This is a genomic window from Pantoea sp. V106_11, assembly GCF_029967885.1.
Taxonomy (GTDB): domain Bacteria; phylum Pseudomonadota; class Gammaproteobacteria; order Enterobacterales; family Enterobacteriaceae; genus Pantoea; species Pantoea ananatis.
This window is the reverse complement of sequence record NZ_JASCAK010000036.1, coordinates 1-57671: the sequence shown is the minus strand read 5'-3', so window position 1 is coordinate 57671 and position 57671 is coordinate 1. Positions and strand designations below refer to the sequence as shown.

Here is a 57671-nt window from a genome sequence, read left to right as displayed (position 1 = left end):
CCGTGAGAATGAGATGGTGTTTAAACGCGCCGAACGGTAACAACAGCCCGACGCATGAGCCCTGCAAAAGCGATGAGGTGGTCAGCCCACCTCATCCTGACTGACAGAGCATTACTTGAGCAGAAACGCCCGTAGTTGGGCAAAATCTGCGCCCATCTGATGCGACAGCAGGGGCAGATCCGCGCGCTCAGCCAGCTCGGCAGGCAATGCCAGTTTCTGATCCAGAATGCTTTCCACGCTCTCCAGGAACTTAGCCGGATGGGCCGTTCCGAGGAATAAACCAAACTCCCCTTCCTGCAGCTGGTCACGCAACAGACGCCAGGCAATTGCTGCATGCGGCTCAGAGACGTAACCCAGCTTCGCCAGCTCGCGCATCGCTTCACGCGTAACATCGTCCGTTACCGCACCGTAAGCCAGATCGCTCAGACGCCAGGTTTTACGGCGGAACAGCTCTTCCACACGCGGCCAGTTGTTTGGCTGGCTAACGTCCATAGCATTCGACAGCGTCGCCACGGTGGCGTTAGGCTGCCATTCACCCTTGCCCAGGAAACGTGGCACCGTGTCGTTGGCGTTGGTCGCGGCGATAAAGCGTTTAATCGGCAGGCCGAGTGATTTCGCCAGCAGGCCGGCCGTTAAATCACCAAAGTTTCCGCTTGGCACGGAGACCACCAGCTGATTACGCTTCTCCTGCGGCAGTTGGGCAACCGCTTCAAAGTAGTAGCAAATCTGCGCCAGCAGGCGGCTGATGTTAATCGAGTTAGCGGAGTTCAGGCCGATCGCCTTTTTCAGCGCCTGATCGTCAAACGCCTGCTTAACCAGCGACTGGCAGGCGTCAAAATCGCCGTCAATCGCAATGGTTTCGATGTTGCCGCCCAGCGTGCAGAACAACTTCTCCTGTAACGGGCTGATTTTCCCCTGCGGATAGAGGATGACAACACGCACATTCTCCATACCGTAAAAGGCGTGAGCCACGGCAGCACCGGTATCGCCGGACGTCGCCGTCAGAATGGTAATTTGCTCATCGGACCCGCTGACGTATGACAGCATCTGCGCCATGAAGCGGCCGCCAAAATCTTTGAACGCCAGCGTCGGGCCGTGGAACAACTCCAGGCAGGCAATGTCGTCGCTGACGGCCTTAACCGGCGCCGGGAAGGTGAACGCGGTTTTCAGGCGTTCAGTCAGGTGCGCTGCCGGGATTTCATCCCCGATATAGGCTGAAAGGATTTTACTGCTGCGGGTAACAAAATCCATTTCCAGCATGGCATCGATGTCGGTCAGTTCAAATTCCGGCAGTTCGAGCGGAAAAAACAGCCCTTGCTGTGAACCCAGACCTTGTTTCACCGCCTGGGCGAAGCTGACCTGCTCGTTATGATCCTTAAGGTTGTAGAGTTTCATGCGTTATCCCAGTTTACGTGCGCCAGCCGTATCAAGACGGCAGATATGGACGAAGCCTTCATCGTTCTGCAGATAGTGCTGGCTCAGCCAGTCGGCCATCTGCTGCGCCGTTTCCATCTGGTTGCAAACGGCAAATAGCGTGGGGCCGGAGCCCGATATTCCACAGGCCAGCGCGCCAATATCCTGCGCGGCCTGGCGAGCCTCGGCAAAGCCCGGTAACAGCTGAGTACGATAAGGCTCAGCAATGACATCCTGCATAAGTTTAGCCGCCAGCGCAGGTTGGCGCGTATGACAGGCGTGAACAAAGCCTGCCAGCAGACGACCGTGTTTGATGCAGTCCTGCTTTGCATACTGCGCAGGTAAAATCGCCCGCGCTTCCGCCGTCGAGACTTTAATACCCGGATAGGCCATGACCCACAGCCAGTCGTCAAATCCGGGTACGGCCTGACTGATAATGCCGTTTTCTTCCAGCATCAGCTGAATACCGCCAAGGAAGCAGGGCGCGACATTATCGTAATGTACGCTACCGGAGATGCGCCCTTCCAGTTCTCCCATCAGGGTCAGGAGCTGAGTTTCATCAAGCGGGTTACCACAAAATTCATTCATCGCCATCAGGCCAGCCACCACGGAGCAGGCGCTGGAGCCGAGGCCGGAGCCGATCGGCATATTTTTTTCCAGCGTCATCGCTACAGGTACGGTTTTGCCAATCGCTTCACAAAAACGCTGCCAGCACTGATAGACGATGTTCTCTTTGGGATCGCTGGGCAGCTTACTGACAAAACGTCCCGCATTGCTCAGGCTAAAGCTGTCGGCCGCCTCGACCGACACGCAGTCACCCAGCAATGTACCATCCACTGGCGATACCGCCGCGCCCAGCACGTCAAAACCCACGCTGACGTTACCGATTGAGGCCGGCGCATAAATTTTTACCATCATTACACTCCCAACTTCCATGACAGTGTGCGCAGCAGATCGGCAAACACGCCCGCAGCTGTCACATCGTTTCCTGCACCGTATCCGCGCAATACTAACGGAATCGGCTGATAATAGCGGCTGTAAAAGGCCAGCGCGTTTTCGCCATTTTTGACTTTGAAAAGCGGATCGTTACCGTCAACCGCATCGATCTTCACTTTACATGCCCCGCCCTCTTCGATCACGCCAACCAGACGCAACACTTTGCCTTCAGCACGTGCCTGTTCCACTCTGGCTGCAATCGCCGCATCGGCTTCGGGTAACTGCGCCATAAACTGGTCAACATCGGCGATGGCATTCAGATGCGCGGGCAGCAGGGGTTCGATTTCAATGTCGCTCATTTCGAGCGAATGCCCCGCTTCACGCGCCAGAATCAGCAGCTTGCGCGCGACATCCGTACCTGAGAGATCGTCACGAGGATCGGGCTCGGTAAAGCCCATCTCGCGTGCCATCCTGGTCGCTTCTGACAGCGATACACCTTCATCCAGCTTGCCAAAAATATAGGATAACGATCCTGATAAAATTCCCGAGAACCTGATCAACTCATCGCCTGCATTGAGCAGATTTTGCAGGTTCTCAATGACGGGTAAACCCGCGCCGACGTTAGTGTCATACAGGAACTTACGACGCGATCCCGCCGCCGCCACACGCATCTTCTGATAGTATTCCCACGACGAGGTGTTGGCCTTTTTATTCGGCGTGACCACGTGAAAACCTTCCGCCAGAAAATCTGCGTACTGGTCGGCAACCGCCTGGCTCGAGGTACAGTCCACAATCACCGGATTCAGTAAATGATACTCTTTAACCAGGCGAATTAAGCGCCCCAGGTTAAACGGCTCTTTGGCCTGCGCCATTTCGCCTTTCCAGTCGCTGAGATCGATACCGTGCACGTTGGTTAACAGCGCCCGGGAATTCGCAATGCCGCAAACGCGGAGATCGATGTGCTTTTGTTTAAGCCACGTCTGCTGGCGATGCAGCTGATCCAGCAGGGCGCCGCCGACTCCGCCGACGCCCACCACAAAAACCTCAATCACCTGGTCGGTGGCAAACAGCATCTGATGCACGACGCGCACGCCCGTGGTGACGTCATCATTATTGACCACGACCGAAATAGAGCGTTCAGACGATCCCTGAGCGATAGCGATAATGTTGATATTGGCGCGCGCCAGGGCAGAGAAGAATTTCGCTGAAATCCCGCGCAGGGTGCGCATGCCATCCCCTACAACCGAGATCACCGCCAGATTTTCGATAACGTCCAGCGCATCCAGCAATCCATCTTTCAGTTCAAGATAGAATTCGTCTTCCAGCACACGGCGCGCTCGCGCCTGCTCGCTCTGAGGAACACAGAAGCTGATGCTGTATTCAGAAGAAGACTGGGTGATTAACACCACTGAAATCCCGGTGCGTGACATGGTCGCGAACACGCGGGCGGCCATGCCCACCATGCCTTTCATCCCCGGGCCAGACACGTTAAACATCGCCATATTATTCAGGTTGGTGATGCCCTTAACCGGGAATTCATCCTGTTCACCATTGGCGCTGATCAGCGTACCTGGGGCCTGCGGATTGGCCGTGTTTTTGATCAGGCAAGGGATCTGGAACTGGGCGATAGGCGCGATAGTCCGTGGATGCAGGACTTTCGCCCCGAAATAGGAGAGCTCCATCGCCTCCTGGTATGACATGGATTTGAGCAGGCGGGCATCCGGCACCTGACGGGGATCGCAGGTATAAACCCCGTCTACGTCGGTCCAGATTTCGCAGCAATCGGCACGCAGACAAGCCGCCAACACGGCAGCAGAGTAGTCGGAACCGTTTCGGCCCAGCACCACCAGCTCGCCCCGCTCATTACCGGCGGTAAAACCGGCCATCAGGATCATATTTTCAGCCGGAATTTTACTGGCTTCGATGCGGCGGGTTGATTCTGCGATATCCACGGTAGACTCGAGATAGTGGCCGATGGCTAACAGCTTCTCGACCGGATCGATAACGCTGACGCCATAACCTCGTGCCTCAAGCAGCTTTTCCATAATCGCAATCGAGAGCTTCTCACCACGACAGATCATCGCGGCGTTGACGCTGTCAGGGCACTGTCCCAACAGGCTGATCCCGTGCAGCACCTGTTTAAGCTGAGCAAACTCGCTGTCTACGCGGCTTTTAAGCCCGTCATAGTCGAAACCGGGTTGCGCCTCGGCCAGCCCCTGCAGCAGCTCCGCAAAGATGCGCGTCGCGTCACTGATATTCGGCAGCGCATCCTGACCGCTAATGGTTTTTTCGATCATCGCGACCAGATGGTTGGTAATCTTAGCGGGCGCAGAAAGCACGGTGGCAACCTGTCCCTGTTGCGCATTACTTTCCAGAATATCGGCCACGCGCAGAAAACGCTCTGCATTAGCAACCGAGGTCCCACCGAATTTCAGCACTCGCATGATGTCAACTCTCCTGATTTTGAGTCAAAAAAAAACCCGCACTCGTGAGGTGCGGGCTTCTTTTCTGTTTTTCCTGGATGCGTCAGCCCGCCCCTTTACCGATCGTAATGGTAATGGTGGTGGTAATAATTGTGGTGTTCAGGCTGTGATTACGCATTCAGATTTATTTTTTCTGTCTGTCATTGATTGTCCGTCTGCGTCAAGAAGTAAAGCAAAGCGCACATTAAGTCAACGGTTTTATCCGTTGCGCAAATACAGACCACAATGTTTAGCATGCTGTTAAACAAAAAAAGCCTGGTGAATCGTTTGTTATACCGCATTTCGTTAACATCTGTGACTGTATAGTCACGCTTAACCCGAGGATTTATCTGCCAGCTTTTTTTCCACGTCATGCAACAAACGGTGCAACATCGCACTGTCGCGCTGCTCTAACAGGCCAATACGCTGATTAATCCAGTCGGCCATTTTATTGTCGTCACTCACCTCTAACCGGCTCAGTAACTGTTCAAACCGCTGGCGCAGGGCTTGGAGCTGCTGACCATCGGCCGCTGGGGCGACAGGCGCAGCCACCTGATTGAGCGCCGACAGCTGGTAACAGTAAACCATAACGGCCTGCCCCAGGTTCAGTGAAGGATAATCGTTTGCCATTGGAATGCCGGTGAGCAGGTCAACCTGCTCCAGCTCTTCATTGGTCAGCCCGCTGTCTTCACGGCCAAATACCAATGCCATGCTGTTTACCCACTGACGTTTTTCCCGCAGTTGCGCTTCCACCTGCTGCGGCGTTGCATAATAGCGGAACCTGGCCCGACTTCGCGCGGTCGTGGCGACGGAAAAGTCGATGTCTGCCAGCGCTTCGGCCAGCGTATCAAAGGTTTTTATCCTGTCCAGAATATCACCTGCGCCATGAGCTACGCGGCGGGCGGCCGGATCCTGCCATGCATCACTGGCAACAATACGCATTTCATTAAAGCCCATGGTTTTCATGGCACGCGCCGCCGCGCCAATATTTTCTGCCCGGGCAGGTGAGACGAGGATAAGAGGAAAAAGCATGATCATTCCATCAGTAAATGTGCACGCTGCTAGTGTAACACGCACCTGCTTTATTGAGGGATATAGGTGGTCATGTTAAGACTCTGACATACATGTTAAAACACGTTAAAAAAGGCCGGAGCGCGCCTTTTTATCATAAAGTGCACATTATCAAAACCTTCAAAATAAAAGCCTTTCATTTCAGTCCACTGTAATAGTAAGTTTCTAACATCATATTTAGTGATAAGCCGGGCTGGCGGGGACAAAAATGAGACGTAATGTCAGCCAGCACGCTATTTTTTGAGATGTTTTTCACAGAAATGTTAACGTGCTACAATTGCATTTGATATAAGTCAACGAAGCGTTGTTTTTATGCTTACCAGTTGTTGTTATTGCTGTTAGGTTGCTGTTAATACAGTTAGTATGTGTTTCAAATTATTATTCCGCAGGGCATGGAATTTTTACCCCGGCAGGCTGGCGAATACGGTTGTTGACCTTGATAAAAGCTTATCAAAATTTACTTTTGTACAACGGTTCAGCAAAGCTTGCCGTTCTCCGCACTGGAGAGCACCTAACCGCTGTACGCCCTGTTTTCAATTTAGTTGGCAAAATTAGGTAGCTAAACATGCAGACCCCGCACATTCTCATCGTTGAAGACGAACTGGTCACGCGCAATACCCTCAAAAGCATTTTTGAGGCGGAAGGTTATGTCGTGTACGAAGCGACCGATGGTGCAGAGATGCACCAGGTGTTGACCGACAATGATGTCAATCTGGTTATTATGGACATCAATCTGCCGGGTAAAAACGGCCTGTTACTGGCACGTGAACTGCGTGAGCAAGCCAATGTCGCATTGATGTTCCTGACCGGACGCGATAACGAAGTCGATAAAATTCTTGGGCTGGAAATTGGTGCAGACGACTACATTACTAAGCCGTTTAACCCACGCGAATTAACTATTCGTGCACGTAACCTGCTGTTGCGCACCATGAATTTGCCTTTACCCAATGAAGAGCGTCGCCAGGTTGAAAGCTATAAGTTCAACGGCTGGGAGCTGGACATCAACAGCCGCTCACTCATCAATCCCAACGGTGAGCAGTACAAACTGCCGCGCAGTGAGTTCCGTGCCATGCTGCACTTCTGCGAAAACCCCGGCAAGATTCAGACGCGTGCTGATTTGCTGAAGAAAATGACCGGACGCGATCTCAAGCCACACGACCGTACTGTTGACGTGACAATCCGTCGTATCCGTAAACATTTTGAATCCACGCCAGATACCCCTGAAATCATCGCCACCATTCACGGCGAAGGTTATCGTTTCTGTGGTGACCTGCAGGATTAAGCTGGCAATCATTTAACGCCCTTACGGGCGTTTAATGATTGCCTTAGTGCCACGGCATAATCGGTACGGCGCTTAGCGCATTTTTAGGTGAACCATCCACCACTTTATCTGAGTAAGCCAGATAAATTAATGCGTTACGCTTGCTGTCAAAGAAACGCACGACCTGCAGTTTCTTGAAGATCAGCGATGTGCGCTGACGAAACACTACGTCACCCTGTGCTTTGCCTTTGGCAATTTTCTCGCTCAGTTCTACCGGCCCGATTTGCTGACACGAAATGGCCGCGTCTGATGTATCTTCCGCTAATCCCAGCCCGCCCTTGATACCGCCTGTTTTCGCCCGGCTGATGTAGCAGGTGACATTTTTTACGTCGGGATCGTCGAATGCCTCAACCACAATTTTGTGGTCGGGTCCAAACATCTTAAACACAGTGTCGACGGAGCCAATCTCTTCAGCCAGAAGCGGACTGGAAAACAGCAAACCCGCGAAGGTGACGAGCAGGAGACGAGGTATTGTCATTGAGTTACCATTGCAAATGTAATAGATGAGCATGTAATGTACTGTCAATCGATACAATAACCAACGTAAAAAGGGTATAAATTCCCGCGTAGATAGCACAACCATCCCAGTCAAAACCAAACATGTCTTTAAAGCAATAAGTGCTATTATTCGTCGACTTCATTTAGCTGCGCCACCAGAGTATGAGGATGTTTTATGGACCAAGCCGGTATCATTCGCGATTTGCTTGCCTGGCTGGAGAGCCATTTGGATCAACCACTTTCACTGGATAACGTTTCCACTAAAGCCGGTTATTCTAAATGGCATCTACAACGGATGTTTAAAGACGTTACCGGACACGCCATTGGCGCCTATATCCGGGCACGACGTCTTTCCAAAGCCGCGGTGGCACTTCGCCTGACCAGCCGCCCGATTCTCGATATTGCTTTGCAGTATCGGTTTGATTCACAGCAGACCTTTACACGAGCCTTTAAAAAGCAGTTTAATCAAACACCTGCATGGTATCGCCGCTCGTCTGACTGGAATTCATTTGGTATTCGCCCACCCATTCGGTTAGGAAACGATCAGCAGCCGGAATCGCAGTTCGTCACCCTGCCGGAGACCGTTCTGGTGGGACAGACACAGAGCTACACCTGTACCCTGGAACAAATTTCCAGCTACCGCGATGAAATGCGTGTCCATTTCTGGAAACAGTTTCTGTTGGAAACGGATACGGTTCCGCCCGTGCTCTACGGTCTGCACCAGGTCCGTGCCAGTCATGAAAAAGACGATGAGCAGGAGATTCTGTACACCACAGCCGTGCCAACCGACAGCGCGACCAATATGCATTCGGGCCAGAAGGTCATTCTTGAAGCCGGGGATTACGTTCAGTTCAACTACAGCGGTCCGCGCGTTGAACTTCAGGAGTTTATTCTGTTGTTATACGGTACCTGCATGCCGACGCTGGGCCTGACGCGCCGCATGGGGCAGGACATCGAGCGCTTTATTACCCACGGCGGTAAAAAGCGCAGCGAACCGCCTACAGAGATTCGTTGTGAATATCTGATCCCGATTCGCCGTTAATACCTGGTGTGATGCCGCCGTAATGACGGCATCATCGATTAACGCTGAAGCTCGTCCATCGCGGGTTCGTCGAGGTGGGCAATATCACCCGCCGTTTCCACGACCCAACCCTGTGCCAGCCATGCGCTCTGCTGATGATCAACGCGGGAAATCGAACAGTTGCGCAGGCGCAGGCGACGTTCGGCATAGGCCGGTAGTCCCAGAATGGTGCTGACCAGCACGCCCAGCGCCATGCCGTGGCTGACCAGTAGCGGGCGGCTCCCTGCCGGCAGCGCCAGGCAGGCATTAAGTGCCTCCTGCATACGCTGCGCCAGTTCCGTCATGGATTCGCCCTTAGGAATGCGGCCGCCCTCGCTGCCGTTCACCAGCGAAGCACGCCAGCCCTCTTCTTCCGGGCTCAGTTCATCAAGCAATCGTTTTTCCAGTATGCCCATGTTCAGCTCCCGCAGTCGCGGGTCGAAAGTGATATCACAACCACAGGCATCGGCAATGATTTCAGCGGTGCGCCGGGTGCGCCCTAAATCGCTGGAAATAATATGCGTGATACCGGCGCTTTTGATGCGTTCACCGACCTGACGGGCTTGTTGCTCACCTTTTTCCGTCAGCGGACTGTCGGAGTGCCCTTGAATGCGACGTTCTGCATTCCATACCGTTTCACCGTGACGAACAAGATAGACCTGTAGCATGCTTAGTTTCCGTTATACTGCGACCAAAATCGCCTTAATTACCTGAGGGTTCAATTAATTATGTACCATGTTGTCGCAGCTACCATCAATCCAGCGAAGATTCGTGCGATTGCTCAGGCATTCAACGACGTTTTCGGCGAGGGATCCTGCCATATCGAAGGGGTCGAGGTCGAGAGCGGCGTTGCGGCACAGCCTTTAACCAACCTCGAAACGCGAACTGGCGCACGCCAGCGCGTGATGAATGCCCGTCAGGTTCGTCCGGAAGCCGACTTCTGGGTGGCGATTGAAGCCGGAATTGAAGAAGAGTGCGCTTTTGCGTGGATGGTGGTGGAAAACCAGAAACAGCGGGGAGAGTCACGTTCGGCCAGTTTTACCCTGCCGCCGGTGGTGATGGCCGGTTTACGTGAAGGACGCGAACTGGGTGAGGAGATGGCGCGCCTCACCGGCATCGACAATATTAAGCACAAAGGCGGCGCAATCGGTACCCTGACCCAGGGCCTGCTCAGCCGCTCCAGCGTTTACCACCAGGCTCTGATACTGGCGCTCTGCCCGCTAACCCATCCGTTCTATCAGCAGTAATCAGCGACGCGTCAGGTGTGCTTCCAGCCACTGCTTCAGTGCCGGAGGCGCCTCTTTCAGGCTGTTTGATCCGCGGGTAATCGTGGCAATCCCCACGCCCAGTTCGTTTTTCAGTTCACGCTGGCTGATGTCGCCATTCAGCAGCGATTCAATGATACGCAAGCGTGTACCAAAGGACTCTCGTTCATCTGGCGTCGTCATCAGCTGTAACAGCGGCAGCGCCTGGTTATCCGCAAAAGCCTGTTGCATCAGCTCAACAAAACGCAGCCAGTGCGCGTCCGTAGCCGGGTCAGTCGTGGATGGCACAGAGGGTTGATTCATGAGAGGCTTCCGTACTCGCTAAAGAGTACGGAAGCTTAACACAGCTAGTAGCGGCGATTCCACTCAGCATCGGACAGGATCTTGTCCGGCTGACCCAGGAAGTAGCGGTAGTACGCATCATAGGCCAGCACATTCTTCACGTAACCCCGGGTTTCCGAAAACGGAATGGTTTCGATAAAGGCGACGGCGTTGAGATTGCCTGCTGTACTGCCTTGCCAGGTCCGTACGCGTCCCGGGCCGGCATTGTAAGCCGCTGAGGCGAATATCCGGTTCTTATCAAACTGCTGATAAACATACTCCAGATATTGCGTCCCGATCTGAATGTTGGTCTGCGGATCGAACAGCTGAGACGCGTTCACATAGCCCGGGATGCTAAACATCTTCACGGTGTGTGTCGCGGTCGTCGGCATAATCTGCATCAGTCCGCTGGCACCCACCGGGGAACGGGCTTTCGGGTTCCATGCACTTTCCTGACGGGAAATCGCCATCGCATAACTCTGCGGAATGGATTTACCCTGGGTGTTCTGCTTATACAGATCCTGCCATGCCAGCGGGAAACGCTCCTTCAGGCTGTCCCACATTTTCGCGGTGATCGTGGCCTGTACGCTCAGATCCCACCAGTCCTGTTCGCTTGCGTAGCGCGCCAGCATCTGCTGCTGGACATGGGTTTTGCTGCCGATCAGGTTGGCCCACTCGCTGCGTGCCAGATTGTCCATGCCCCAGTACATCAGCTCACGCACGCGTGCGAGTTCTGGCCCCTGGGTGGTTGCCGCGTCAGGTTTGGGTGCCGCATCGACCTGAAGAGGATAGTCCACCCCTAAACGTTGTGCGGCAACCATAGGATAAAAACCGCGCTCTTTCATCAGCTTACGCAGAATGTCATCGGCTTCTTCTTTGCGATCTTTTGAATAAAGCAAATCGGCCTGCCAGTACTGCCACTCGTCTTTCTCTTTCGCTTCAACCGGCAGACGCGCAATCCAGGTGTTCAGGCCACGACGATCGTTTTCACTCAGCGCCAGGCGCACCCGCCGTTCTACTAACGCGGTCGATTCGCTGTTCATCACCACCGCATCGCGCCAGCGCGCCTGCTCGGAGGTCAGATCGCTGCCCATCATCCGCCAGACGACAATCTCTTTCAGCGCCTGCTCATCTTCTGGCCCCATTTTTTGCGCGCGCACCAGCTCAGGGATCAGGCTACGGGCTGTTTCCATATCGGCACGGGCAACGCGGGTAAAGGCAAAAATCGTGGCCTGGCGCGTGAAGTCGGTTGCGCCCACGCTGTTGGCAAAGGTCGTGACGGACTGAGGATCTTTCTGCAACGCCAGTAATGCATCCGACATCGTCTTGTAATCGGCAGGCAGCGTTTTGGCCAGATAGCTGACCAGGCTGTCATTGCCCGCTTTCATTGCCAGGCGGATACGTTCAAGAATAGTGATGGGAGAAAGCTGACCGCTGGCCTGCCACACGGAGAAGAGCTTATCGCAGTCATTCGGCAGGGCCGTGCCGCGCAGCCAAATGGCTTTGGCACCGTCAAATGCCGCCTGCTGCTTTCCGGTTGACCATTTGGCATAGTACCAGTTACAACGTGCCTGCACCGGCGTGGGCTCGTCGGGGCTGAAGTTAAGCACGCCTTGCCAGTCCTGACGATGCGCCAGTACGTTAACAAAACGCGTTTTCAGCGAGCGCGCTGGCGGTAAAGTCGGATACTTTTGAATAAAATTTTGTACTGCCAGGCTGGTTTCCTGGTCCAGGTCCTGCGCCAGCAGACGGTATTCTAAATAAGGATAAAGCGGATAATCCTGTAGCGTCGGTAACAGCTGTTCAACTGTTGCCATCTGATTACTGTCCCAGGCCTGCTTAATTTGTTGATATCGTTGCCGTTGTTGATCAAGCGAATCAGCCCATGCGCTGCCGGCCGTGCTGACCAGGCAGATCCCTATCATCCAGTTACGCCACTTCTCCACGTAAATCTCCTCTGTTGCTGGGCGCTGGCTCTGTGCCAGACGTTATTCATGCTAACCAGGGGAAGCCACTCTTGCCATGTTCTTCACAAAATTTACCTTCGCACCGCTTTAACGCACCCTGATGTCACACTGCCTGCGCGACAACTGTGCGTTTTATCATCACATCTTCTTATGGCTGTTCAAATTATCTCATTGATTCATGGCATTAAAATTCTGGCACGTCCTTTGCTCTGTTGAATCCCATCTTGTATACCTGTTGGAATTCACTGCATGGCTTCGACATTCGGTTTGACCCTTAATGACTGGCAGCAACGCGTTCGGCAACACCCGGAGCAGGTTCACACGCTGCTGGCTGAACACCTTTCTGAGCTGGATCCAGACGATAATGCGTGGATCTGTCTTGCCACTCCCGCCCAGTTAATGGCGCAAACTGAGCCGCTCCTGGCACGTTACCAGCAGGATCCGGATGCCCTTCCACTGTTCGGTGTTCCCTTTGCCGTGAAAGATAACATTGACGTGGCTGGCTGGCCGACAACGGCAGCCTGCCCTGCATTCCGTTATATCGCCGCCGAGGATGCCTTTGTGGTGGCACAGCTTAAAGCGGCGGGCGCGGTGGTGATGGGGAAAACTAACCTCGACCAGTTTGCTACCGGACTGGTCGGTACACGTTCACCTTACGGCGCGGTATGTAACACCTTTGACACGGACTTTGTAAGCGGCGGCTCCAGTTCGGGATCGGCCTCGGTACTGGCTCGAGGGCTGGTGGCGTTCTCTTTGGGTACCGATACCGCCGGTTCAGGCCGGGTGCCCGCCGGTTTCAACAATATTGTCGGTCTGAAACCGACCAAGGGCTGGCTGTCTGCGCGCGGTGTCGTTCCTGCCTGCCGCCTGAACGACACGATTTCCGTCTTTGCGCTGACGGTGGACGATGCGTTTCGCGTCGCCAGCCTGGCGGGAGGATACGATGCTCAGGATGCCTACTCGCGCGTTCATCCTCGTACGGCGCCCGCGGGCATGAAATCCCATCCTGATTTCGCGATTCCTGCCGCCCCCGTGTTTTTTGATGATGCGGCTGCCGAAGCGGCCTGGGACGCCGCGCTGACCGCACTGCAGGACAGCGGCGCCACGCTGCATCCGATTGATTTCACCCCCTTCACGCAGCTCGCCGAACAGCTCTACTACGGCCCGTGGGTGGCGGAGCGTACCGCTGCCGTAGGCGAGATGCTCAACCACCCGGAGAAGATGGATCCGGTGGTGCACAGCATTATCTCGACGGGTCTGAAATACAGTGCCGTCGAGGCCTTTGAGGCCGAATACCTGCGCGCCCGGCTGGCGCGCCAGATTCAGCAGGCTCTGGCGCCGTTTGATGCGCTGGTCGTGCCCACGTCCCCCACGATCTATACCCTGGATGAGATGCAGCAGGAGCCGGTGATTTACAACTCACATTTTGGTACTTACACCAACTTTACCAATCTGGCCGATCTTGCCGCACTGGCGCTGCCCGCCCCTTTCAGAAACGACGATCTGCCCGCGGGCATTACGCTCATCGCCCCCGCCTGGCATGACCGCGCGCTGGCGCAGTTTGGCCTGCGCTGGCAGCAGGCTATGGCCCTGCCGCGCGGCGCCACTGGCAAGGCCCAACCCGCTGAGCCTGCGCCGCTTCCCCTTTCCAGCGACCACGTTCGCATTGCAGTGGTGGGCGCGCACCTGACCGGCATGCCACTTAACTTTCAGCTCACGCAACGCCAGGCCGTCCGGGTAGAAGAGACCCAGACGGCCAGCCAGTATCGCCTGTTTGCCCTGCTGGATGGCCCGGTCAAAAAGCCGGGACTGATGCGGGCGGAACAGGGCGCCGCCATCGCCGTCGAGCTCTGGGATATCCCCCTGGCGCGCTTTGGCGAATTTGTGGCCGAGATCCCACAACCCCTGGGCATTGGCAGCCTCACGCTTGCCGATGGTCGCGTGGTGAAAGGCTTTATTTGTGAAGGTTCCGCGCTGACGCACGCGCTGGAGATTACCGAATTCGGCGGCTGGCGTAACTGGCTCGCTTCTCTGGAGAGTTAATCAATCATGTTCAGCACCGTTCTGATTGCCAATCGTGGCGAAATTGCCTGCCGCGCTATCCGTACCCTGAAACGTTTGGGCATTACCAGCGTCGCGGTCTTTTCCAATGCCGACCGTAACGCGCAACATGTCAAAGATGCCGATATCGCTATTTGTCTGGGCGGTGACAAAGCCAGCGACAGCTATCTGCGCATTGATAAAATTCTGGCGGCCGCGCAGGAAAGCGGCGCCCAGGCTGTCTGGCCGGGCTACGGTTTTCTCTCTGAAAGCCTGCCGTTTGCCGCCGCCTGTGAGGAGGCCGGCATCGTATTTGTTGGACCGACAGCGCAGCAAATTGGTGAGTTCGGTTTAAAGCACCGTGCCCGTGAACTGGCAGCGCACGCCGGTGTTCCCATGACGCCAGGCACGCCGCTGCTCGACTCGCTGGATGACGCCCTGGCCGCCGCGAGTCATATTGGTTATCCGGTGATGTTAAAAAGCACGGCCGGGGGCGGCGGCATCGGCCTGACGCGCTGCGCGGATGCCGAGGCGCTCCGGCATGCCTGGGAGAGCGTGCGCCGGCTTGGCGAACAGTTCTTCAGCGACGCAGGCGTATTTCTTGAACGCTGCATCGATCATGCCCGCCATGTTGAGGTACAGATCTTTGGCGACGGCAAAGGCACCGTGGTCGCTCTGGGCGAGCGCGACTGCTCTCTGCAACGCCGCAACCAGAAAGTGGTAGAAGAAACGCCCGCTCCCTGTTTGCCCGCTGCAACCCGCGATGCGCTGCTCGCCTCGGCAGTCCGGTTGGGCGAGGTGGTCAATTACCGCAGCGCGGGCACCGTCGAATACATTTACGATGCGCAGCAGGACGCCTTCTATTTCCTGGAGGTCAATACCCGCCTGCAGGTTGAACATCCGGTCACCGAATGCGTCACGGGTCTTGACCTGGTCGAGTGCATGTTGCGCGTGGCTGCCGATGAAGCGATCGACTGGCCGCGCCTGCAGCAGGCACCTCAGGGCGCCTCGATCGAAGTCCGGCTCTACGCTGAAGATCCGCTTAAACACTTTCAGCCTTGTCCCGGTGTCTTAACCCATGTGCACTTTCCCGAGGATGTGCGCGTCGATAGTGGAATCAGCACCGGTAGCGACGTATCGAGCTACTACGATCCCATGATCGCCAAGCTGATCGTTCATGCTGAAACCCGGGACGCCGCGCTGGCCAAACTGCAACGCGCGCTTAATGCCACTCAACTGCACGGCATCGCCACCAATCTTGATTACCTGCGGCAGGTCATCGCCACCGACGCCTTCCAGAGCGGCAACGTCTGGACTGGTTTTCTGGATGATTTCACGCCGTCGGCCGCGGTAGTGGAAGTTCTGCAGCCCGGCACCTTTAGCTCCGTGCAGGACGTTCCGGGCCGCCTTGGCTACTGGGATATCGGCGTACCGCCCTCCGGCCCCATGGACGACTATGCTTTCCGGCTGGCTAACCGTATCGTCGGCAATCATGAGGCCGCAGCAGGACTGGAATTTACCTTACAGGGCCCGACGCTGCGTTTTCATTGTGCGACGACAATTGCCCTGACCGGCGCTGACTGCGCCGCCATGCTGGATGGTGAACCCGTTGCAAACTGGCAGCCTGTCACGGTCAATGCGGGACAAACGCTCACGCTGGGCCGCGCGCTGCAAGGCTGTCGCTGTTATCTGGCCATCCGTAATGGTTTTGACGTACCGGAATACCTCGGCAGCCGCTCCACTTTCTCGCTCGGTCAGTTTGGTGGGCACGCGGGGCGGACGCTGCGGGTTGCCGATATGCTGCCGGTTTCCCAGCCGCTGCTGGCCGCCTGCACCACACCGGCCCCGATCAGCGCGCCCCAGGCGCTCAGCCCGGCGCTGATACCGACCTACACGAACGAATGGCACATTGGCGTGCTGTACGGGCCGCACGGCGCACCTGACTTCTTCACCCAGGCCGCCATCGACGACTTTTTTGCCAGCGACTGGCAGGTACACTACAACTCAAACCGCCTTGGCGTACGCCTGGTCGGGCCAAAACCGAGCTGGGCTCGCGCTAACGGCGGTGAGGCCGGTCTGCATCCCTCCAACGTACATGACTGCGAGTATGCTATCGGCGCAGTCAACTTTACCGGTGATTTCCCGGTGATCCTCACCCACGACGGCCCCAGCCTTGGCGGCTTTGTCTGCCCGGTAACGATAGCCAAAGCCGAGCTGTGGAAAGTCGGTCAGGTTAAACCTGGTGACAGCATCCGTTTTCACCCCATCAGCGTAGAGGAAGCGACCGCGCGGGAACAGGCTCAGAAGCAGGTGATTGCCACGCTGCGGCCCCACTCTGCGCCCGCGTTTGACGTCCCCTCGCTGGCTGAAAACCGCTTTGGTTCCGGCACCCTGCTCGCCGCTGTCGCCGCCACGGAAACCTCCCCCAGGGCGGTCTATCGCCAGGCCGGTGATAAATACATCCTCATCGAATATGGCGACAACGTCCTCGATCTGGCATTGCGTCTGCGTGTGCATTTGTTAATGGAGGCGCTGCGTGCTCAGCCTGTTACCGGGATCGAAGAGCTCTCTCCTGGCGTGCGCTCGCTGCAAATTCGCTACGACAGCCTGGTCCTGAGCCAGTCGCAGTTAATGAACGTGCTGCTGGAACGGGAAGCGATGCTCGGCAATGTCAGTCACCTGAAAGTTCCGTCACGCATCGTCTGGCTGCCGATGGCCTTTGAAGACAGCGCGACGCTCGGTGCGGTGGAACGCTATAAAGAAACCGTGCGTGCCAGCGCGCCCTGGCTGCCAAATAATGTCGATTTTATTCAGCGCATTAACGGATTAACCAGCCGCGACCAGGTCCGCGACACGATCTTTGAGGCCAGCTATCTGATTTTAGGGCTGGGGGATGTGTACCTTGGCGCGCCCTGCGCCGTGCCTGTCGATCCCCGTCACCGCCTGCTGAGTTCCAAATACAGCCCCGCCCGTACCTTTACGGCAGAAGGCACCGTCGGCATCGGCGGGATGTATATGTGCATTTACGGCATGGACTCGCCCGGCGGCTATCAGCTGGTGGGCCGTACCTTACCTATCTGGAACAAGTTCCTCAAAAATGCGCAGTTTACTGCAGGCGAACCCTGGCTGCTGCGCTTCTTCGATCAGGTGCGCTTTTATCCCGTAACGGAAGAGGCGCTGACGCAGTTACGTGACGATTTCCGCGAAGGTCGCGCCACGCTGCGTATTGACGAAACTGAATTTGACTTTGCCGCTCACCAACAATTCCTGGCGGATAACGCTCAGGACATCACGGCGTTTCGCCAGCGTCAGGCAGCGGCTTTCGAGCAGGAAGTCACGCGCTGGTCGCAGGAGGAACAGGAGATCGCCTCTCCTCCAGATAAAGCGCCTCATACCGCCGCTGAAGATGACAGCGCGCACGCGGTGCAGGCAGATATGAACGGCAATATCTGGAAAGTGCTGGTACAGCCCGGGGATGACGTCAGCGCGGGTCAGACGCTGGTGATTGTTGAAGCAATGAAAATGGAGCTGGCGATTGCAGCCCCCTGCGCCGGTCGGGTGAAACGCATCGCCTGTCAGGCAGGGCGTGCCGTCAGCCCTGGCGATACGCTGCTGTGGCTGGAATAAGGAGAGCCGATGACAACCCGTTTACCCCGTAATAAAGCGCGTCCGGAAGCCCTGGCGGAACGTGTTTACCAGACGCTGAAAAACGACATTTTTGAGTTTCGCCTGATGCCCGGTGACCGCTTCAGCGAGAGTGAAATTGCTGAACGTATGGCGGTCAGCCGCACGCCAGTCCGGCAGGCACTGTTCTGGCTGGAGCGTGAAGGCTATGTCGATGTGTGGTTTCGCAGCGGATGGCAGGTCAAAACCTTCGATTTTGCCTATTTCGAAGAGCTGTACGATCTGCGCACGGTACTGGAGTGCGAAGCCGTGAAGCGTCTGTGCGAACTGCCCTCGGCGCAGTGCGCCGCCCGGCTGCGCGAGCTTTATCAGTTCTGGTGTGAGGCCGCCCGGCTGGATGACGGCAAGAAAGTGTCGCAGCACGATGAGGCCTTTCATATGACGCTGGTCGCCGCCGCAGGCAACAGTGAGATCGCGCGTATTCACGCTGAACTGACCGAGAAGATCCGCATTATTCGTCGTCTCGATTTTACCCGCGAAGACAGGATCGCGGCGACGTATCGCGAGCACGCGCAAATTTTACAGGCCATTTTTTTGCAGCAGACCGGCAAAGCCCAGCAGATGCTGAGCGAACACATTGCCGCCAGTAAGGCTGAGGTCAGGAAGATCACGATCCATATGTTACAGCAGGCCAGGCTCCAACCCATCGAATAACGCATCCATCTAACCAGGGGTTTAACATTGATGAAAAGACGTTCATTGCTCAAGGCTTTTGCACTCTCCGCTACCGTTGCAGGTATGGGATTCTCATGGAACGCCCAGGCGGCTGACACCATCAAAGTGGGTATTATGCACTCGCTTTCCGGCACTATGGCGATTTCCGAAACGCCACTGAAAGATGTCGCCCTGATGACCATTGATGAAATCAATGCGAAAGGTGGCGTGCTGGGTAAAAAGCTCGAACCGGTGGTGGTGGATCCCGCCTCAAACTGGCCGCTCTTTGCCGAAAAGGCGCGCCAGCTGCTGACCCAGGACAAAACTGCGGTGGTGTTTGGCTGCTGGACCTCGGTATCACGAAAATCCGTGCTGCCGGTCTTCGAAGAGCTGAACGGCCTGCTCTTCTACCCGGTACAGTATGAAGGTGAAGAGATGTCACCGAACGTCTTCTACACCGGGGCAGCCCCTAACCAGCAGGCTATTCCGGCAGTGGAATACCTGATGAGCCAGGATGGCGGCGGCGCGAAACGCTTCTTCCTGTTGGGAACAGATTATGTGTATCCCCGCACGACCAACAAAATTTTGCGGGCTTTCCTGCACACCAAAGGCGTACAGGATAAAGACATCGAAGAAGTTTATACCCCGTTCGGCTACAGCGATTACCAGACCATCGTGTCCAATATCAAGAAGTTCGCCGCAGGCGGGAAAACCGCGGTGGTCTCCACCATCAACGGGGATTCCAACGTGCCGTTTTACAAAGAGCTGGCGAATCAGGGCATCAAAGCCACCGATATACCGGTGGTGGCGTTCTCAGTGGGCGAAGAAGAACTCCGTGGAATTGATACCAAACCGCTGGTCGGCCAGCTCGCCGCCTGGAACTACTTCGAATCGCTGGATAACCCGACCAACGCCAAATTTGTCGCCGATTACCGTGCTTATGCCAAAGCCCATAACCTGCCGAATGCCAGCAGCGTTGTGACGAACGATCCGATGGAGGCGACCTACGTAGGGATCCATATGTGGGCGCAGGCCGTCGAAAAAGCGGGCACCACCGACGTGGATAAGGTGCGCGCCGCAATGGCCGGTCAGACCTTTAAAGCGCCGGATGGCTTTACCCTGACGATGGATCAGACTAACCACCATCTGCATAAACCCGTGATGATTGGCGAAGTGGAAGAAAACGGTCAGTTCAACGTGGTCTGGCAAACCGACAAACCGGTACGCGCCCAACCCTGGAGCCCGTATATCCCCGGTAATGACAAAAAACCCGATCACCCGATGAAAACGTCTCAGTAAGACAGGTGCCGCCCCTGATCCCTCTGTGGGGCGGCAGTAAGGACTTCCTATGATCGCCTATTTGATGAGGCTCTCCCATGACGCTTCGCCTGTGTTTCTTTAGTTTTTTGCTGCTCCTGCCGCTGTTTGCCAGCGCCGGACCGGCGGCCGACTTCGCCGCGGCGAGCCGCGCTCAGCAGGCGGAATTGCTGCAACAGTGGGCCGCTGCGCCAGATGTCAGCCTGTTGCCGCTGCTTCAGGCGCTGAAAGCCGAAACCGTGGTCACGGATCAGGATCGTCATCCTTTTAGCCAAACCGGTAATGGGCTCCAGCCGCTGGATACGTCATCACAGCCGAAGGGCGCGCTAAAAAAACTGTTTATGAATAACCGGTTGCGCGTGCTGGTCGCCAGTGCGCTCGCCGCACATCAACTGGTGAGCAGCGACGCCAGCGTACGCCTGAGTGCGGCACAGCAGTTACAAAATGACGCCGCCGCCGATCTTCTCCCGCTGATTACGCAACGCCTGAGCCTCGAAAAGGATGCGCGCGTGCATGCCGCGCTGGCGATGGCGGCGGCCAGCCTGCAACTGTCCAGCCCTCAACCCATTGTTCGGCTGCGGGCGGTGAAACTGCTGGGCGAGTCCGGCGATCCTAACACCCAGGCCAGCCTGCAACGGCTGACCCAGCCCACAGTGGAGCCCGATGAAACCGTACGCGAGGCGGCAAAAGAAAGCCTGCAACAGATTAAAAGCCGCCTGATGTGGGGCGATCTGTTGGGCCAGGCGTTTAGCGGCCTGTCGCTGGGTTCGATACTGCTGCTTGCCGCCCTGGGCCTGGCGATTACCTACGGCCTGCTGGGCGTGATCAATATGGCGCACGGGGAAATGTTGATGCTGGGTGCCTACGCGACCTGGATGGTGCAAAACCTGTTTCAGCAGTTCGCGCCGCATTACATCGGCTGGTATCCGCTGCTGGCGCTCCCGGTCGCCTTTGGGTTAACGGCGGTTATCGGTATGGCGCTGGAGCGCACCATTATCCGTCACCTGTATGGCCGTCCACTGGAAACCCTGTTAGCCACCTGGGGCATCAGCCTGATGCTGATTCAGCTGGTGCGGATGCTGTTTGGCGCGCAGAACCTTGAGGTTGCGAACCCCGCCTGGCTGTCCGGCGGATTGCAGGTGCTGCCGAATCTGGTTCTGCCCTGGAACCGTATTGCGGTCATTCTGTTCGTGGTGTTTGTGCTGATCCTGACCTGGCTGCTGCTGAACCGCACGCGGCTGGGGATGAACGTGCGGGCGGTAACGCAAAACCGGGCCATGGCCGACTGCTGCGGCGTGCCAACAGGCCGAGTCGATATGCTGGCTTTTGGCCTGGGCTCCGGCATCGCCGGGCTGGGCGGCGTGGCCCTGTCCCAGTTGGGAAATGTCGGACCGGAACTGGGCCAGGGCTACATTATTGACTCTTTCCTGGTGGTGGTGCTCGGCGGTGTGGGGCAACTGGCCGGCACCGTCGTGGCTGCGCTGGGGCTGGGCATTCTCAATAAAGTGCTGGAACCGCAAATCGGCGCGGTGCTGGGGAAAATCCTGATTCTGGTCATGATCGTGCTGTTTATTCAAAAACGTCCGCAAGGGTTATTTGCGGTGAAAGGAAGGGTGACTGACTAATGACGCAACCCATCTCCTTACGTCTGGCTCGTCAGGCCCCGCGCCTGACGCTGGGTATTGGCGCACTGGTTACGCTGATGCTGCTGATCATGCCATTTCTGGCGCTGCTGCCGGCAACCCATCCGCTGGCGATATCGACCTATACCTTAACCCTGGTGGGTAAAATTCTGTGCTATGCGGTGGTCGCGGTGGCGCTGGATCTGGTCTGGGGTTATGCCGGTTTACTCTCTCTGGGACACGGCCTGTTTTTTGCGCTGGGCGGCTATGCGATGGGCATGTACCTGATGCGCCAGGCGGCGGGCGACGGCGTACCGGCCTTTATGGCCTTTCTCTCCTGGGATCGGCTGCCGTGGTTTTGGGCGGGCACCCAGCATTTTGCCTGGGCGCTGTGCCTGATTGTACTGGTTCCCGGCCTGCTGGCGCTGGTCTTTGGTTTTTTCGCCTTCCGCTCGAAAATTAAAGGGGTTTATTTCTCCATCATGACCCAGGCGCTGACCTATGCCGGCATGCTGCTGTTTTTCCGCAATGAAACCGGCTTTGGTGGCAACAACGGCTTTACCGGCTTCACCACCCTGCTGGGTTTTAATGTTACCGCCACGGGCACGCGCATCGGCCTGTTTGTCGCGACGGTGATATTGCTGTTAGTCAGTTTAGGCCTGGGTTTTGTCCTGGCACGCAGTAAATTCGGCCGGGTGCTGACGGCGGTCCGCGACGCGGAAAACCGTCTGATGTTCTGCGGTTACGATCCCCGTGGCTTTAAGCTGTTCGTCTGGACGCTGTCCGCCGTGTTATGCGGCATGGCGGGCGCACTTTATGTGCCTCAGGTCGGCATTATTAATCCTGGTGAAATGTCCCCCACCAACTCCATCGAAGCCGCTATCTGGGTCGCACTGGGTGGACGCGGCACCTTAATTGGCCCGCTGCTGGGCGCCGCGATTGTTAACGGCGCGAAGAGCCTGTTTACCGTTGCCTTCCCCGAGTACTGGCTGTTCTTTCTGGGGATGATGTTTATTCTGGTCACGCTGTTTCTGCCGCGTGGCGTGATTGGCTTACTCCGCCGGAGAAAAGATGACTGAGCACCCGTATACCCAATCATTTCCCGCCGATCGTCATCGTGTTCAGCGCGATCCGGTGCTGCAACTGGAAGCCGTCACCGTCTCTTTTGATGGCTTTCGCGCCCTGTCCGATCTGTCCTTACAGATAGGCGTGGGCGAACTGCGCTGTGTGATCGGCCCTAACGGCGCTGGAAAAACCACGCTAATGGATGTGATTACCGGTAAAACACGACCGGATAAGGGCCGGGTCATTTACGATCAGGATAATGACCTGACCAGCCACTCCCCCGTTGAGATTGCCCGTCGCGGTATCGGACGCAAATTTCAGAAACCCACGGTGTTTGAAGCGCTGACGGTGTTTGAAAATCTGGAAATTGCCCTGAAAACCACCAAAACCGTTTGGGCCAGCCTGCGCGCACGGCTTAACAGCGAGCAGCGGGATCGGATTGACGAGGTCCTCGTCCTGTTGCGGCTTACGGGTTCGCGTCACCGCCAGGCGGGCCTGTTGTCGCATGGACAGAAACAGTTTCTTGAGATCGGCATGCTGCTGGTGCAGGAGCCGCACCTGCTTCTGCTGGATGAACCTGCGGCCGGCATGACCGATGCGGAAACCGACTATACCGCCGAGCTGTTCCGTAGCCTGGCAGGGAAACACTCACTCATGGTGGTTGAACACGACATGGGCTTTGTGGAAACCATTGCCGACTACGTCACGGTTTTGCATCAAGGCAAGGTGCTGGCGGAAGGTTCGCTGCGCGAGGTTCAGGCCAACGAGCAGGTCATCGACGTTTATTTGGGGCGCTAAATGTTACAGGTATCTGAACTGCATCAGTATTACGGTGGCAGCCATATTCTACGCGGCCTGTCTTTTGAGGTAAAAACAGGCGAAATCACCTGCCTGCTGGGCCGTAACGGCGTGGGCAAAACCACGCTGCTGAAATGCCTGATGGGATTGATTCCGGCCAAATCGGGTGAGGTACGCTGGCAGGACAAGCCGATCGGGACGCGCAAGCCGCATCAGCGCGTGCAGTCCGGCATCGCTTACGTGCCACAGGGCCGCGAAATTTTCCCCCGTCTCACGGTTGAGGAGAATCTGCTAATGGGCCTGTCCCGCTTCTCCGCCTCACAGGCCAAACAGGTGCCTGATGAGATCTATCAGCTGTTTCCCGTGCTGTTCGACATGAAGTCGCGGCGCGGAGGCGACCTGTCCGGGGGACAACAGCAGCAGTTAGCGATTGGTCGCGCGCTGGCAAGTCGTCCGCAGTTGCTGATCCTCGACGAGCCGACGGAAGGGATCCAGCCGTCGGTGATCAAAGAGATTGGCATGGTGATCCGTCAGTTGGCGCAGCGCGGCGATATGGCGATTCTGCTGGTTGAGCAATTCTATGATTTCGCCGCTGAGTTGGCCGACAGCTATCTGGTGATGTCGCGCGGCGAGATTATCCAGCGCGGTCGTGGCAGTGACATGGAGGCGGAGAACGTGCGCGGTCTGGTCGCCATCTGACATCTCCTCCCCGGCAGGCCAGATCGCCTGGCCTGCCTTCACGTTGTACGTGAAGCGTGTTGAATGTTTCTCCCTCGCCCCGCCCGATACAACCTGCCCGAAAAGGCTTCCCTGACGCACGTTCCACGCGTGTTTACCCCGTTAGCCTGCAATTTCTTTAACAATAACGCTGTAGACATCTTGTAATGATTAACAGTAAAGGCAATAATTCTCATTTGCATTCAATGTAAATAACTTGTTCTTAACACCAATTTTCGCTCCTTTCCTCTGTCGGGAGCGGCGTATCTACCATTTGTAAGGGATAAACAATGAGAATGCCTTTCTGCCGGAAACGGTTAGCGTTGCTGTGTTCCATCGCCATTGCCACACCTGCAGTGACCTTTGCCGCCAACACGCTGGTGGTCACAGCAAAGCCCGAAGAAACGTCGACAACCCCGACAGAAGGCTATACGGCGACCGTCAGTAAAGGCGCAACCAAGACCGATCGTCCGCTGATCACCACCGGGCAGTCAGTCTCGGTGATCACGCGCCAGCAAATGGACGATCAGGGTGCGATGGATGTGAATCAGGCGCTGAATTACACTGCGGGCGCCTTTACGAACTTCGCCGGTGCGGCCACCCGCTACGATACGGTATCGTTGCGCGGTTTCCACGGCGGCGACGTTGATAATATTTTTCTGGACGGCCTGCGGCTGATGAGCGATCCGGGCAGCTACAACGTGCTGCAGGTTGATCCCTGGTTCCTCGAACGCATTGACGTGATCAAAGGCCCCTCTTCTGCCCTGTATGGCCAAACCGTTCCCGGTGGCTTAGTGATGGAGACCTCTAAGCGTCCTCAATACGCGCCTGAAGGACATTTCCGTCTGTCCACCGGCACCCATAACACCAACAGCGCCGCATTTGATTACACCAACGCCATTAACGATCAGTGGGCTTTTCGTCTGACCGGCATCACGCGCAACAGCGATACGCAGTACGATCATACCCGCGAAGAAAAATATGCGATTTCGCCCTCGCTGCTGTGGCAACCGGATGAAGATACGTCACTGCTGTTACGCGCCTATCTGCAGAAGGATCCTTCCGGTGGCTATCACAGTGCCGTGCCGGGTGATGGCAGCATAACCGAGCATAACGGACGTAAGCTCAGCACCGGTTTTTATGACGGCGACAGCACACTGGATCAGTTCAAACGTCGCGAGCAAATTTACAGCGCGGAGTTCGCTCACCGCTTTAATGAAACCTGGGCCTTCCGCTCCAATGCCAGCTATTCCCACTCCAATGTCGATTTGGATCAGGTTTATCAGGCTGGCTGGGATTCACCGCAGTCTGAACTACTTAATCGCTACTATTCCGGTTCACGTTCTTCACTGAATGCGTACGCGATCGATAATCAACTGGAAGCCGATTTTGCCACGGGTCCGGTAGATCATAAGGTCGTACTGGGCGCGGAATATCATCAGTACACCAATGATTTGCGTGATGCCGGTGGCTTAGCCAGTCAGCTTAACGCGCTGACAGGCCAGGCCGTGGGGACGAATCCGGCTTACGTATTCCAGAACTCACAGCGCCGTTACTACCAAACCGGTATGTATCTGCAGGATGAGATGAAATGGGACAAGTGGCATCTGGATCTCTCCGGCCGCTACGATCGGATCGTGTCTGAAAACAGACAGTACAGCACCGATACGCAATATCGCCGTCAAGACGATCACGTCAGCGGTCGCGCGGCGCTGCTCTATGCATTTGATAACGGTATCTCTCCGTATGCCAGCTACAGTCAGGCCATTACGCCGCAATCGCTTTCCGGACAGGACGGCAACCTGCTGAAGCCGACCACATCTGAGCAGTACGAGGCCGGGATTAAATACCAGCCCGTGGGCACGTCCGATCTCTACTCAGCAGCCGTGTACGACCTGACGCAAAATGATGTGGGTAACCGCGTGGTGGTAGGCTCTTATTACGAACCGGCCGGGAAAGTGCACTCTCAGGGCCTCGAACTGGAAGCCCATAATCAGCTCACTCCGCGCCTGAGCACGCTGGCGAGCTTTACGCTCAACCACGTGCGCTTCAAAGATTCTATCGACGGTAACAACGGTCATACGCCTTACGTGACGCCCAACTCGATGGCTTCTGCGTGGGCAAAATACCAGTTTGATGCCGGGATCAGCGTAGGTGCAGGCGTCCGTTACATTGGTCGGCAGTGGGCAGACAATGAAAACACCACTCGTCTGCCTTCCGCCACGCTGTTTGATGCCTCGGTACGTGCCGATTTAGGCGTCTGGAACAGCAGCCTGAAAGGGGCTTTTGTGCAGGTTAACGCAAATAACCTGACCGATCGCGACTATGTCTCCGCCTGCTATGGCACCGGCTTCTGCTACTGGGGGGCTGAACGCACCATCGTTGCCACCGTCGGCTACGATTTCTGATCCTTCCCACAGGCGGCACCTGGCCGCCTGTCTCACCTCAGGCCGTTACGGTGCTGTGTCGCCGCTGTTTTTCGCGCAGAAACGACCGCACCAGTGCCAGCCATAACAGCCCGCACAGCAGATTAATCAGGCTGAACCAGGCCGTTCCGCCTCCGAAGTACGCCGCTTTCACCGCCTCAATGCCCAGCGCAAACACCACCATACTGACCATCCCTAACATCGCCGCGACGCTGCCCTTACCCGCCCGGCTGGAGAACAATGTCAGTCGGTACAGCCCGGCATTCACCATTCCGGTGCCGAATCCGTAAAGGCTCAGGCCCGCCGTCAGCCATGCCGCGTTGCCTGCATTGATAAAGGTGCCAACAGCGGCCACCGTCAAACCCGCCATAATCGGCCAGGCCCCCAGCCGCAGCGGCTGTTCAACCGGCAGACGGCTGGCAAGCCGCCCCAGCAGCAGATTTCCGGCGATCATCGCCAGAAAGACCGGTAACTGGAGCAGCGCATAATCCATGCGGCTCAGTCCCAGATCGTGAATCAGGATAACGGGAGAAAGCGCTACCCAGGCCAGACAGGGAATCGTCACCAGGCCGATGGCCAGTGAACCGCACATCACCTGGCGATCTTTTAACAAGGCGTAATAGCCGGCAGCCAGGGACTTCAGCGACACGGAGGTGTTTCTGTCGCCCGCCGTTTCCGGCATCGAGAGCCACAGGCCCGTCAATGCCAGAGCAGACAGGGCGGCAAAAAACAGAAACAGCGTGCGCCAGTCCGCAACAGCCAGAAACGCCGTGCCCGCCAGCGGCCCGGCCAGCGGTGCCAGCAGCGCCACGTTAGCCATCAGCGCCATCATCTTTACGCTGAGCGCTTCGTCAAATGCCTCCTGAATGGCGGCATAACCGACTGCACCGATGAAACACAGGCTGATGCCCTGAAGAAAGCGCAGCAGGATAAACTGCCCAATGCTCTGCACCCAGTGGGTTGCGAGGCAGGTCAGCATGAAAAAGGCAACGCCTGCCAGCAGCACCGGACGTCGTCCCAGCTTGTCGGATAGCGGGCCCAACAGCCACTGCAGCAGCATGCCGCCCATCAGGTAAGCGGTCAGTGACGTGGAGACCCACTCCGGACCCACGTGAAATGCCTGCGTGACCAGCAGCATGCCTGGCTGAATCATGTCGTGCGCCAGATAGGTGGCAAACTCAAATAACACCAGCGATAAGGGGAACAGGAAATGTCGACGCGTGAGGCGCGAGACCGGTTGAAAAAGAGCCATCGTGAATAATGTCCAGAAAAACGATAAAAAACGCGGTCGCCTGAGCGACCGCGCTGATGTGAAAGGAGGTCATTATCCCGTTACCGCCATTTGGCGATGGGATTCTCCAGCGTACCGGCAAACTTGAGGTTTTCTGCAGGATCGGACAGGTTAATCATCTGCTGATTGTTCGCCAGTTGCAGGCGATTCAGGCAAGAGCGGGTGAATTCGGGCGCAAACATATCGTAGCGGGCGAACTTACTGGCAAGCTGCGGATGGGCCTGCTGATAGTCCTTGACGCACTGCGCCACCCGCTGCCAGAACTGGGTTTCCGACAAGGTATCAGACTGATGCAAAATCGCGCTGATAAAGCGGAAAATGCAGTCGAAGACATCGGTAAAAATCGACAGCAGCTTCAGATGTTCAGGCACGTCCACCGCCAGCCGCTGCACCTTTTCAGGCAGAACCGCATCCGGATTCATCACCGCAATCTCCTCGCCGATGTCCTTCATGTAGGCGCTGACCGGCACATTGTTTTCCAGCAGCAGAATAAGGTTCTCACCGTGAGGCATAAACACCAGATCGTGTTGATAAAAGCAATGCAGCAGCGGGCTGAGATAGCAGTTCAGGTAACGGTCAATCCACTGTTCCGCTGGCAGCCCCGAATCGGCGATCAGCGCCGGTAATAACGGCTGCTGCTGATGATCGACATGCAGAAACGCCGCCATGGTCATTAAACGCTGGCCAGGCTGCAGGTCAGTGACCGGATTATCACGCCACAGGGCCGCAAACATTTTCTTGTAGGCAGAGTCGCCTTTGATCGCGCGTTCGTAATGTCGGTTGTGATAGCCCACTGCGGCCACTTCACGCAGGATGCGGAAATCACAGCGCTGGAGCCAGCTATCGTTTGCCACCAGCGTTTCCAGCCATTCGTTAATCGCGGGCGTGGTCGCCATATAGTAAGGCGAAAGACCGCGCATAAAGCCCATGTTCAGCACCGACAGCGCCGTTTTCACATAGCGTTTCTGCGGCTGGCTGCGGTTAAAGAAGGTGCGAATCGACTGTTGAGCCTGATAGTGGTCCTCACCGATTCCGAGATAAATAATGTCCTGGTTAGCAATATCCGCAGCAAACACCGTCAGCAGTTTATTCTGCCACTGCCAGGGATGGACCGGCATCAGGATATAGTCTTCGGCAACGACGTCTTTGCTCGCCAGCTGAGCGGCGAACTGGTCGAGGGCAGCCTGTCCTAACTCCTCCTGCAACAGCCGCGCATAGCTCAGCTCACTGATGCTGGAGAAGTGAGCATTACGTCGATGCACGGCGACCCAGATCAATCTCACCGGCGTCGCCGCCTCAGGCGCATAAGCGAGATAATCGCGTGCATCAAAACCAATACGGCCGTTATTGGCGACAAAGCAGGGATGCCCTTCCGTCATCGACGACTCCAGGGTCTGGAAGTCCGCCTTCACCAGCGCCTGGCTGTCTGGATTGTTCTTCTGCAGTTTAAACACGCTACTGCACAACGTGCTGCTAATCTCTTCCATATAGGTCGCCAACAGCGCCTGAGGGATGCCGATTTGGGCATTGAACTCTTCAATAAACTGCAGCGCATCCAGCGGTAAACGGTGGCCGTTTTCCTGTTTTTGCAGGGAAGCCACATCGATTTCCCAGTGGTCAAGCGCCAGCCGTTGTGCGGAAAAAACATATTCTGATTCGCCATTCGGCACGGCCAGCTGGTAACGGCCACTGCCGACATCAACAGGGGTGATCAGCTTCTCGTGCGCAAATTCGGCAATGGCTTTGCGAATCAGTAAACGGTTGGCCTGCAGCCAGTCATGTCCGGTGAGGTGTGAACCGTTCAACAGCGGTGTGGTGTTATTCATAAGTGAATCCTGCAGTAGGGCCTGCTGATAATCATCGCGCTGGCAGAAAGCCAACCAGGCCGTTTTATGTCCCATATCAATGGTGTGCTGATAGCGAAAACCCGCACGTTTATTCAGGCGATGAATTTTGTCATTGCGCACGTCCGGCTCGACCACCACGCGGTTAACCTCGGGGCGGCTGAACATGTAGTCCATGACCGTGCTGAACACCTGCCAGCTAAACTGGCTGACCGGTGTCACCGCGGGCGCGATCAGAATATGCATGCCGTAGTCGTCTGGCTGGGCGGGATAATGCCTGCCGACCTCATCCTCACTGGCACGATAACATTCGATAAGAAACGCCGGTTCGCCATCGCAGCAGCCGATTAACGCCGCATGGGGATCTTTTGCCGTCAGCTGTTGATAGAATTCGGCGACCTGCTCTGGCGCGTGATCCTGCATTCCCCAGAAGCGGGCGTAGTCGCGCGTGACCCAGCGGTGAATAAGCCTCACATCAGCGGGCAGCAGGGGACGAAGAGTAAACTGACCCGCTGGACGGGCCGCAGTGAAAAGTGTGGACTGTGACATATTAGTGTTCCGTTTGGGCCGGGAAAGTCTGGAAGGCGATTTGACGCTCAACGGGATAAACTTCCCGCCCGGTGAGTTCACGCAGGAGCACCGAGTTGCGATAGCAGGCCATGCCAAGATCCGGCGTCACAAAACCATGCGTATGCAGCTCCGCGTTCTGGACGAAGACCTGGTTGTGCAGGTCGATACTGTAATTGCGCTGGACGTCGTAACGGCCCTTCTCATCCCAGCGCAGACGCTGGCTGATGCCTTCGATAAACATCGGCGGGCGATACTGATAACCCGTTGCCATGACCAGGCCCTGAGTACGACGCGTGTAAGCACAATCCTGTTCCTGATGATGCAGCGCGAGTTCACATTCACCGCCTGGCAACCAGCGCATACCGGTAAGTTCAGAATGGGTGAACAGGTTAACGTCTAGCGCGCCATCCAGTTGCTTGACGTACATCAGGTCGTAGATGTCGTTGATTAACGTGCTGTTAATGCCTTTGTAGAGATTTTTGTGGCGCGCGTTCAGCGCATCGCGCTTCTCCCCCGGCAGCGCGTGGAAGTAGTCGACCCATTCTGGCGAGGTCATCTCCAGGGTCAGTTTGGTGTATTCCAGCGGATAAAAACGCGGCGCGCGGGTGATCCAGTTCAGCTGATAGCCAAACCGATCGATGTCCGTCAGCAGATCGTAATAGATCTCTGCAGCGCTCTGCCCGCTTCCCAGCACGGTGAGGGTGCTTTTTTTCTGCAATTCCGCTTTGTCTGCCAGATACTGGCTGGAATGGGTGAAACGCGACTGGTGCGGTCGGCTGCACGCCGGCACCCAGGCGGTGGGTCCGGTGCCCAACACCAGCTTACGGGCCAGCCACTCTTGCTGCTGACCCGTGAGCGTATCCACCGAGCGAACGCAGTAACACTGTCGGGCATCGTCGTAGCTTACATAGTCTACGCGCGTGTTCCAGCGTAAATTACTCAGCTGTGAACAGGCCCACTGACAGTACTGGTTGTACTCTTTACGCATCAGGAAGAAGTCTTCGCGAATGTAAAACGAATAAATTTTCCCTTTCTGTTTCATATAATTGAGCAGGCTATAGGGATTGGTGGGATCGGCCAGCGTCACCAGGTCAGCCATAAAGGGCGTTTGCAGATGCGCACTCTCCAGCATCATGCCGGTGTGCCAGTCGAATCCCGAATTTTGATCCAGAAAAATCCCCTTCAGCCCCTCAACCGGTTCGCTCAGGCAGGCCAGGCTGAGATTAAAAGGACCGATACCAATACCGATAAAGTCATACACCTGGTTGTTCATTGCACCGTTCTCACTGGTTAGCCACGGGTAATGTCACGTCACGCGCCTGTTCTCGACCGTAATGGGCAATCAGGGCGATCACATCTTCAATGTCAGCCACCGAGGTGGTGGGATTCAGCAGGGTAAATTTCAGGTACTGCCGCCCCTCCACTTTGGTCCCGGCAATCACCGCATTACCGGATCGGAACAGCGCCTTGCGGATACCGGCGTTGATGGCATCCAGCTGTGCGGGATTCATGCCAGGGCGTGGCACGAAGCGGAAGATTTGGGTGGTCAGTTCAGGCGCATGCAGAACCTCAATCGCCGGATGGGCGTTCAGCCGCTGATGGGTTGCCTGAGTCAGCGTCAGAATGGTATCGAATGCCTCACCCAGTGCAGACGGCCCCATAATGCGTAAGGTCAGCCACATTTTCAGCGCGTCAAACCGACGCGTGGTCTGAATACTTTTATTGACCAGGTTTGGCGTCCCTTCCTGCTGGGCGCTAAGCGGATTGAGGTAATCAGCATGGTGCGTCACATGGCTAAGGTGCTGTTTCTCGCGCACAAAGAACGCGCCACAGCTTACGGTCTGGAAGAATGACTTGTGGTAATCCACCGTCACCGAGTCGGCTTTTTCAATGCCGTTGAGGCGCTGGCGATGCTGTTCGGAAACCAGGAGGCCGCAGCCGTATGCCGCGTCGACGTGCATCCAGATGCCGTGCTGCTGACAAAGTTTCGCGATGCTTTCCAGCGGATCGATACTGCCGAAATCGGTGGTGCCGCTGGTGGCAACGACGGCGATGGGGATCAGGCCCTGCTCATGACAGCGCTGAATCTCCTGCTCAAGCTGCACGCTGTCCATGCGGTAATGGTCGTCATACGCTACCGGGATGACCGCATCGTAGCCCAGGCCGAGAATGGCCATCGATTTCTGGATGCTGAAGTGGCTCAGTCTGGAGGTCAACACGCGCCATTTTGCCGCATCGGCAGGCAGGCCCTGATGTTTGATCAGGTGGCCCGGATGATGTGCGGCGCACCAGCTGTCGCGCGCCAGCAGCATCGCCATCAGGTTCGACTGCGTCCCGCCGCTGGTAAAGATGCCGTCTGCGCTCGCAGGCAGACCGATGCGGCCCAGCGTCCAGTCAATCACCTTCTGTTCTATCAGCGTTCCGCCCGCACTCTGGTCCCACGTATCCACGGAGCTGTTGACTGCCGCCATGATCTGCTCGGCCAGCAGAGACGGCAGTACAACCGGGCAGTTAAGGTGCGCCACGTATTTGGGATGGTGGAACCAGACGGCATCGCGCAGATAAAGCGTCCGCAGCTCTTCCAGCGCGGCCTCGTTATTTCCCAGCGGCTGGTCAAGATCGACAGCGCTGAAAGCCGGAGCCAGCTCGTGGGGCAGAATACCGCTGAAGGGCTTTTCAACGCGCTGAACGGTGCTGGAGATCAGCGCCAGCGCCTCTTGCGTTTGCTGATGCCACGCAGGGATTTGCGCGTCGTTAAAGATAAAGTCCTGAGCAGTCAGGACCTCATCAGGCAGATGTCGGCGAGGCACCGACAGATTTTGCTTACGTAACACCATATCCTGTTCCTTTGTTAAAGACGTAGGCCGCCCGGCCACCGTGAAAACAGGGCAGCAGCATGCGCCAGACCGCGCGAGTCAGTTCAGATTCAGTAACCTTTAGCCGAGCTGGCTAACCCATGAGATCAAGAAAATTAAGAATTTATGTTTAAAAAAATCATTAAAAACTACATTTTATGTGGTTAATTTGCATTAAATATGCGCTTTTTAACGATAATGACAACATTAATAATAATCATTATCATTCAACTTTTAAAAGGGTAAGCATTCTCATAAAGGTGGCTAATGTCTTTTTATGTGATCTTGATCACATAAAACAGCTTATATTCGGCGCGGGAAGAGGAAGAGATGGCGAAAATCACCTCCATCGGTGCGAAAACAAAAGAAGAAGGGCTCTCAGCCGGGCAAAAAACAGGAGGCGTGACGGCGGGGTTCTGATATGACGCGGCATATCGGTGTGTTTATCCGGTCTGAAGAGGCTGGCTTCAGTAAGAAGCCAGCGCGAACGAAGATACCGACAGGCTTATCCAGCGCGTTTCGCCACAGGGATTATCCGGGGCGCATGACGCTCCCGGAATCCCTGGGGAAAAAGACGATGCGGTAACAACAGCCTGTTTCACCCGGTAAGGTTGCGACCCTGAAGCGTCGCCTTACGGGTTTTACAGCAGACCGGTTTCGACCTGAAAATGGCGCTGCTCGCCGGGCATCAGCACGATTAACGTTCCGGCGCGCGTTGCCGCAGCAAAGCCTTCGGGACGGCAGGTGGCAGGCAGCACATAGGCAGCAACCTGTTGATCCGCGTTATGCAGTATCCAGCGCGTGGCATGTGGGAACTGCGCAGTAGAAAAGCGGGTCATCAGGGCGTAACCGTCCGGAGAATGGAGTTCAAACTGAACGTTCTCACCGTACTGCGCCAGATGATCGGCAAAGAAGACAATCTCTGGATCGTACATCTCGGGTTGATCCAACCGGCGTAAAGCTGCGGGATCGCTGGCAAGGGAAGCGGTAAAAGCGGTCCATTGCGGCGTGGGCCGCACATGTGCCGGTAGGGAGCGGCGCAGCTGAAATGCCTCATCCGGTATCGTCTGCCTGAACTGCCCCTGCGCCACCCACGCGCTGTTGATGTGGCACATGTACTGCAACGGCATCGGCGCGCCAGCCAGGTTGGTGACGCTCATCTCCAGCACCAGTCGTGCCTGACTGGCCCCTAATCTTACCGCCGGAGCCGCCCGATAGTGGTGACCAAACCCCTTGATGTATTCGGTTTCGCCCTCCACCGAAAGTCTGTCGCCCTCCAGCACAATCCATGCTGTATCCATGCGTGCGCAGGCCATTTCGCCGTGCAGCGCGTGCGTGTCTTCCGCTGCAGGGCAGCCATTCGCCAGCAGGCCAGAGTGAAAGGCAAAGCAGCCATAGGTATCGATAATCGAATCACCCGGCAGCGGCTGTTTAAAGCGATGTCCCATGGTTAATGCGCGGCCGTCAAAATTCACGTCCCACACCATCTGGCCCAGAAACGGCAACACAATTACCGTGCCCCGTCGGTTGTGAATGCGAATGGCTTCAATGCCCGCAGGATAACGAAACAGCTCGACGCTGAAGTCCTCGCTCTCCAGCAGCAGGCAAGGCGTGTAGGTGAACTGTTCGCGACAAAGCGGTAAACGGGTTTTCATCGCCCCTCCTCCGCCAGGTTTCCGCTAAGGCGAGGCTGCTTTTTGTGGCGCAGCTCGCCCCAAAAATAGAACCCAACCCATGCGAAACACAGCAGCGATACGCCGAATGCCAGCTGCATCGATCCCAGGTGATCGGAAACAAAGCCCTGCAGCGCGGGCACAAAGGCCGCACCCACAATGGACATCACAATAAATGCTCCCGCGACTTCGGTGTATTTACTGTCAACGGTCGCGAGCGTCCCGGCATAGATCGTCGCCCAGCACGGACCAAACAGCACGCTGACAAACACCGCGGCGTAGACTGCTGTGAAATTGGGCACCAGCATCACGTAGCCCAGCGTTGCGATGCCAAGGAGTGAAAAGGCGATAAGCACTTTCTCTGGCCGGAAAAGCGTCATTAAAATGTTGGCGACAAACTTGCCAATAAAGAAACAGATAAAGCTGTAAATCATAAAGCTGGATGCCTCGCGCTCATTGGCCGCTCCCAACGTAAGCGCCAGACGGATGGTAAAGGACCACACCGCCACCTGCATACCGACGTACAAAAACTGCGCCAGAATACCGCGTTTAAAATGGCGATTTTTAGCCAGATAGCGAAAGGTTTCCCCCAGCGTTGGCAGCGATTTTTCGTTGCTTTGCGGCTTGCAGCGTGGATAGCGGGTGAACATAAACAGCAGCATGACAACCACCAGCACCATCACCAGATATTTATAGGGTTCCAGGGTATGTTCCAGCATGGACAGGCGGAAAGCATGCGCCTGCGCCGCCGTCATGTTTGCCATTTGCGTTTCCAGGCTTTTTCCATCCTGAAACACCAGATATTTTCCCAGCACAATGCCCATCAGCGCCCCCACCGGATAAAACGTCTGACTGATGTTAAGACGCAGCGTGGCATGCTGACGCTGTCCGATCATTGAGCTGTAGGTGTTCGCCGCCGTCTCCAGAAAGCTTAACCCAATGGCAATGGCAAAAATCGCCGCCAGAAACATGGTGTAGGTTGCCATATGCGAGGCGGGATAAAACAGCAGGCAGCCCAGGATGTACAACGCCAGACCGGCTAATATAGCCAGCTTGTAACTGGTTTTACGGATCACCAGCGAGGCAGGAATCGCAATCAGAAAATAGCCGCCGTAAAAGGCGCTCTGCACCAGGGCGCTGGCAAAATCGCTCAGGGCGAAAACGCTTTTAAACTGCGTAATCAGAATGTCATTCAGGCTTGCCGCACAGCCCCACAAGGGGAACAGGCAGGAAAGCAGAATGAACTGGAACAGCGGAGTCTTATTTAGATAACCGTCATTTTGCTGAACAATGTTCTGGTGCATGGCTGTACCTCACTGAAGGTCAAGAAAGCGCTGAAATTCCGCTGTATCAGGATAAGAACGTTGTGTGCCGCGCGCCGTCACGCTACAGGCCGCGTAGGCGGAGGCTTTGGCCATCGCCGCAGGAATATCGCCCGTTTTCACCAGTTCATGAGCGAAGCAGCCGATAAACGCATCACCCGCACCGCTGGTATCCACTGCCTTAACCGGCACAGGCGCAACCTGGTGCTGTGTCTCTCCGGTCATCCACAACGATCCGCGACTGCCCAGCGTAACGATCAGGTTTTTCAGGCCACGTTTCAGCAAGGATGCACCGGCCAGCCTGACGTCATCATCCGTCCCCACCGGCATCCCGGTAAGAATTTCCAGCTCCGTCTCATTGGGCATAAAAAAGTCGCACTGGCAGGCATAGCGGATATCCAGGTCTGCCACGGCGGGCGCAGGGTTGAGGATGACGCGAATATCATGCTGACGGGCAAAATCGATAGCGTAGTACACCGTTTCCAGCGGAATTTCGAGCTGAAGAATGATCAACCGACAGCGTTTCAACGCATCACCCGCAGCATCAATATCCGCCGGCTTGAGGTGCTGATTCGCGCCTTTGATAATTAAAATGCGGTTTTGCGACTGATCATCAACAAAAATGGGGGCCACGCCGCTGGAAACCCCTTTTTCGGTTGTGACATAACGCGTATCCACGCCCTGCTGTTGCAAATTAGCCAACGTGGTGGGCGCAAACAGGTCATCGCCGACTTTACTGACCAGCATCACCTCGCCACCCAGTTTTGCTGCCGCCACAGCCTGATTGGCCCCTTTTCCCCCACAGCCAATCGCAAAATCGGGTGCCTCAAGCGTCTCTCCAGCTTTAGGAAAGCTGTTGGTATAGGTGATTAAATCCACCATGTTTGAACCAATAACGGCGATATCCATTTTTCCCCCGGTAATGAACAGCTAAAATGTTATAAAAATAACACTATCAATTCACCGGCGTTTAATATGTGATAAATTTCACATTTAACGTGACAGGATTCCGCGATATATCGGATTTCTCGCCCTCAAGATGTTACTATTATAACAAAGCAAGCTATCTGAACGGCGCGTTATTCTTAGCTTTAGTGCAGGTTTGCGGGGTAATAACATTGCGGGTAAGATGAAAAATCTTACCCGGTGAGCACGCAACACCTTATATTTTTTGAAATTTGTCACAGCCTCAATAAAACCACGGCGATTTCAGGTAAATTTAATTGCGCGATAACAATGTGACAGGCACTGACGTATGACGTCTTCTTCAAGGAATACAGGTTCAGAAATGACAATGGAAACCCGCCGCGACGAACGCATTCGCAAACTGGCTCTGGCACTTAAGCGCACCGATAAATTACATCTGAAAGATGCCGCACAGCTGCTGGACGTCTCCGAAATGACCGTGCGTCGGGACTTAAGTGAACCGACATCGAGCGTGGTATTGCTGGGCGGTTATATTGTGAGCGATCCCCGAAACCACGCCGGACACTATTTCATCTCCGATCAACATGGCCAAAATGCGGCCCGCAAGCAGCGGCTCGCTCAGGCAGCAGCCAGCCTGATTAGTGAAAACGACACGGTGTTTTTCGACTGCGGCACCACCCTGCCCTATGTCGTGGATGCGATTCCGGATGAGCTGCCCTTTACCGCCATCTGCTGTGCCATGAATACCTTTCTGGCGCTGAAAGAAAAACCCGCCTGCAACGTGATCCTGAGCGGCGGGGAATTTCATGCAGACAATGCCTTATTCACGCCCGTCGGCGGCCATTCCATTCTGGATGACCTGTGTCCCAGCCTGGCGTTTATCTCTGCGGCTGGCGTAGATCGGGATCAGGGAGCGACCTGCTACAACCTCAACGAGCTGCCGATGAAACACCATGCCATGCTGCGCGCCCGCCAACGTATTTTGGTTGCCGACAGCAGCAAATATGGCAAAGTGCTGCCCGCGCGCATTGGCGAGCTCGCCCGCTTTGATTTACTGGTCAGCGACAGCGCGCCCGAACCCGCCCTGCGTGAGTGGTTAACCCAACAGCACATTCCCGTCCGCCTTCCCTGACGCTTTTCTGTCACGCGGCGGCAACAGGCTGTTGCTAAATTCTCGTCGCGGACAGCAGACGCGCTGCGCTAAGGCGGCCGTTTGCTGCTCCGTCTGACAGCGGACACAAATCAAACAGTTACGCCCGACTGCGCGACTGCGCGGAATTATCCCGGCCCATCGGCTGTGAATAGGCGGCGAAAAAGGCTAAACTTCGACATCATCCAAACGACAAACAGACCCAGAGGCTCAATACAACGTGGCTCAATTCGTCTATAGCATGCATCGCGTCGGCAAAGTAGTTCCGCCCAAGCGACATATTCTCAAGAACATCTCCCTTAGCTTTTTCCCCGGCGCGAAAATTGGCGTACTCGGCCTGAACGGTGCGGGTAAATCTACGCTGCTGCGCATCATGGCCGGTATTGATAAAGATATCGAAGGTGAAGCTCGCCCACAGCCCGGTATTAAAATCGGCTACCTGCCACAGGAACCGCAGCTTAACCTTGAGCACACCGTGCGCGAGTCCGTTGAAGAAGCCCTGTCCGAAGTGGTCGGTGCGCTGAAACGTCTTGATGAGGTTTATGCCTTATACGCTGAAGAAGATGCGGATTTCGATAAGCTGGCTGCCGAGCAGGGACGTCTGGAAGAGATCATTCAGGCACATGATGGTCATAACCTGAACACGCAGCTGGAACGCGCCGCCGATGCCCTGCGCCTGCCGGACTGGGACGCAAAAGTCGCAAACCTGTCTGGTGGTGAACGTCGCCGTGTCGCGCTGTGCCGCCTGCTGTTGGAAAAGCCCGACATGCTGCTGCTGGACGAACCGACGAACCACCTGGATGCCGAATCTGTCGCCTGGCTGGAGCGCTTCCTGCACGACTTCGAAGGGACCGTGGTAGCGATTACGCACGACCGCTACTTCCTGGATAACGTTGCTGGCTGGATTCTGGAACTGGACCGCGGCGAAGGTATTCCGTGGGAAGGTAACTACTCCTCATGGCTGGAGCAGAAAGATGCCCGTCTGGCACAGGAAGCCTCTTCCGAAGCCGCACGTCGTAAATCCATCGAGAAAGAGCTGGAGTGGGTACGTAAAGGGCCAAAAGGCCAGCAGTCTAAAGGTAAAGCCCGTCTGGCTCGCTTTGAAGAACTGAACAACACCGACTACCAGAAACGTAACGAAACCAACGAGCTGTTTATTCCGCCGGGTGCCCGCCTGGGTGACAAAGTGCTGGAAGTCAGCAACCTGCGTAAATCCTACGGTGACCGCGTTCTGATTGACGGCCTGTCGTTCTCCGTACCGAAAGGCGCCATCGTCGGCATCATCGGCCCGAACGGCGCCGGTAAATCAACGCTGTTCCGCATGATGTCCGGTCAGGAACAGCCGGACTCCGGCGAGATTGTGCTGGGTGAAACCGTGAAGCTGGCTTCTGTCGATCAGTTCCGTGACAGCATGGATAATGCCAAAACCGTATGGGAAGAAGTCTCCGGCGGTCAGGATATTATGCGCATCGGCAACACTGAAATGCCAAGCCGTGCCTATGTCGGACGCTTTAACTTTAAAGGCGTGGATCAGGGCAAACGTGTCGGCGAGCTGTCCGGTGGTGAGCGTGGTCGTCTGCATCTGGCAAAACTGCTGCAGGTTGGCGGCAACATGCTGCTGCTCGATGAGCCAACCAACGACCTGGACATTGAAACCCTGCGCGCGCTGGAAAACGCCCTGCTTGAGTTCCCTGGCTGCGCCATGGTGATCTCGCATGACCGTTGGTTCCTTGACCGTATCGCGACCCACATTCTGGATTACCAGGATGAAGGCAAGATCGAGTTCTTCGAAGGTAACTTTACCGAATACGAAGAGTACAAGAAACGCACGCTGGGCGCGGATGCGCTGGAGCCGAAGCGTATTAAGTACAAGCGTATTATTAAGTAACACAGGGGCGGCAGCGATGCCGCCCTTCTCTTTTCTTCAGTGGTAGAATTCGCGAAACACCGGCGACTGCAACGCAAATTCAATGTACTTCATCAGCGCAGGCGAGTTCAGTTTTCGGCTGGGATACACCAGCCACAGTTCATTCCCCTCCATTTCCCATTCCGGCAAGACCTGCACCAGGCGCGCATCATGCATCTCTCCGTCGATTAAAAAGCGCGGCAGAAGCGTAATACCGGCACTGCCCAACGCCGATTCGCGTGCATACAGTAAATTGTCAGTGAGGTGTGCAGGCGGGAGCAGCCAACGGTGATACTGATCGTGCCGTTTTAGCACCCACTCGTTCCAGGCCCGGTGCGCAATGCAACGGTGCGCGGCTAGCTGCTGAGGATGGGTCACCGGAGGATGCTGATCGAGATAGGCTTGCGCGGCCACCAGCGAGCGCTGGCAGTAGCCAACGCGCCGACCAATCAGAGACGACTCCTGCGGCTGGCCAGTGCGCAAGGCCAGATCAAAACCGTCCTGCACCAGATCGCGGATATCATCCGAAATGGAAATATCCAGCGTCACATCCGGATAGCGCCGTAAAAACGCGGCGTTGCAGCGGGCCAGTAAGGTTGCGCCAATACCCGCCGGGCTGGTAATGCGCAGGCGACCGCTGGGATTTTCCCGCAGACTGGCAATAGCCTGCTCAGCACGTTCGCTGGCCTGCATCATCTCCTGGCAATGCAGCAGGTAGCGTTCGCCCGCAAACGTCAGGTTTAACTGGCGCGTGGTGCGGTTTAACAGGCGAATGCCCAGCCGCTGTTCAAGCTGGCTGATGCGCTGACTGACGCTGGATTTGGGTAAGCCCGCCCGTTCTGCCGCGGCGGTAAAACTGCCACACTCTGCCACTAACGCAAACAGCGCCATATCCTGCCACTGACGAAACGCCATTGTTCACCTCAGACGAACACGCTAATAACGATTGTCCATCTTATCAGTATCGCCTCAGGGTTCTACACTTGAGAAAACACTACAGGAGATAAACCATGTCTGTTCGCGCGATTGCCGTCGATCCCGAAAACCCAAAAAACTTCGTCGAAATTTTTCCAGAAACCCTCACGCCTGGCGAATATGACCTGCGCGTCCAGGTGAAAGCCGCCTCGGTCAACCCGGTGGATACCAAAGTCCACAAAGGGGCGATCAAAAATGGTTTACAGGTGCCGCGTATTCTTGGCTGGGATGCCAGCGGTGTGGTACTGGAAACCGGCAGCAAAGTCAGCGGCTTTAAGCCAGGCGATGAGGTTTACTACGCGGGCGATATTACCCGCCCGGGCAGCAACAGTACGGAGCAGTTGGTCGATTCACGCATCACCGGCCACAAACCGAAAACCCTCGACTGGGCGGCTTCTGCCGCTATTCCCCTGACGGCGCTGACCGCATGGGAAGGCCTGTTTGAACGGCTGGATATGGCCGCCGCACGTGAAGATCAAACACTGCTTGTCGTGGGCGGCGCTGGCGGCGTCGGTTCGCTGGCCATTCCGCTGGCAAAAATGCGCAGCAAAGCCAAAGTGATTGCCACCGCCTCACGGGAAGATTCCGCCCAGTGGTGCCGCGATCGCGGGGCAGACCTTGTCATTAACTACAAAGACATGGTTGGGGAGCTGGAAAAGCACGGTATCAAACAGGTCGATTATATTTTCTGCCTTAACGACACCGACGGCCATTGGGAAACCATGAGCCAGCTCATCGCCCCTCAGGGCCATATCTGCACCATCGTCGAGAATGAACATCCGCTGTCGATGGATCAACTGAAGTTAAAAAGCGCCGCACTGCATTTTGAGTTCATGTATACGCGCAGCATGTACAACACGCCAGACATGGCGCAGCAGGGTGAAATCCTCAATACCGTCGCCAGCCTGCTGGACGAAGGCAAGCTGCAAAGTACACTCAACGAAACGCTTCATGGCCTGAGTGTGGAAACGCTTGAGACCGCTCACCAGCGCGTGCTGGAAGGCCATATGCGCGGCAAGGTTGTCATGGTTTACTGATCACTCGCGGGTGCCAGACAATACGGGCACCCGCGTATGGTTATGTTACGGGGAAGCCGAAGCCTGACTCAGCGTTGCCGTGAAAACCTGAGGATTACCCTGATCGTCCAGCGCGGTAAAGTTAAGGCTGCCCTCACCTGTGGCTAAAGGCGGCTCATCACCCATGAGGGGATATTCTTTATGGGTGAAAGGTGCCAGCGTTTTATCCCCGTCCAGATAAACGGGATAACGTTTCCCCCCTGCCGTCACCGTCATTTTTCCCGGCGTAAAAAAGTAACGGCTATGATTTATGGCCTGAATAAAAAACTGTCCCTGCTTTTTTCTTACCTGAAAAGTGACCGCGTTTACACGTGCCGCAAAGGGCGTGGTGTCCGTGAACGGCCGGTTAATCACTTTAAGCTGAGTGTTCAGCGCCATGCTGATCTTGTCGTTGCCCGCCCGTAGCGTGCTTTTTTTCACTGCGCTGATCTCGTAAAGATTGAGCCAGTACAGGGATTCCCGATCCTTTGGCAGCTGTGCGGCCAGCTCGGTGCGCAGAACCGCAATCTGCTTTTTTTCATCTTTATTCAGCGTAAAAACGCCGGGAAGCGCAACAAAGGGAAAGGCTTTACTGCCGGGTGATCGTTCCGGTGAACCGCCGTCTATCCAGGTCTGGATCAGTACAGGCGCGTCACCACTGTTGACCAACAGCAACGGAATTTGTACCTCGCCAGGATGAAAGATGAGCCGGCTTTGCTGTGGAATCACTGCGGCATGGGCATGAATCGCGATAGACATAACTAACCAAAAAAACGTTTTCATGTTATTGCAGCCGAATAAGGATGGATGCGGTCGCATCAACACGGCCCGCCGTCACTGTTTGACCGGGAATCTTTGCAAGACGGGCACTGAACGTACGCTGATACAGCTTTTCGTCACTCTGCTGGCCACCGCTGATGACCTGCGCATCCTCCAGTACCGGCCGCCAGCCCGCATTACTGCTGAAGCTGCTCCAGCTCAAAAAGGAGACAGGCTGACCACTGGACGTCTGTAACTGAATGCCGACGCCTTTTGCCAGTGAAGGATCGCTGTCATAGCGATCGGACACCAGGTAGCGCGAGATACCGCCTGCCGTCGTCAAACTCAGTTGCTCGGCCTGCAGCCAAGCCGCGTAACTTGGCTGGAAGCCCAGAGAGAGCTGGCCTGAGTTAATACCCGAGATGTTCTCGGTCCCGTTTGCACAGGCCAGGGTAATGCTGAGCGGCGCTGTCACGGCCTGGCCTTCATTAAGCCCGTTGATGCTGATGCCAGGGAAAATGACGTTTGCGGTATAATTTTCCACCCGACAGCCCTGGGTCATATTTTGCGTCAGGGTGGAGACCGGCGCGGTATTCATCCCAAAGGCCATATAACGTCCGGAACCCCAGGTTTCAAAATGGTTCCAGCTGTCCTGACCCGCTTCGGGCACATTCATTCCCGGCCCCATAAACACCACATAGCCATTGGGCTGATTACAACTGTATGCGCCGGTATAATTATCGGCTGCCGCCCAGGGGCAGCCCCATGACGCGTAACCGGGCGTGCGGTTGTTGCTGTCGGTACGAATGAGCTCCGCGCTGATGGGGCTGAAATCGCGCCCCCTGATCTTGATTTTGTTCCCGTCTATCTCATACTGCGTGAGCGGCACTTTTTGCCAGATACGGGTAAAAGGCTTACCGCTGCGCACGTGAACCAGCTTTAATGCGGTAAAAGGAAAATAGGTCTGGAAATAGTTGTTCCCCATGTCCCAGGCACCGCCAACGTTGCTGTCACCGTTGGTGGCGAAGACTTCAAACAGTTGGTCTTTATCAGCAAGGTCACACTCGTACAACACGCGATCGGGATTGTTGTTAGCCACAGACGGCACCACCCGAAACACCGAACGGGCCAGCACGGTGCCGGCGGGCTGATAGCGAAGATTCATTAATCCGATATTGCCGAAATTCAGGGGCGCACCACAGGCATCACAGCCTTGATCGACCGGCTGTATACGCGTGCAGGTCGCGTGAGCCGGGAGCCACACCGTCCAAAAAAATACTGTTATTACCGCTAAAATGCGCTTCATCATTTATACCTCAGATTCTAAAAACGACAGACGGCATCCGCGTAGGTGATCACCGCGTCGGGCTTGGGTTTCGGGATGCGGTAATCAATTAAACAGGATGACTGTGCGCCCTCTCCCCAGACGGCCTTCAGTTGCCCCTGAGTTTTAGCCACCCGCAACCAGGCATTGCCGCCCTGACCAAATGTCCCCACCCGATTGCCCGACTCGTCCAGCAGATCTGCGCCCATCGGCACCGTGTTATCGCGATTGGTGCGGGTCTTTAACATGAGCGGATAACCGCGTAAGGTTCTGAACGACACCTTCACCATCGCACCGGCATAGGGCGCGACGATTTTCTCGCTGTCCTGTATCTCAACATGGCTATCGCTGCCGCCGGCTCCCAACGAAATCCGGTTGTAGTGATAGGGGTTAAGCGACGGCACCAGGGCATAGCCGAAGCGGTCGATCTCGGTACCCTGGCTGTTGAGAACGTGGGCGTTCCTGGCGCCTTTCGCTTCGACAAGGGCGAAGGTGTCGCCGAGATAATTGCCCAGCGTCACGCCGCCGCTGTGGATCACTGCTGCGCCCATCGCGTTAACGGACATCTGGTTAAACCGCGAAGAGGTCGATGCGGTACCGGTCACGCTGGCTTCTGAAAACTTTTTGCCCAGGCTGCCACTTAACGTCGTATCACGTTGCTGCTGATCGCGATTCACATTCACGCTATAGCTGGTGCCGCTCTCGCCGCTCAGTCCGCTGAGCGACGCGTTGTAGTTACTGCCGTTCTGGCTTCCCCGCGTGCCGCCCAGAGCCAGATAGGGTGAGGTGGCGTCCGAGCCCAACGGCACAGAGAGGCTGACCTGCAACTGGGTATCTTTATAAAAGGTATCGTCTGCATGCTGGGCCATCACCCCCATGCGCGGATCGGTTGAGTAGGCTCTGCGCGAATACTGGCGGGAGAGCGAAATATTCAGCGCGATATTTTTGGGCAGCACCGTGCCATAGCCGACCTGAAACTGCGTCGTCCGGGAGCGTCCATCATAGTAATTTTGCTTCGAGCCAGAGAGATAGACATTGCCCCACTGCCCCAGCGTTTGATTAAGGGTCATTTGCAGGCGGTTACGCTGCATATATTCGCTGTTGATAAGGTTGCGGCCGGGCGTTTCTGCATTATTCAATGCAATCACGTCGTTAAGATCCCGGTAACCCTGAGTGGAATACTGGTATCCGGCAAAGGTCAGTGTGGTATTGGTAGGCTGAAAGGTTCGACTGTAACTCAGTGCGTAACGCCATCCCTGGGTCGACTCACCGCCGTTCAGATCGGCTTCAGAATACGCGCTGTTAAATCCCACTGCGCCGATGTCAGAGGCCCAGACGCCGCCGGCCAGCAAAGCATGATAGCGTTGGCCCAGCCGTACGCCGCCATTAAGGGTGATGGCGTTGGTCAGTCCGTGCTTAACGGTTAATTCGGTAAAGGCGTTGTCTTTACTGTAATCCCTGACTTTACCGGCAGCAAAGTTGTAGTCCGTCCGGCCAGGACGCAGCGACTGCGGTAACACCGCATAAGGCACGCTAAATCGATGAAGGCTGCCGTCAGACTCCTGAACCTCAACGCTGAGATCGCCGCCATAGCTCACCGGACTCAGGTCATTGATGATAAACGGACCCGGCGGCACGGTTGTCTGGTATATCCGCTGCTTGCCCTGCCAGATTGTTACCCGTGCATTACTGTTTGCCACGCCGCGCACCACCGGGGCATAACCCCGAACAGAATCCGGCAGCATACGATCGTCAGAGTCCAGACTGACGCCGTTAAAACTGACAGCAGTAAATAAGTCACCGTTACTGAAAAGTTCCCCTATCCCCGCCTCACTTCGTAAAGTGGGCAGCGCACGTTGCACCCAGGCCCGGGCGCTTTGCCAGCGATTGCCGAACTCGTCATGGGTGAAATTTCCCTGCTGACGGAAACGCCACATCCCGACGTTCATACCACTGTTAATGCCCAGATAGGTGGATTCAAAACGCTGCGCATTTTTATAATCGGAATAAAACTGGTTAAGGTTGTAATTCACGAAAGCCATGGTATCGCCCGCCGTCAGGTTTTCGGGCGCGATATAGCCTACGGGCCGCTGGACCAGCATCGCCTGAGGAATGGTCACATCCACGCGTAAGCTTGCCGTATTCACGTTGACGGTCGCGCCGGGCAAAAATGCCTCAGGCCGTGCGCAGTCTTCCGCCTTCAGGGCGGACAGATAAGGGGTTTTGACGCCAAACGCCCGATAAAACGGCGAGGTAAGACACACGGAGAGCGGCCCTCCGGCGCGCACGATTTGCAGAGCCGTGGATTGCTGGAACTTACCATTGAGGTAAAGATCGACATCGTAACGGCCAGGCTGAAACCAGGCATCCTGTGAATCAACGGGCATCGCAACCTGTCCCGGCATCATTTCACGGATTAAAGCAGGATCAAACGTATAGTCATTTTGCGCATCAGCCGCCTGACTTGCCCTGGCTGCAATCAGGCTCGAAGCGAAGAATAACAATAATGTGGCTTTATTCATTTCTGCTATTTTTCGTTTACGTTGATTTTTTCGTCGGCGCCAAAATCATTAATCAGGACGGCATTAAGCGCATATCCAGAGAGGGATGAATGGCTTTTCAGCGTAATGCGCTGTTCACTAAAAGGTGCCAGCGTGACGGCATCGTCCCAGGGAAGCGTGTGATTACCTTTTACCAGGACAAACGAGCGAATATTGGCGTAAAAGGGAGACGCATTTTTAAGGAGGATTGTGTGCCCCTCGATACGCCAGGAAAGCGCCTGTCTGACTTTATCCACAGAGAAATCGAGATCCCCGGGACGAACGATGACTTTCACCCTGTTCTTAATAACCAGATAAAGTTTATTTTTATCTTCATCGCCCTTTTTAACAGAGGGGAGCTCCGTGTAGTCCAGATAAAACAGCGACTCTCTGTCCTGCGGCAAATTTTTTTCAGTGACGTTGACTTTCACCGTTTGACCGGCGACCGGTGCTATACGAAAAATTTGCGGCAGCGCCACAAAGGGCGGCGTTGAATTTGCATCAGGATTCACTGCCTGAATTTGAATAAGCGCAGGCTGATCGCCTGCGTTAGTAAACTGGATGGTCTTTTCATTTTTCGAACCATCAATAATTATCCGGGTGCCGTTTAGTACCACATTCGCCTGACACAGAGTGGCTGACAGCATCAGCAACAAAATAACGCTAGATTTAAACACAGGTTTCTCCTGCCCTCTTAAATAAAGAGGGCCTGATAGTTATGGATAGCTGACAGAATATTGGACGCTACTCAAAACTGTACCTGCACCAGCGCTTCCAGAGTCGCTGTAATATTCGACCGAAAAATTTTGTGATGCACTGGTACTTCCGCTCGCCAGCGTCATGCCGCTGACCGTCGCCGCACCGCCAGATAAATCGATCGCTTTATCACTACTATCCAGCAAACGCAGTGCCACGTTTTTCGCTGTTCCGGTATTCAGTAAATCACCAGTCGATGAAATGTTGTTGCCGACCAGATTAATATTAATTGCCTGCGTTGATCCTGATGCCGGTGCAACACAACCGGTTAAGTTAATGGTAAAAGGCGTTTTTCCGGCGGTTGATTTTGCCGTACTCAGCGCGGTAGTGGAAACCGTTGGCAGCAGAATAATCGGGCTACCGGTTGCATCATTGACATTAACGTTACAGGTTTGTGCATTGACCTCGCCCTGAAAGCGAATGGTATTTTGTGATGCGGAAAAAGCATTAAAAGAAATAAAACTTGCACCGCATAAGGCAATTGTCATGCCGAGTGATAAAGACCTGGCTTTCATTGGTTCCCTCTTGTGATTCTGATTAATAAACATGCTCATTGGCGGCGAGAATCATAAGGGGCATGGGAGAGAAACTGTGTGTGAAGTGTTCTGACCTTATGTGAAGAAGGCTTTAGAAAACAAAAAATATATTTAAATTCAATATGATAATGTTAACCCTGTGTTGCTGAAGAGAGACATTTCATAAGATAACAACAGGCCAGGCCGTGCGTGCGACGACGGCGAACGCCACATTGACGACATTACTTTTCGCAAAGGTAAAGCGGTACCGGCCCAGAATAGAATACCCACGTCTGCAGGCCTGTCCTTTTAATGACAAACGGAAATGTCGCCCCGACGGTAATGAAAAATGCCGGCAGCCACTTTTGTTGCTCCTCTAAAGACATTTGATTATCCGGTGAGGGTTCTATTAATGTTGATCGCGCAAGATACAGATTACCCTCACGCTGATAAGTAAAACGGATAATTTTACTCAGGCTGATAACCTTATGCGCGCTATCGGTGAGTCGGCCCGTAATCGCAATAATACCCTGACCGTTTCGCATATCGTGAGAGGCGATCACTGAAAATGTCTCACCGCCTCTGATGTAATTAATGTTTGCTATACAATGGACAGAATCCTGTCGAAACATAAATACGACAATGCCTGCTGCTGTCATCACGATTACAGCTAACAGAAAGGTTAACTTCACCACTGACTCCTTATATAATAATACGAAACACAGTCCGGGGAGCCGAAAAGTGAAAGGGTATTTTTACACTGTAAAACTGAAATTCTTTCACCATTGGTGAACGCTGTAATAAAAATTTTTCGTCGCTCCGTACAACCGACTTTAATATCGACAGCGACTCGTGCCACCAGACTGTTATCCGCTTTTTCATTGCCATATATTTCGCATCCATTCATATCAAAGCGTTTAACAAAATCCATTTCCTGGCGGTAAAGTGAAAAGACCATGATGGCAAAACCACAAATCAGTATCGTCAACCCCGTCAGCCCTGTCACAAACAGATGACGAGGGGAAATCGCATAGCGATTTGCGCTTTTTCTGAGTGTTAATATAGCAGATTCAGGATCGCCGATCGGTTTTTTTGATTTTGGTTCAGAATGCGGCATGTCATTAATGAGGTTTTCTGAAATATTCTCATCATCCTGAATAACGGGCTGCGTCGTATTTGGCAAAACCTCATCTTCACTGGCCGAAGGTAAGAGCGGAATGCGCTGTTCGTCTTCCTGGGCACATTTACCAGCCACTGCTTCCTCATCAGAAATACGCTTTTCAGGCGCAGTCGTCGATTCCTCAATGAGGATTGCGTTTGAAAGCATAAAGCCGCGACGCGGAATTGTTCTGATCACGTCCTGGCGGATATCGCATGCCAGCAGCGCTTTTCTGATCAGGGAAATACTTTGATATAAGGCATTGGCACTGACTTCCATACCGAACCGGCGCCAGGCATATTGATAAAATGCTTCATGATCGACAATTTCGCCCTGGCGCGCGATCAGCAATTCAAAACAATAGGAGGCCGATGAGTGCAACTTCACCGCCTGATCATGACTAATAATTTCCCTTTTCCCAGGATAAAAAACCACATCGCTACCAATACTAATCTTTTTCATCTTATTACATCCGGGTATATCATTATTTCTATCTTAAGAACATTCCCTCAATATAAACCAGTTAAAAATATTGAACTTACATTTAACAGCAACACACAGAAGAAATGAAATAATATCAGTTTTTAAATACGTAATAATGTTACCTGGGAATTCAAAATCTCTTTTTTTGTTTTCTAATGTTACGCGCGTTATTTGGCTGCACGTGGTTTTTCACGAGCCATTATTTCTCATGTTCAGGTTAGAGAGGGCGCAAATAATATGAATAAAAAATAGCCATTAAAGGGGCGACGTCTTGTTCCTTCCCCGCCCCGGTATGAAGGTAAAAGCCTTAGAGCGGGCTCTGTTCGCCCAGCATTCCTTTCACCAGTTCAATACAGCGCAGGAAACGCGTATCGTAGTCTTCTTCCTGCACATGAACGAAATCGATGTGGTTTTCACCCAGCATCGAGATCAGCATGCTCTGGAACTCACGGCGATCGACAGAGCTGCCCAGGCTGCGCAATCCGTCCGCCACCCAGGGCACGTTATTCTCCAGCAAAATGACCAGGTCAAAGCGATACTCATCAATCATTGCCTGAACAAAAGGATGCTCGCGTCCCTCATACTTTTTGCAAAAGGCCTGGGTGGTGACAAAGTCGGTATCGATAAACGCCACTTTATTGGCATATTTCACCGCAAAATCGATGTACTGTGCATGGCCCAGCGCGATCTTATCGTAGTCAGAATACTGCAGTGCCATCTCATCGCCGCCCAGATGGGAAAAAACATAGTCACGGCCATATTCCCACGCACTGGACGTATTAAAGATGTTCGCCAGCTTGTTCACCAGCATCGACTTTCCGCTCGACTCACCGCCCAGAATGGCCACGGTGCGTACAAAGAAAGGCTTCACTTCGGTGGGAATATACTCCCAGAAGCGGAAGGGATCCTGACGAATCTGCGCGCCGCTGATATTCATAAACGATCGTTTTGGATCGATCAGTATCGTCTCAATGCCCAGGTGCTGTTGATACATTTCGGCATCGGGGGCTTCACTGGTATAGATGCAGTCTGCGGCAATCCCCTGCTCGTCCAGGAAGGTTTTCACCCCTGCACTCCACACATCCCAGCCGTGTGGATAGGGTTCAATGCCCTCTTCATCGAAGGCATGAATGCGAATATTTTTCTGGTACTTGAAGGTTTGCAGTAACCAACGCAGACGATCGCTAACGGTAGGCTGCTGCGACATGGCGCTGTTTTCAAACAGGCTCAGATCGCGCGGCTCGTCGTAGCCCATAATGATATGCAGCTCATCGACCTGACTACAGGCACGCTGGATCAGATAGATATGGCCGGTATGTAGCGGATAAAACTTACCAAATATCACCCCAATTTTTTTGTCGCGACGTGGAAACTCCAGACCGAGAAAACGGTGCAGGGCTTCCAGCTTTTGTGCACTGGGGCTTTTAATTTTCGCGTTAAGCAGTTGGCTTAAGTACCCTTTGGTCATGCCACTGGCATCGGCCACCTGTTGTAGCGTGTGGCCCTGCTGGCGAATGGCCGTTTTTAAATAATCAAACGCCGACATGTGGTGCCTCCTGCAAAAAATGATCAACGACGTGAGGACAGTTGTCCCTCACCGGCCCTTTTGCGCAACGGCAAAAGGGCATTGGGGAAAGCTTAAAGATCATCGAGAATCGCCAGCGCATCCGCCAACTTTTTCGCGCTGTAGACGCGCATGCCCTCAATCGGCTTTTTCGGCGCGTTACCGGCAGGCACAATCGCCCGTTTGAAGCCATGTTTAGCCGCTTCTGAAATCCGTTCCTGGCCGCTGGGCACCGGGCGAATTTCGCCGGCCAGCCCGACTTCGCCAAAGATAACCAGATCCTGCGGCAAGGGGCGATCGCGCAGGCTGGAAACCATTGACAGCATCAGCGCCAGGTCGGCGCTGGTTTCTGTGACTTTCACGCCGCCCACGACGTTGACGAACACATCCTGATCCGCCATTTGCAATCCACCGTGACGATGCAGTACCGCCAGCAGAATTGCCAGGCGGTTTTGTTCAAGCCCGACGGCAACACGACGGGGATTCCCCATCATCGAATGGTCCACCAGCGCCTGAATCTCGACCAGCAATGGCCGGGTTCCTTCCCACAGCACCATGACCGAACTGCCCGACGTAATCTCTTCACCGCGCGACAGGAAAATGGCGGAAGGATTGCTCACCTCACGCATGCCCTGCTCCGTCATGGCAAAAACCCCCAGTTCATTCACGGCACCAAAACGGTTTTTATGGCTGCGCAAGGTGCGGAAGCGCGAATCGGCATCGCCATCCAGCAGCACCGAACAGTCGATACAGTGCTCAAGGACCTTCGGCCCGGCCAGCGATCCGTCTTTGGTGACATGGCCCACCATGATAATCGCCACGCCGCGGGTTTTGGCAAAGCGCGTCAGATAAGCGGCGGTTTCGCGCACCTGGGCGACGCTGCCGGGTGAAGACTGGATATCGGCCATGTGCATCACCTGGATGGAGTCGATGACCATGATTTGCGGCGCTTCCTGCTCGGCGATCAGGCAGATCTGTTCGATGCTGGTTTCCGACAGCATGTTCAGGTTTTCAGTCGGCAAACCCAGCCGATGGGCGCGCATTGCCACCTGCTGTAAAGATTCTTCGCCGGTGACATACAGCGTTTTCATGTTCTGCGCTAAGCGGCACATGACCTGCAGCAACAAAGTGGATTTACCGGCCCCGGGATTACCACCAATCAAAATGGCACTGCCGGGCACCACGCCACCGCCCAGCACACGGTCAAACTCTTTAAAGCTGGTCGAGAAACGGGGCAAGGCTTCCAGGCTGATTTCGGACAGCTTTTGCACCCGACTGGTCCCGGCACTGCCCGCATAACCGCTGAGGCGCTCATTGCGCGCTGCAGCGGGTGAGGCGGCAATCCGTACCTCGGTAATGGTGTTCCAGGCGTGACAGGCGCTGCATTGCCCCTGCCAGCGCGGATAATCTGCGCCACACTCGTTACAAACAAATGCGCGTTTTGCCGCTTTGGCCAAAACAACTCCTCAGTTAACGCTCTTCGTGAATCAGGCTTCCGGTCAGGATGCAAAACACGCCCATTAAATCGGCATGGCGAATGGTGACGGCCGTTTGCTCATTGACCTTCGGTTTGGCGTGGTAAGCAATGCCCAGCGCCGAGGCTTTGATCATCGGCAAATCATTCGCCCCGTCACCCACGGCGACGGTTTGTTCTGGCGCAATCCCGAACCGCTTCGCCAGTTTTTTTAACGTCTCGGCTTTGTACTGGGCATCCACAATCTGGCCCAGCACTTCACCCGTGAGTTTACCGTCGCGGATTTCCAGTTCGTTAGCCGCGATGGACGACAGATGCAGCTTGTCGCGCAGGAACTCCGCAAAATAGGTAAAGCCGCCAGAGGCGATAGCCACCTGCCAGCCCAGCGCCTGCAATTTTTTGGTCAGCGTGGTTAAGCCTGGCATTAACGGCAGCTCATCGCGTACCTGTTTAAGAATATTGGCGTCGGCATCTTTCAGCTTGCCCACGCGCTGGCGCAGGCTGGCGGTAAAATCCAGCTCGCCGCGCATCGCCCGCTCGGTGACCTCTGCCACCTGCTCGCCGCAGCCCGCCAGTCTGGCTATCTCGTCGATACATTCGATTTGGATCGCGGTGGAGTCCATGTCCATGACCAGCAGGCCCGGCGTTTTCAGATGCGGGATTTTCCCGAGCGGTGCCACATCCAGCGCCAGATCGTGCGCCAGTTTGCTGGCAAACGGCGTCAGGGAACCTGCCAGACGAATCACCTGGTAGTCGTCTACGTTCCAGGCACTGACGATCACCATCGCGGCACCAAGCTGGTGCTGATAATCGGTCAAACGCTGTTTATCCAGGCCGCGACCATAGAGTAACCAGCCGGTTCGACCCGCACGATAGTCCAGCGGCATGACTTCGTCACCGCTGAGTGAAAGGGGCAACCCCGGCCAGAGAGAGACATCAGCAGGCAGATCGCACCAGGTAAGATGATTTGACATCAGGGCTCCTGTAGGAACAACAAAACCACGCAAGAGGCTACCTTGTCTGCGCTGCTTCTGGCAACATAATATCCAGGCTTTCTGTCGTAACGTGATTCGGATAATTAATGGCTAAAACCGCACTGAAATTTCGCTTACATCGCACGGTGATCGTTTTGATTTCGCTGGCGCTGTTAGTGGTGCTTATGCAAGGCGCATCCTGGTTTAGCCTTGGCCATCAAATGGCGCGTTCTGAACAGGCAGAAGAGCTGGCTCAAACGCTGACCCGCCAGGTGGCGTTCAGTCTTAAGCCCCTGATGGATAACAGCGAAGACAACCGCAGTCAGATTGAAGCCATTATTAATCAGATGACCGAAAACAGCCGTATTCTGGATGCGTCCGTCTATGCAGGCGATGGCAGCCTGGTGGCGCACAGCGGCGAAAATATTAACGTGCGCGATCGGCTGGCGCTGGATGGCAAACGCGCGGGAAGCTACTTCAATCACCAAATCGTTCAACCGCTCACCGGCGGCAACGGCCCCGCAGGGTTTCTGCGGGTGACGCTGGATACGCACGTGCTGGTCACCGAATCGCGTCAGGTGGATAACACCACGAATATTCTGCGCCTGATGATGCTGCTGGCGCTGGCGATTGGCATCATCCTCAGCCGTACGTTACTGCGTGACCGCCGCACGCGCTGGCAGCAGTCTCCGTTCCTGCTCACGGCCAGTACGCCTGTGAAAGAGGATGATGATGAGGACGAGAAAAAGGACGATACCGCAAACCCCTCGGTCTGACGCGACGGCCCGGCGCGGTTTACTTTACCGCCTGCCAGACATTGCTCTCATGCCTCACCAACCCACTCGATGAAAAAAGGCCCGTCTTAAGGGCCTTTTGCTTTCCAGATCCGCGTAACGCGCCAGGATCAGCCTTTTAGCAGCGCTTCCAGCTCGGATAACGTATTCACCCGCCAGTCCGGTTTGATCGATTCGGGCAGCGGGCGCGAGCCGTGGTCGATCCAGCAGGTTTTAACGCCCGCATTCATGCCGCCGAGGATGTCTGATTCTGGCGTATCGCCAACCATCAACACGCGATCGCGTTGCGGATGTCCCATCTGTTCGAGCGCATAGTCAAAAATCCTGGCGTCAGGTTTAGGCACGCCCACTTCTTCTGACACCACCAGTGCAGAGAAGTACTCGAGAAAGCCGGTACGCTCCAGACGACGCTGCTGCAGCGCGGTAAAGCCGTTGGTGATGATGCCCATTTTGACGCGGCCGTGCAGCAGCGTCATCAGGCTGACTGCACCCTCGAGCGGCAGACAAATTTCCGCCATGGCTGACAAAAAGCCATCGTTAAGGATCGCCGGTGCCACGCTGAGTTTCTGCCCCCAGCCGACAAAACGGCGGGTCTGGAGCTCCAGTGCGGACAGCTGGCCATTTTGATACTCCACCCAGAGTGGCTTGTTGACCGCCTGGTAATCCGCAAAATCCTGGTCGGTGAACTGCACATCGTATCCGGCAAACAGACGCTGCAGGCCGGCAAACGAGTCAAAGTGAAACAGCGTGTCATCCGCATCAAACAGGATGCAATCCCAGTTCTCTAACATCAAAACTCCTCAGAAACGGCTACAGCGTAAGCGCCATGATCAGTGCATCTTCACGGCCGCTGGCGGTGGGATAATAGTGGGGACGGCGGCTGACCTGGTTGAAATCCAGCTGTTCGTACAGCGCGATGGCGGGTGCATTTGACGCACGCACCTCCAGCCACAATGTCATGACATCGCGCGCAATCAGTTGATCGATTAAATGCTGCAGCAGCGCCCGGCCAAGGCCGCGCCGTTGATAAGCCGGGTCGACAGCAATATTAAACAGCGACGCTTCATCCAGAACCACCTGGGTGATCGCGAAGGCGGCCATCTGGTTATCGACATCCAACCGCAGATTCAGAAAACGTTCGCCCTGATTGCTGTTAAAGGTCTCTTCGCGCCAGGGGAATGCATGGCTGCGACATTCAATAGCAAAGGCCTCGGGAATCGCGTCAGGCGTGAGGAAAGAAATGGCTGTCATGTTCACACATCTGTTGCCAGAGCGCGCGCCGGGCGGCACCGCTGCTAAGCAGTTCATTAAAAGAAGCGCTGGTTAAGGCAACGCCATTAAAGGTTTGTTCGCTCTCAACGCCCAATAGCCAGCCCGCGCAGTTGAGCGTTTCCGGCAGCATTTGCAGCTGGTCAGGCGTCACGGTCATCACCTGTGTCGGTTTAAGACTGAGCGTGTGCAGGACATCACGCAGGATGGGTTCCTGCAAACCTGGCGGATTCTCCGCCACAATAATCAGCTGCGTATCCGGCAAAAGCCGTACGGCGATCTCGCCCTGGAGCACGCGCGGGCGGCGCAGTTGATACTGCGTAATCCCCATTTGCTGTAAAAGCCAGTCGCGCCTGGACGTCATGATATACCTGCTTTGCTCGCTGAATGCGACGCTATGCTAGCAAACCCATCGAACATGCGCCAACAAACCACTATAATCTCCGCTCAGATCTTACAGGAGCCCTACATGTCTGCTTTTACCCCGGCCAGCGAAGTCATTCTGCGCCACAGTGATGAATTTACCGCCCGCCACGTTTTATTTGCTGGCGATCTGCAGGATGACCTGCCCGCACAGCTTGAGACCGCCTCTTCACGCGTGCACACTCAGCAATATCATCACTGGCAAAACCTGAGCCGTCGTATGGGGGAACAGGCGCGTTATGGACTGGTCGCTCAGGCAGAGGATGTTCAGGGCTGCGATACGCTGGTTTACTTCTGGACCAAGAACAAACCGGAAGTGCAATTCCAGTTACAAAATCTGCTGTCTCTGCTGCCGGTTGGCTGCGATGTCTTTGTGGTAGGTGAAAACCGCAGCGGCGTGCGCAGTGCGGAAGGGATGCTGGAGCAGTGGGTGACCCTGGAAAAAATCGACAGTGCACGCCGCTGTGGTCTTTATCATGGTCGTCTGGAGAAGCAGCCTGCCTTTGATGCCTCGGCCTTTGGTAACAGCTACCAGCTGGATGATCTGACCGTTCATACGTTACCCGGCGTATTCAGTCGCGACGGTCTGGATGCGGGCAGCGCATTACTGCTATCCACGTTCACGCCGCACACCAAAGGGAAAGTGTTGGATATCGGCTGCGGCGCAGGCGTGATCGCCGCGTCGTTACCGGCGCATTCACCTAAAGTGCGCCTGTGGCTGTGTGACGTGCATGCCGCCGCCATCGAGGCCAGTAAAGCCACGCTTGCCGCTAACGGCCTGGAAGGCGAAGTCTTTGCCAGTAACGTCTTTTCCGACGTGACCGGGCGCTTTGATATGATTATCTCTAACCCGCCGTTCCATGAAGGCACGCAGACCAGCCTGGATGCCGCCCAAACGCTGATCCGGGGTGCCGTTAAGCACCTGAACAGCGGTGGAGAGCTGCGCATTGTCGCGAACGCCTTCCTTCCTTATCCCCAGGTGCTGGACGAAGCCTTTGGCAATCACGAAGTGCTGGCGCAAACCGGCCGCTTTAAAGTTTATCGTGCGGTTTACGGTCGCGGTGCCAAAGCCCGTTAATACATTTTCTCTGCCTTTTTCGCCGTTTTAGCGCGTCGCCAGGCTGAAAACGTTGCTTTTTGCAGCGATCGTTTCCGTCTGGCGAAATATGTGTTGACGCATTGAGTAAAATCTCTAAAATGCGCCTCCGTGGTTGTAATACGGTAACGTATTGCGGGTATGCGAAGGTGGCGGAATTGGTAGACGCGCTAGCTTCAGGTGTTAGTGTCCTAACGGACGTGAGGGTTCAAGTCCCTCTCTTCGCACCAAAATCACATATTTCATATCGCGAGCACTGCGCGAAGGTGGCGGAATTGGTAGACGCGCTAGCTTCAGGTGTTAGTGTCTTAACGGACGTGAGGGTTCAAGTCCCTC

47 protein-coding genes, 1 tRNA gene and 1 other annotated feature (1 of these 49 running past the window's edge) are annotated in these 57671 nt (G+C 55.2%); of the genes, 19 read left to right on the top strand and 29 right to left on the bottom strand.

What is annotated here, in order from left to right; translation table 11 throughout:
• Positions 1-40: the final stretch of a peroxide stress protein YaaA gene (gene yaaA / locus QLG08_RS18820; RefSeq protein WP_013024553.1), read on the top strand. The gene continues 734 nt to the left of window position 1, outside the view; only the last 40 of its 774 coding nucleotides appear in the window; its start codon lies off the left edge, out of view; its stop codon occupies positions 38-40.
• A gap of 71 nt (positions 41-111) precedes the next feature.
• Here the strand turns inward: yaaA and thrC are convergent, their stop codons facing one another.
• The 4 genes from thrC to QLG08_RS18800 form a co-directional block, all read right to left on the bottom strand.
• Positions 112-1395, bottom strand: a complete 1284-nt coding sequence (gene thrC, locus QLG08_RS18815; RefSeq protein ID WP_013024552.1) for a threonine synthase — start codon at positions 1393-1395, stop codon at positions 112-114.
• A 3-nt stretch (positions 1396-1398) separates the two neighbouring features.
• Positions 1399-2328, bottom strand: coding sequence for a homoserine kinase (gene thrB / locus QLG08_RS18810; RefSeq protein WP_024472265.1), 930 nt, complete (start codon positions 2326-2328; stop codon positions 1399-1401).
• A gap of 2 nt (positions 2329-2330) precedes the next feature.
• Positions 2331-4793: a bifunctional aspartate kinase/homoserine dehydrogenase I gene (gene thrA, locus QLG08_RS18805; protein ID WP_013024550.1), complete on the bottom strand. Its 2463-nt coding sequence runs from the start codon at positions 4791-4793 to the stop codon at positions 2331-2333.
• Between the two features lie 25 nt (positions 4794-4818).
• Positions 4819-4943: a sequence feature (Thr leader region), on the bottom strand.
• A 201-nt stretch (positions 4944-5144) separates the two neighbouring features.
• On the bottom strand, positions 5145-5843 hold the full coding sequence (locus QLG08_RS18800; RefSeq protein WP_014606619.1) for a tRNA/rRNA methyltransferase: 699 nt from the start codon (positions 5841-5843) through the stop codon (positions 5145-5147).
• Positions 5844-6447: 604 nt separating this feature from the next.
• On the opposite strand from QLG08_RS18800, the gene arcA reads away from it, so the two are divergent.
• Positions 6448-7164: a two-component system response regulator ArcA gene (gene arcA, locus QLG08_RS18795; RefSeq protein WP_013024548.1), complete on the top strand. Its 717-nt coding sequence runs from the start codon at positions 6448-6450 to the stop codon at positions 7162-7164.
• Positions 7165-7207: 43 nt separating this feature from the next.
• Here the strand turns inward: arcA and creA are convergent, their stop codons facing one another.
• Positions 7208-7681, bottom strand: a complete 474-nt coding sequence (creA, locus tag QLG08_RS18790) for a protein CreA (RefSeq protein ID WP_019106396.1) — start codon at positions 7679-7681, stop codon at positions 7208-7210.
• A 195-nt stretch (positions 7682-7876) separates the two neighbouring features.
• Between creA and robA the strand changes: the two genes are divergently transcribed.
• Positions 7877-8743, top strand: a complete 867-nt coding sequence (gene robA / locus QLG08_RS18785; RefSeq protein WP_013024546.1) for an MDR efflux pump AcrAB transcriptional activator RobA — start codon at positions 7877-7879, stop codon at positions 8741-8743.
• 38 nt (positions 8744-8781) lie between these two features.
• Here the strand turns inward: robA and gpmB are convergent, their stop codons facing one another.
• Entirely contained in the window at positions 8782-9429 is a 648-nt protein-coding gene (gpmB, locus tag QLG08_RS18780; protein WP_013024545.1) for a 2,3-diphosphoglycerate-dependent phosphoglycerate mutase GpmB, read from the bottom strand.
• A 60-nt stretch (positions 9430-9489) separates the two neighbouring features.
• Between gpmB and yjjX the strand changes: the two genes are divergently transcribed.
• Positions 9490-10008 (top strand): inosine/xanthosine triphosphatase, encoded by a 519-nt coding sequence (yjjX, locus tag QLG08_RS18775; protein ID WP_013024544.1) that lies wholly within the window; start codon positions 9490-9492, stop codon positions 10006-10008.
• On the opposite strand, the gene trpR is transcribed toward yjjX, so the two are convergent.
• Both trpR and sltY read right to left on the bottom strand, forming a co-directional pair.
• Positions 10009-10329 (bottom strand): trp operon repressor, encoded by a 321-nt coding sequence (trpR, locus tag QLG08_RS18770; RefSeq protein ID WP_013024543.1) that lies wholly within the window; start codon positions 10327-10329, stop codon positions 10009-10011.
• A gap of 44 nt (positions 10330-10373) precedes the next feature.
• Positions 10374-12293 carry a murein transglycosylase gene (gene sltY, locus QLG08_RS18765; RefSeq protein WP_013024542.1) on the bottom strand — a complete coding sequence of 640 codons (1920 nt, stop codon included), beginning with the start codon at positions 12291-12293 and terminating at the stop codon, positions 10374-10376.
• 270 nt (positions 12294-12563) lie between these two features.
• Here sltY and atzF point away from each other — a divergent pair, with 270 nt between their 5' ends.
• From atzF to QLG08_RS18720, 9 genes are all read left to right on the top strand, one after another.
• A complete protein-coding gene (gene atzF / locus QLG08_RS18760; RefSeq protein ID WP_019106394.1) occupies positions 12564-14357 on the top strand; it encodes an allophanate hydrolase in 1794 nt (597 codons plus the stop codon).
• Between the two features lie 6 nt (positions 14358-14363).
• The gene (uca, locus tag QLG08_RS18755) at positions 14364-17981 is read left to right on the top strand and encodes an urea carboxylase (RefSeq protein WP_014595300.1); all 3618 of its coding nucleotides are present in this window, start codon (positions 14364-14366) and stop codon (positions 17979-17981) included.
• 9 nt (positions 17982-17990) lie between these two features.
• Entirely contained in the window at positions 17991-18692 is a 702-nt protein-coding gene (locus tag QLG08_RS18750; protein WP_013024540.1) for a GntR family transcriptional regulator, read from the top strand.
• A gap of 30 nt (positions 18693-18722) precedes the next feature.
• Positions 18723-19991, top strand: a complete 1269-nt coding sequence (urtA, locus tag QLG08_RS18745) for an urea ABC transporter substrate-binding protein (RefSeq protein WP_064373188.1) — start codon at positions 18723-18725, stop codon at positions 19989-19991.
• A gap of 77 nt (positions 19992-20068) precedes the next feature.
• Positions 20069-21634, top strand: a complete 1566-nt coding sequence (gene urtB, locus QLG08_RS18740) for an urea ABC transporter permease subunit UrtB (protein WP_105082589.1) — start codon at positions 20069-20071, stop codon at positions 21632-21634.
• Positions 21634-22710, top strand: a complete 1077-nt coding sequence (urtC, locus tag QLG08_RS18735) for an urea ABC transporter permease subunit UrtC (RefSeq protein ID WP_013024537.1) — start codon at positions 21634-21636, stop codon at positions 22708-22710. Before urtB ends, urtC begins: the two co-directional genes overlap by 1 nt.
• The gene (gene urtD, locus QLG08_RS18730; RefSeq protein ID WP_014595297.1) at positions 22703-23494 is read left to right on the top strand and encodes an urea ABC transporter ATP-binding protein UrtD; all 792 of its coding nucleotides are present in this window, start codon (positions 22703-22705) and stop codon (positions 23492-23494) included. The genes urtC and urtD overlap by 8 nt, the downstream gene beginning before the upstream one ends.
• Positions 23495-24193 (top strand): urea ABC transporter ATP-binding subunit UrtE, encoded by a 699-nt coding sequence (gene urtE / locus QLG08_RS18725; protein ID WP_013024535.1) that lies wholly within the window; start codon positions 23495-23497, stop codon positions 24191-24193.
• Positions 24194-24501: 308 nt separating this feature from the next.
• Positions 24502-26619: a TonB-dependent siderophore receptor gene (locus QLG08_RS18720; protein WP_105079628.1), complete on the top strand. Its 2118-nt coding sequence runs from the start codon at positions 24502-24504 to the stop codon at positions 26617-26619.
• Between the two features lie 37 nt (positions 26620-26656).
• On the opposite strand, the gene QLG08_RS18715 is transcribed toward QLG08_RS18720, so the two are convergent.
• The 7 genes from QLG08_RS18715 to rbsK form a co-directional block, all read right to left on the bottom strand.
• A complete protein-coding gene (locus tag QLG08_RS18715; protein ID WP_015700995.1) occupies positions 26657-27889 on the bottom strand; it encodes an MFS transporter in 1233 nt (410 codons plus the stop codon).
• A gap of 80 nt (positions 27890-27969) precedes the next feature.
• Positions 27970-30321 (bottom strand): GNAT family N-acetyltransferase, encoded by a 2352-nt coding sequence (locus tag QLG08_RS18710; protein WP_022622273.1) that lies wholly within the window; start codon positions 30319-30321, stop codon positions 27970-27972.
• 1 nt (position 30322) lies between these two features.
• Positions 30323-31615, bottom strand: a complete 1293-nt coding sequence (locus tag QLG08_RS18705) for a lysine N(6)-hydroxylase/L-ornithine N(5)-oxygenase family protein (RefSeq protein ID WP_019106389.1) — start codon at positions 31613-31615, stop codon at positions 30323-30325.
• Positions 31616-31625: 10 nt separating this feature from the next.
• Positions 31626-33179, bottom strand: coding sequence for an aspartate aminotransferase family protein (locus QLG08_RS18700; RefSeq protein ID WP_029568443.1), 1554 nt, complete (start codon positions 33177-33179; stop codon positions 31626-31628).
• Between the two features lie 659 nt (positions 33180-33838).
• Positions 33839-34852 (bottom strand): aldose 1-epimerase family protein, encoded by a 1014-nt coding sequence (locus QLG08_RS18695; protein WP_105079625.1) that lies wholly within the window; start codon positions 34850-34852, stop codon positions 33839-33841.
• The gene (gene fucP / locus QLG08_RS18690) at positions 34849-36174 is read right to left on the bottom strand and encodes an L-fucose:H+ symporter permease (protein WP_210487409.1); all 1326 of its coding nucleotides are present in this window, start codon (positions 36172-36174) and stop codon (positions 34849-34851) included. Before fucP ends, QLG08_RS18695 begins: the two co-directional genes overlap by 4 nt.
• A gap of 9 nt (positions 36175-36183) precedes the next feature.
• On the bottom strand, positions 36184-37101 hold the full coding sequence (gene rbsK / locus QLG08_RS18685; protein ID WP_013024527.1) for a ribokinase: 918 nt from the start codon (positions 37099-37101) through the stop codon (positions 36184-36186).
• Between the two features lie 385 nt (positions 37102-37486).
• Here rbsK and deoR point away from each other — a divergent pair, with 385 nt between their 5' ends.
• Together deoR and ettA are read left to right on the top strand one after the other, a co-directional pair.
• Positions 37487-38251, top strand: a complete 765-nt coding sequence (deoR, locus tag QLG08_RS18680; RefSeq protein WP_024472311.1) for a DNA-binding transcriptional repressor DeoR — start codon at positions 37487-37489, stop codon at positions 38249-38251.
• A gap of 238 nt (positions 38252-38489) precedes the next feature.
• Positions 38490-40157: an energy-dependent translational throttle protein EttA gene (gene ettA, locus QLG08_RS18675; protein WP_013024525.1), complete on the top strand. Its 1668-nt coding sequence runs from the start codon at positions 38490-38492 to the stop codon at positions 40155-40157.
• Positions 40158-40193: 36 nt separating this feature from the next.
• On the opposite strand, the gene QLG08_RS18670 is transcribed toward ettA, so the two are convergent.
• Positions 40194-41090 (bottom strand): LysR family transcriptional regulator, encoded by an 897-nt coding sequence (locus tag QLG08_RS18670; RefSeq protein WP_013024524.1) that lies wholly within the window; start codon positions 41088-41090, stop codon positions 40194-40196.
• A 95-nt stretch (positions 41091-41185) separates the two neighbouring features.
• Between QLG08_RS18670 and QLG08_RS18665 the strand changes: the two genes are divergently transcribed.
• Positions 41186-42187 carry a zinc-binding alcohol dehydrogenase family protein gene (locus QLG08_RS18665; RefSeq protein WP_014606636.1) on the top strand — a complete coding sequence of 334 codons (1002 nt, stop codon included), beginning with the start codon at positions 41186-41188 and terminating at the stop codon, positions 42185-42187.
• 45 nt (positions 42188-42232) lie between these two features.
• Here QLG08_RS18665 and QLG08_RS18660 read toward each other — a convergent pair whose 3' ends face one another.
• The 10 genes from QLG08_RS18660 to serB all read right to left on the bottom strand — a co-directional run bounded on the left by QLG08_RS18660 (position 42233) and on the right by serB (position 53753).
• Positions 42233-42988: a molecular chaperone gene (locus tag QLG08_RS18660; protein ID WP_181416434.1), complete on the bottom strand. Its 756-nt coding sequence runs from the start codon at positions 42986-42988 to the stop codon at positions 42233-42235.
• Between the two features lies 1 nt (position 42989).
• A complete protein-coding gene (locus QLG08_RS18655) occupies positions 42990-44273 on the bottom strand; it encodes a fimbrial protein (RefSeq protein WP_110286498.1) in 1284 nt (427 codons plus the stop codon).
• A 14-nt stretch (positions 44274-44287) separates the two neighbouring features.
• The gene (locus QLG08_RS18650; RefSeq protein ID WP_282473132.1) at positions 44288-46810 is read right to left on the bottom strand and encodes a fimbria/pilus outer membrane usher protein; all 2523 of its coding nucleotides are present in this window, start codon (positions 46808-46810) and stop codon (positions 44288-44290) included.
• 5 nt (positions 46811-46815) lie between these two features.
• The gene (locus QLG08_RS18645) at positions 46816-47505 is read right to left on the bottom strand and encodes a molecular chaperone (protein ID WP_207806407.1); all 690 of its coding nucleotides are present in this window, start codon (positions 47503-47505) and stop codon (positions 46816-46818) included.
• A gap of 39 nt (positions 47506-47544) precedes the next feature.
• The gene (locus tag QLG08_RS18640; RefSeq protein ID WP_014606641.1) at positions 47545-48099 is read right to left on the bottom strand and encodes a fimbrial protein; all 555 of its coding nucleotides are present in this window, start codon (positions 48097-48099) and stop codon (positions 47545-47547) included.
• Positions 48100-48341: 242 nt separating this feature from the next.
• Positions 48342-48791 carry a hypothetical protein gene (locus QLG08_RS18635; RefSeq protein ID WP_041930969.1) on the bottom strand — a complete coding sequence of 150 codons (450 nt, stop codon included), beginning with the start codon at positions 48789-48791 and terminating at the stop codon, positions 48342-48344.
• Complete coding sequence (locus QLG08_RS18630; RefSeq protein WP_207806408.1) at positions 48788-49720, bottom strand: winged helix-turn-helix domain-containing protein; 933 nt, start codon at positions 49718-49720, stop codon at positions 48788-48790. Before QLG08_RS18630 ends, QLG08_RS18635 begins: the two co-directional genes overlap by 4 nt.
• A 328-nt stretch (positions 49721-50048) precedes the next feature.
• Positions 50049-51287: a multifunctional transcriptional regulator/nicotinamide-nucleotide adenylyltransferase/ribosylnicotinamide kinase NadR gene (nadR, locus tag QLG08_RS18625; protein WP_014606644.1), complete on the bottom strand. Its 1239-nt coding sequence runs from the start codon at positions 51285-51287 to the stop codon at positions 50049-50051.
• A 92-nt stretch (positions 51288-51379) separates the two neighbouring features.
• On the bottom strand, positions 51380-52762 hold the full coding sequence (gene radA, locus QLG08_RS18620) for a DNA repair protein RadA (RefSeq protein WP_013024514.1): 1383 nt from the start codon (positions 52760-52762) through the stop codon (positions 51380-51382).
• Between the two features lie 13 nt (positions 52763-52775).
• Positions 52776-53753: a phosphoserine phosphatase gene (gene serB, locus QLG08_RS18615; protein WP_022622281.1), complete on the bottom strand. Its 978-nt coding sequence runs from the start codon at positions 53751-53753 to the stop codon at positions 52776-52778.
• A 107-nt stretch (positions 53754-53860) separates the two neighbouring features.
• Here serB and QLG08_RS18610 point away from each other — a divergent pair, with 107 nt between their 5' ends.
• Complete coding sequence (locus tag QLG08_RS18610; RefSeq protein ID WP_013024512.1) at positions 53861-54529, top strand: YtjB family periplasmic protein; 669 nt, start codon at positions 53861-53863, stop codon at positions 54527-54529.
• Positions 54530-54657: 128 nt separating this feature from the next.
• On the opposite strand, the gene yjjG is transcribed toward QLG08_RS18610, so the two are convergent.
• From yjjG to QLG08_RS18595, 3 genes are read right to left on the bottom strand one after another with little or no spacing between them, the layout of a single operon-like run.
• Entirely contained in the window at positions 54658-55338 is a 681-nt protein-coding gene (gene yjjG / locus QLG08_RS18605) for a pyrimidine 5'-nucleotidase (protein WP_126843135.1), read from the bottom strand.
• Positions 55339-55357: 19 nt separating this feature from the next.
• The gene (gene rimI / locus QLG08_RS18600) at positions 55358-55798 is read right to left on the bottom strand and encodes a ribosomal protein S18-alanine N-acetyltransferase (protein WP_014606647.1); all 441 of its coding nucleotides are present in this window, start codon (positions 55796-55798) and stop codon (positions 55358-55360) included.
• Positions 55770-56180, bottom strand: a complete 411-nt coding sequence (locus tag QLG08_RS18595) for a DNA polymerase III subunit psi (protein WP_013024509.1) — start codon at positions 56178-56180, stop codon at positions 55770-55772. The genes rimI and QLG08_RS18595 overlap by 29 nt, the downstream gene beginning before the upstream one ends.
• Before the next feature lie 105 nt (positions 56181-56285).
• Between QLG08_RS18595 and rsmC the strand changes: the two genes are divergently transcribed.
• Positions 56286-57317, top strand: coding sequence for a 16S rRNA (guanine(1207)-N(2))-methyltransferase RsmC (gene rsmC, locus QLG08_RS18590; RefSeq protein WP_029570981.1), 1032 nt, complete (start codon positions 56286-56288; stop codon positions 57315-57317).
• 161 nt (positions 57318-57478) lie between these two features.
• Positions 57479-57565: transfer RNA gene (locus tag QLG08_RS18585), tRNA-Leu, on the top strand.
• The last annotated feature ends 106 nt before the right edge of the window (positions 57566-57671 follow it).

What these genes read in the sequence shown, in the direction of transcription:
- rimI (WP_014606647.1), bottom strand. Translation starts at nt 55,798, where the DNA reads ATGACAGCCATTTCTTTCCTCACGCCTGACGCGATTCCCGAGGCCTTT.
- urtA (WP_064373188.1), top strand. Translation starts at nt 18,723, where the DNA reads ATGAAAAGACGTTCATTGCTCAAGGCTTTTGCACTCTCCGCTACCGTT.
- nadR (WP_014606644.1), bottom strand. Translation starts at nt 51,287, where the DNA reads ATGTCGGCGTTTGATTATTTAAAAACGGCCATTCGCCAGCAGGGCCAC.
- urtD (WP_014595297.1), top strand. Translation starts at nt 22,703, where the DNA reads ATGACTGAGCACCCGTATACCCAATCATTTCCCGCCGATCGTCATCGT.
- fucP (WP_210487409.1), bottom strand. Translation starts at nt 36,174, where the DNA reads ATGCACCAGAACATTGTTCAGCAAAATGACGGTTATCTAAATAAGACT.
- yjjX (WP_013024544.1), top strand. Translation starts at nt 9,490, where the DNA reads ATGTACCATGTTGTCGCAGCTACCATCAATCCAGCGAAGATTCGTGCG.
- QLG08_RS18655 (WP_110286498.1), bottom strand. Translation starts at nt 44,273, where the DNA reads ATGATGAAGCGCATTTTAGCGGTAATAACAGTATTTTTTTGGACGGTG.
- urtC (WP_013024537.1), top strand. Translation starts at nt 21,634, where the DNA reads ATGACGCAACCCATCTCCTTACGTCTGGCTCGTCAGGCCCCGCGCCTG.
- uca (WP_014595300.1), top strand. Translation starts at nt 14,364, where the DNA reads ATGTTCAGCACCGTTCTGATTGCCAATCGTGGCGAAATTGCCTGCCGC.
- QLG08_RS18710 (WP_022622273.1), bottom strand. Translation starts at nt 30,321, where the DNA reads ATGTCACAGTCCACACTTTTCACTGCGGCCCGTCCAGCGGGTCAGTTT.
- urtB (WP_105082589.1), top strand. Translation starts at nt 20,069, where the DNA reads ATGACGCTTCGCCTGTGTTTCTTTAGTTTTTTGCTGCTCCTGCCGCTG.
- robA (WP_013024546.1), top strand. Translation starts at nt 7,877, where the DNA reads ATGGACCAAGCCGGTATCATTCGCGATTTGCTTGCCTGGCTGGAGAGC.
- deoR (WP_024472311.1), top strand. Translation starts at nt 37,487, where the DNA reads ATGGAAACCCGCCGCGACGAACGCATTCGCAAACTGGCTCTGGCACTT.
- QLG08_RS18640 (WP_014606641.1), bottom strand. Translation starts at nt 48,099, where the DNA reads ATGAAAGCCAGGTCTTTATCACTCGGCATGACAATTGCCTTATGCGGT.
- QLG08_RS18665 (WP_014606636.1), top strand. Translation starts at nt 41,186, where the DNA reads ATGTCTGTTCGCGCGATTGCCGTCGATCCCGAAAACCCAAAAAACTTC.
- rsmC (WP_029570981.1), top strand. Translation starts at nt 56,286, where the DNA reads ATGTCTGCTTTTACCCCGGCCAGCGAAGTCATTCTGCGCCACAGTGAT.
- thrA (WP_013024550.1), bottom strand. Translation starts at nt 4,793, where the DNA reads ATGCGAGTGCTGAAATTCGGTGGGACCTCGGTTGCTAATGCAGAGCGT.
- thrC (WP_013024552.1), bottom strand. Translation starts at nt 1,395, where the DNA reads ATGAAACTCTACAACCTTAAGGATCATAACGAGCAGGTCAGCTTCGCC.
- creA (WP_019106396.1), bottom strand. Translation starts at nt 7,681, where the DNA reads ATGACAATACCTCGTCTCCTGCTCGTCACCTTCGCGGGTTTGCTGTTT.
- QLG08_RS18610 (WP_013024512.1), top strand. Translation starts at nt 53,861, where the DNA reads ATGGCTAAAACCGCACTGAAATTTCGCTTACATCGCACGGTGATCGTT.
- QLG08_RS18630 (WP_207806408.1), bottom strand. Translation starts at nt 49,720, where the DNA reads ATGAAAAAGATTAGTATTGGTAGCGATGTGGTTTTTTATCCTGGGAAA.
- QLG08_RS18660 (WP_181416434.1), bottom strand. Translation starts at nt 42,988, where the DNA reads ATGAAAACGTTTTTTTGGTTAGTTATGTCTATCGCGATTCATGCCCAT.
- QLG08_RS18705 (WP_019106389.1), bottom strand. Translation starts at nt 31,615, where the DNA reads ATGAACAACCAGGTGTATGACTTTATCGGTATTGGTATCGGTCCTTTT.
- yjjG (WP_126843135.1), bottom strand. Translation starts at nt 55,338, where the DNA reads ATGTTAGAGAACTGGGATTGCATCCTGTTTGATGCGGATGACACGCTG.
- serB (WP_022622281.1), bottom strand. Translation starts at nt 53,753, where the DNA reads ATGTCAAATCATCTTACCTGGTGCGATCTGCCTGCTGATGTCTCTCTC.
- QLG08_RS18695 (WP_105079625.1), bottom strand. Translation starts at nt 34,852, where the DNA reads ATGAAAACCCGTTTACCGCTTTGTCGCGAACAGTTCACCTACACGCCT.
- atzF (WP_019106394.1), top strand. Translation starts at nt 12,564, where the DNA reads ATGGCTTCGACATTCGGTTTGACCCTTAATGACTGGCAGCAACGCGTT.
- arcA (WP_013024548.1), top strand. Translation starts at nt 6,448, where the DNA reads ATGCAGACCCCGCACATTCTCATCGTTGAAGACGAACTGGTCACGCGC.
- QLG08_RS18750 (WP_013024540.1), top strand. Translation starts at nt 17,991, where the DNA reads ATGACAACCCGTTTACCCCGTAATAAAGCGCGTCCGGAAGCCCTGGCG.
- trpR (WP_013024543.1), bottom strand. Translation starts at nt 10,329, where the DNA reads ATGAATCAACCCTCTGTGCCATCCACGACTGACCCGGCTACGGACGCG.
- QLG08_RS18800 (WP_014606619.1), bottom strand. Translation starts at nt 5,843, where the DNA reads ATGCTTTTTCCTCTTATCCTCGTCTCACCTGCCCGGGCAGAAAATATT.
- gpmB (WP_013024545.1), bottom strand. Translation starts at nt 9,429, where the DNA reads ATGCTACAGGTCTATCTTGTTCGTCACGGTGAAACGGTATGGAATGCA.
- QLG08_RS18720 (WP_105079628.1), top strand. Translation starts at nt 24,502, where the DNA reads ATGAGAATGCCTTTCTGCCGGAAACGGTTAGCGTTGCTGTGTTCCATC.
- rbsK (WP_013024527.1), bottom strand. Translation starts at nt 37,101, where the DNA reads ATGGATATCGCCGTTATTGGTTCAAACATGGTGGATTTAATCACCTAT.
- QLG08_RS18650 (WP_282473132.1), bottom strand. Translation starts at nt 46,810, where the DNA reads ATGAATAAAGCCACATTATTGTTATTCTTCGCTTCGAGCCTGATTGCA.
- urtE (WP_013024535.1), top strand. Translation starts at nt 23,495, where the DNA reads ATGTTACAGGTATCTGAACTGCATCAGTATTACGGTGGCAGCCATATT.
- QLG08_RS18670 (WP_013024524.1), bottom strand. Translation starts at nt 41,090, where the DNA reads ATGGCGTTTCGTCAGTGGCAGGATATGGCGCTGTTTGCGTTAGTGGCA.
- QLG08_RS18700 (WP_029568443.1), bottom strand. Translation starts at nt 33,179, where the DNA reads ATGGTGTTACGTAAGCAAAATCTGTCGGTGCCTCGCCGACATCTGCCT.
- thrB (WP_024472265.1), bottom strand. Translation starts at nt 2,328, where the DNA reads ATGGTAAAAATTTATGCGCCGGCCTCAATCGGTAACGTCAGCGTGGGT.
- QLG08_RS18715 (WP_015700995.1), bottom strand. Translation starts at nt 27,889, where the DNA reads ATGGCTCTTTTTCAACCGGTCTCGCGCCTCACGCGTCGACATTTCCTG.
- QLG08_RS18595 (WP_013024509.1), bottom strand. Translation starts at nt 56,180, where the DNA reads ATGACGTCCAGGCGCGACTGGCTTTTACAGCAAATGGGGATTACGCAG.